Source organism: Culturomica massiliensis (genome assembly GCF_900091655.1).
Lineage (GTDB): Bacteria > Bacteroidota > Bacteroidia > Bacteroidales > Marinifilaceae > Culturomica > Culturomica massiliensis.
The window spans coordinates 1-57,671 of sequence record NZ_LT594620.1 but is presented as its reverse complement, the minus strand read 5'-3'; the positions used below and the strand labels follow the sequence as shown (position 1 = coordinate 57,671).

The window sequence follows — 57,671 nt, the reverse complement described above, 5'->3', positions numbered from 1 at the left end:
TCCGCCTGTACAGCATGAACGGCAGTATCGTCTATACGGAAAAAACGGCTGTAACGACCGGTTCCGTAAAAGAACTGGATATTACCAGCTTGCCCGCAGGCATGTATATTCTGGAAGTAGAACATAAAGGTGACAGAATTACCTCTAAAGTAGTTAAACAATAAGTTTTATCCGGGGAGAGGCACTCCTCTCCCCTTTTATACATTGTCATTATGATCAGAAAGATTTCAATTATAGCGCTTACGGCCTTCGCCTCACTCGGAGTCAGAGCGCAGGAAAACCAAACCGCTTCTTTATACAGCGGCGCTTATTTCCTCTCGATCGCACCGGATGCCCGGTCCGGAGCTATGGGCTCCATCGGAGCTTCAACCTCCGCCGATCCTTATTCGATTTTTTGGAATGCCGCCAAATCGGCATTTTCCGAAAATAATGCGGAATTATCATACACCTATAGCCCCTGGATGCGGGAACTCATCAAAGACATTAACCTGTCAAGCATCGGCTTTTCTTACCGGATCGACGATGTACAGACCATCAATGCCGGTTTCAGGTATTTTTCTTTCGGGGACGTAATGTTCATCGGAGAAGATGGAATGAATATGGGCGAACAAAATCCCTACGAGATGAGCATCGACATTGCTTATGCCCGGAAACTGGGACGCTACCTCTCTGCAGGTGCAACGCTGAAATACATCCGTTCCGAACTGGGGATGGGACAAATGGTAGGCGGAGTAAAAGCCGATCCGGCCAATGCCTTTGCTGCCGACATCTCATTGTTCTTCAACAAAGAGGTCCATTTTTTGCAAGAAAACTCTGTTTGGAGAGCCGGTCTGACATTGGCTAACATCGGTTCGAAATTAAAATACGGCAACGACAACGAAGCTTACCTCCCCGGTGGCCTTCGTCTGGGTACTTCCTACGAAATGAATTTCAATCAACAGCATTCGTTACTGATTGCCCTGGAAGGGAATGCTATTATCACGCCTCAATATAAAGACGGCGAAAAACCGGACAAATCGGGCGTAGGAGGATATTTCTCGTCTTTCGGCGATATCGAGTCAGACAATATTACATGGGCTCTGGCTGCGGAATATTGGTTCGCAAAGACCGTCGCCTTAAGAACCGGATACCATCACGGCAATAAAGACAAAGGACATCCCACCTGGTTCAGTACCGGTGTCGGATTGCGTTATTACAATCTTTTGGCCGATTTTTCTTATGTAGCCGCCGTATCGGACAACAATCCGATGAAAAACAGCCTGCAATTCTCTGTAGGTCTTAATTTCGACATCTTTAAGAAAAAAGCGCAATAACGCTGACGCCTGCGTTATACAACAACAGAGGTTGCCCGGTTACACCGGCGGCCTCTGTTTATCATTTCCGGGTAATCAACTTAGACTCAGAACCCAAACTGTATAACTCATTTTAATTAAAATATAACTCAAAACAGACCGTATTTTCATTCAAAAGAATAGTCATTATTATTGCATGTCAACAATAAACAATAGCTATTATTTCATTTTTTATTTTTTTATCTAAATTTGAGCAGCACTAATAATAAGTTTCATGAGAGCCATTCAATCTATCATCTTCAGCCCCCTGTTCGTTCTGTTTTTTCTGTTTCTCTTTTCAAAAGCTATATCCTCCCCCAGTTATTCCGACACACAAAAAATAACCGACAGTCTTCTGGTCGAATTTCAAAAAACAAAAATTCCCGACAAACAAATACAATTACTTAGCGAACTGGCATTTTTAACCCAACCCCACAACATCAATCTCTGCCTGAAATATACCGAACAGATGCTGGAAATCATCGATCAGAGCAAAACTTTAAAACATACCGGTGTATATTACACGAATGCCGCCATCATTTTCCTCCAATGTGACATCTACGACAAAGCGCTGGAATTTTTTCTAAAAGCGCTCAATATTATGGAAAAAGAAAAAAATGCAGTAAATATACTCTCCATTAAAAATAACATCGGAGGGGTTTATTTCCGCCTGAATAAACCGGAATCCGCACTTACTTACTTCATGGAAGCCCTACACAAAACAGAAGAACTGATACGCCAGGGCGACAGTTGCCAGTACCAAAATTTACATGCTTTTTACAACAACATCGGCCTATGCTACGACCGGCTGGAACAACCGGATAAAGCCATACAATATATCGAGCAGGCCATCGCTCTGTGCGACACGTTAAATTATGAATATCTGGGCCAATACTACAATAATATAGCTTTGTATTACCACGATAAAGGAGAAAAAAACAAAGCTCACGATTGTATCCGGAAAAGCATCGGATATAACCGGAAAATAGACAATGAAATGGGATTAGGAAAAAATTATTTGAAACTGGCCCAATTATTCTATAACGACAACGATACGAAAGAATCCCGTAAATACACGGAAAAAACCATTGCAATAGCCAAAGAGATACACTCCAAATCCCTGTTGCAGCATGCTTATCAGTTATACATCAATCTCTGTGAAATGGAACATGATTATCAGGAAGCCAATGTATATCTGAAAAAACTATTCGACCTGAAAGACGAATTGTTCAACGATACCATTGCCTCTAAGATTACGGCCCTGAAACTGCAATATGACTTTGACAAAAGAACAACCGAAACCCTGATAAAAAACCAGAACAAAGAACTACGTTACCAACTTATTTTAGTCATCATACTTTCTTTATTAGGCGGGATAACCCTGCTCTATTTTCTAGCCAACAGCCGTAACAAACGCATTCGTCTGGAAAAGCAGAGCCTCGAAAAAGACCTGGAATTCAAAAATAAAGAACTGACCAGCAATGTAATGTTTCTACTCCGCAACTCCGATCTCATACATTCCATCATCAGTCGCCTGCATCATCTTAAATCAGACCTGAAAGGACAGCAAGCTACCGAAATCAAGAATATTGTCATCGAATTACAATCCGTTATGAAAAACGATTTATGGGATGAATTCAAAGTACATTTCAACCAGGTCTATCTCGATTTTTACAAAAAATTACAGGAATATTGTCCCGACCTCTCTCCGGCAGATCTAAAGCTATGTGCTTTTCTACGACTGAATATGTCGTCCAAAGAAATTGCAGCCCTCTGCGGAGTAACGGTTAAAAGTATAGAGGTGATGCGTAGCCGATTACGCAAAAAACTCAATATTACAAATACCGACGTCAATCTGAACACATTTTTATCCGAATTCTAAAACACCGGATAAACAAAAGAGGCTGCTCCGGCAGCCTCTTTTATCATTTATTTCGCTTTTTCCAATTCCACGGTAAAATGCCGCATAATCGGAAACTCTTTGGTAATCACATAACCTCTGTTAATGGATTCACGGCGGTCGTACACATTTTTCAATGCAGCAGCAATCACATCCATGTGATTATTGGTATATGTACGTCGCGGAATAGCCAAACGCAACAACTCCAAACGCGGGTAACGGTTTTCACGGGTTACCGGATCGCGGTCGGCCAGGATAGAACCGATCTCAACCCCGCGGATACCGGCTTCCAGATACAATTCAACTCCCAGGGTCTGTGCGATAAACTCCTCTTTAGGAACATGGGTCAATACCTTTTTAGCATCCACAAAAATGGCATGTCCGCCGGCAGGACGCTGATACGGTATTCCGTATTCGTCCAGTTTAGCACCCAGATATTCTACCTGTCTGATCCGGGTTTCCAGATAATCAAACTCAGTTCCTTCATCCAAGCCTTGCGCCAAAGCATTCATATCCCGGCCTGACATCCCCCCATAAGTAATAAAACCTTCGTTCATAATACAGAACATCTGGCATTTCTTCCACAATTCCTCATTCTTAAAGGCAACAAAACCTCCCATATTTACAATGGCATCCTTTTTAGAAGACATTGTCATAATATCGGCATATGAAAACATTTCCCGGACAATTTCTTTGATCGTCTTATTTTCATATCCTTTTTCCCGGGTTTTGATAAAATAGGCGTTCTCAGCAAAACGAGCCGAATCGATCTGAAGATTTACACCGTATTTCTTACATAAAGCAGAAACTTCACGGATATTCTGCATAGATACAGGCTGTCCTCCGGCCGTATTATTGGTCACCGTCAATACAACTGCGGGGATTTTTTCCTTCGGATATTTTTTCAACACATCTTCCAGTTTAGCCGGATCCATATTGCCTTTAAACGGTATCTCCAACTGGGTATCGGCTGCTTCATCGATCGTACAATCTATCGCAAGCGCTTTACGAAACTCAATATGTCCTTTGGTTGTATCAAAATGGGAATTTCCGGGTAAAACATCCCCTTCCTTAATGATCGTGGAATACAATACATTTTCGGCTGCCCGTCCCTGATGCGTCGGCAAAAAATAATCAAAACCCAAAATCTCCTTGATAGCATTCTTCATTTTATAATAAGAACGTGCTCCGGCATAACTCTCATCCCCTAGCATCAATTCCGACCATTGCTTGTCACTCATCGCTCCGGTACCCGAATCGGTCAGTAAGTCTATAAATACCTGATCACTTTTCAGATTGAAAAGATTGTATTTAGCCTCTTTGATCCATTGCTCACGTTCTTCACGTGTACTTTTACGGATGGTCTCTACCATCTTGATTCGAAATGATTCTGCAAACGGTAATTCCATAATATTTAAATTTAAATTGTAAATTTTAGATTGTAAATTATAAATTCAGATCAATTATGCCGATTTAAATCAACCATTATTTTTGACTCACGATTTATGATTTTTCTTTTTTACAAGGACAGATTGTAGGTGCAATCCAAAATCATAAATCTAAAATTTACATTACGTAAGTATCGGCAAAATGAGATAAAATGAGTTTCAGAAATTAAACTCATCACGCTTTTTAATATTCAAAAAAAGCCGGTTAATCGGTGATTCTGTATATATCATACGCATACGATTGCAAAGATATAAAAAAGGATGAAGGATAAACGATTTTCAATTAAAAAATTATCTTTGTCCAATAAAAAAATATGCTATGACTATCGGAGATTATTTACTATTGCCATTAATATTACTCGCCTTGATGATGTACCCTTTGTTACGGAAAGGTATTTCTTTATTGGAAATTTTCGTCAATAAATATGTACATACCAACCCTAAAACTGAAACGGCTAAAGAGTCGACAACCCAAACACTCTTAAATTTAAAATTACTGGCCTATGAAAGAATCATTCTTTTCATCGAAAGGATGAAACCAGATTCTTTGATACCCAGAACCCTCCTATCCAATATATCCGGCAGAGAATACCACCGGCTTCTGGCAAACGAAATCCGGCAGGAATATGAATACAATCTTTCACAACAATTGTACCTGAGCGAAAATGCCTGGAACGTCGTGACAGACTTTAAAAACAATATCATAACTTTAATCAATACGGCTGCCGCAGACAGCGATCCGGAAAAGCCTGCCGGAGAATTGGCAAAAAAAATCCTGGAGCAATACATCGCCTCCGATATCAAAGCCGATCAAATCATCCGGATCATTAAAAATGATGTAATGCAATGAAGACAATTTGTAGATTTTAGATTGTTCTCGGAAAGACCGGGAGCAGATTAAAGGCATCCGCTTAATTTACAGAGTCTTTATTATTTACGATTTTTGATTTACGATTGTAGACTAGACACACAGACAACCCCTGATTACAGATTTAAACACTTAGATCGTTTAGAAAAGTCGAGATTGCATTGCCCCCTAATGACAAATATCTGCCACAGTCACAAATCTAAATCACAAATGAATCAGCGTGATCTGCGGACTTAGCAAAAATCATTTTTTCTTTCCTTTGTTGTTTTTAGCGGACTTCTGGTGAAATGCCCCGCCTCCTTTAGGACGTGGTTTCTTTTGGTATACAATATTGGCAGTCACGACCTTCTCTTCTTCCAATAAAATATCTGAAATCTCCAATTTCTGAGGCAAAGGAAGCATTTCGACAGACTGACCAATCAAACGCTCGATATCGGTAAATCTATCTTCCTCCCTGGGTGCAACCAGACTTATAGCCGTTCCTTCCTTACCGGCCCTGGCCGTACGACCGATACGATGCACATATTCTTCCGCCAAGGTCGGTATATCAAAATTGATAACATGTGACACATCCTGAATATCCAATCCGCGGGCCGCCACATCAGAAGCAACCATGATGCGGGCCCTTCCTTCCCGGAATGCTTTCAAAGCATTCAAACGGGTATTTTGGGCTTTATTGGAGTGAATGACACTCAATTCATCTTTCCAAAAATCCGCCAGTTTATCAGTAATACGATCGGCGTTTTTCTTACTTTCAGTAAAAATCATAACCCTTGTATATACCTCCTTATCCGCCAACAATAATTTCAACAAATTGATTTTAGTCATTATGTTCGGCACATCGTAACGGTATTGTACAACAGTATCCACAGTCGTCGCCTGAGGTGCAATCTCCACTTTTTCAGGTGCAACCATAAACTCTTCTGCCAACGCAATCACCGTATCCGAAAAAGTAGCGGAAAAAAGTAACGTCTGGTGTTTTTCCGGTATCACCTCCAGTATACTTCTCAACTGCGGTATAAAACCTAAATCCATTAACCGGTCGGCTTCGTCGATTACGACCGTTTTTACGGAAGTGGTCCGGATAATTCCATTCATATAAATATCCATAAAACGCCCCGGAGTCGCCACCAGCAAATCACAACCTTCATACACGGCATCCTGCTGTGTCCGTATATTGGTTCCCCCGTATATTCCCAGACAACGGATATCCATATAAGCGGTCAACAATTCTACACTCTCACATACCTGCACAACCAGCTCCCGGGTCGGCACGATAACAATGGCCCGGGGATACTTACCTTGTGCATAATGCAACTTCATCAGGATAGGTATCAGATAAGCCAACGTTTTTCCAGTACCGGTCTGAGCAATCCCAATCATATCTTTTCCCGAGCGAATTACCGGAAACGCTTCCACCTGTACCGGAGTCGGAATTTCAAATCCCGCTTCATCCAATGCATTCAATATCTGCTTGCTTATCTTTAAATCCTTAAATTCCATATAACCAAAGATTTATAATTTACGAACGTAAACCTTTTATTCCGATCTCCATTAAATACGTTCTAATAGCCGAGATATATTCAAACACCATATGTTTTCAGTAAAGAAATTACAAAAACCCCGAATAAATCTACAGACTTAACATCGGCAAAGATACGAAAAAAAACAGAGCATAAAAATCCGCTTTTATTCATACATTCACCTCCTGATTAAGCGGCTAAAAATGATTTATTTAACATCATTTGTACTGGTCGGGTAATATCTGAACAGAATTAATGCAAACGTTTTATTTGCTTTTTTCAAAAAGAAATCATACATTTATTCCAACGAATAACCATAAAACTTTTGAGATATGACGACAATGACATTCAACGAATTGAGGAGAATCAAAGACCAATTGCCCTCAGGAAGCATGCAAAAAATTGCAGATGACTTAGGCATTGATGTTGAAACCGTCCGGAATTACTTTGGGGGCGATCATTATGAAGAAGGGAAAGCAGTCGGTATTCATTTCGAAAAAGGTCCCGAAGGGGGGATCGTTCAAATTGACGATACAACAATCTTAGAAAAGGCAAAACAAATGCTGGAAAATTAATCTGATCCGGGAGTGCTGAAAAAGGCTCCCGGATTTTTTTCTCTGTTATTCCCGATTTTTATCTATTTTTGCAGCCGTCAGCCAAACAAATAAAAAACGGTTTATGAATTCGATTCTATTAAAAAGCGGGAAAGAAAAATCTGTATTCAGATACCATCCCTGGATATTCTCCGGAGCAATTGCCAAGACAGAAGGTACACTACAGGAAGGAGATATCGTTAAAGTATACAGTGCAGACCGTCAGTTCCTGGCTATCGGACATTATCAGATCGGTTCCATAGCCGTACGTATACTAAGTTTCGAAGACACTGTTATTGACCACAACTTCTGGAGGACAAGAATAACTGAAGCTTACCGGAAGCGTCGTTCCCTGGGGCTTACAGATTCACAAACCAACAACGTATACCGTCTTATTCACGGAGAAGGCGATAACCTGCCCGGCCTTGTGGTAGACATATATGCCAATGTAGCCGTCACCCAGTTCCATTCCGTCGGTATGTATCTGGAACGGGAAAACATTGCCAAAGCCATTGTTGAAGTGTTAGGCGATCAAATAACAGCCATATACGACAAATCCGAATCGACATTACCTTTCAAAGCGGCAATAGAACCGAAAAACGGTTATTTATACGGTCAGGCAAAATCGTTTATTGCTCTGGAAAATGGTTTGAAATTTAATGTAGACTGGCTGGAAGGACAAAAAACAGGCTTCTTTATCGATCAACGGGAAAACCGCAGCCTATTGGAAAAGTATGCACGCGATAAATCCGTACTGAATATGTTTTGTTACACGGGTGGATTTTCTTTCTATGCCATGCGGGGAGGCGCACATTCTGTACATTCTGTCGATGTCTCTGCCAGAGCTATTGAATTGGCAAGGCAAAACGTAGAATTGAACTTCCCGGGAGATCCCAGGCACGAAGCATTTGCCGAAGAAGCATTTCGTTTTCTTGAACACTCCTACGACAAATACGACCTGATTATTCTGGACCCGCCGGCATTTGCCAAACATCAGAATGTATTGAACAATGCCATCCAGGGATACAAAAAGCTGAACCGGAAAGGGATAGAAGTCATTAAACCGGGAGGCATTATCTTTACCTTCTCCTGCTCACAGGTCATGACAAAAGAATTATTCCGGCAAACCGTATTCACTGCCGCCGCCAATACCGGACGCAAAGTAAGCATCCTCCATCAACTGACCCAACCCGCCGATCACCCGATAAACATTTACCACCCGGAAGGAGAGTATTTAAAGGGATTGGTACTATATGTAGAGTAGACGAATATTTTTAATTTACAATACAGGATAGTAGATATCACAAACTTAATAAACAAAAAAGTTGTAAGCTACCTATCAAGAAATTTATCGTTTACACCCGAAACCAGAACGATACCTTCTGAACTTGTAGCTTACAACTTACTTATAATCGTAAATTAATACAGGCTTTTTGCCGTTTCAATCACTTCCTCTGCCAACGCATTGGCAGCAGCTTCGTCTTTGGCCTCCGAATAAATCCGGATAATCGGTTCGGTATTCGATTTACGAAGATGTACCCATCCCCTCTCGAAATCAATTTTCACGCCATCGATATCCGTTACCTTTTCATTGGCATACTTCTTTTTCAGGCCCTCCAGGATTTTATCTACATCAATCTCCGGAGAAAGCGTAATCTTATTTTTAGAGATAAAATACTGCGGATAATCTTTTTTCAATTCCGTCATTTTTTTACCCTTTGTCACATAGTGAGACAGGAATAATCCGACTCCTACCAAAGCATCCCGGCCATAATGACTTTCCGGATAAATAACCCCTCCGTTTCCTTCTCCCCCGATTACCGTATGGGTTTCCTTCATTTTAGCCACAACATTGACTTCACCGACAGCGGCAGCATTATATTCCTGCCCGTATGCTTCGGTTACATCTTGGAGCGCCCGTGAAGAAGAAAGATTGGAAACCGTATTACCGGGAGTATGTTTCAATACATAATCGGCCACAGCCACCAACGTATATTCCTCGCCGAACATCTCTCCGTTCTCACTGATTAATGCCAAACGGTCTACATCCGGATCCACGACAATACCGAGATCGGCCCCGCACTCTTTCATCTTAGCCGAAATTTCCGTCAGATTCTCCGGAATCGGCTCCGGATTGTGCTTAAACCGTCCGGTCGGCTCGCAATTCAACTCCACAATCTCCTTGACTCCCAATGCCCGTAACAAACGGGGTATAACAACTCCTCCCACAGAATTCACGGCATCTACCACCACTTTCAGGTTTGCTTTGGCAATTGCTTCTTTATTTACCAGCTTCAAACCTAAAACCTGCTCAATATGATAATCGGTATAATCTTTCTCTGTAATCTGTCCCAAATGATCTACATCTGCATATTCGAAATTTTCCTTTTCAGCCAATTCTAAAACCTGGGCTCCGTCGGCTGCCGTCAGAAATTCACCTCGTCCATTCAGTAATTTTAAAGCATTCCATTGCTTGGGATTATGACTGGCCGTCAATATAATACCCCCGTCTGCCTTTTCTCCTGTCACGGCAATCTCTGTTGTCGGAGTCGTAGCCAAACCGATATTTACAACATCATGCCCCAACCCGATTAAGGTGGCAGATACCAATTTAGCATACATTTCACCGGAAATACGGGCATCCCGCCCCATTACGATCCTGGCTTTTTCTTTACCGGCTCCCTTTTTCAACCAAGTGGCATAAGCAGAAACAAACTTTACGATATCCAACGGAGTCAGATTATCCCCCGGATAACCACCTACCGTTCCCCGAATACCTGAAATAGATTTGATTAGAGTCATTGGAATTCAGATTTTAATTAAATACAAGATTATTGATAGTACAATACAACACCCACAAATTTAAAAAATTATATTTTAAAACACAAAGTTATTAAAATATATAACAAAGATTGACTACTTTATCTAAAAAGAGCTGTAATTTCCGCTTGGATATTACAGCTCTCAATATTTTTATCAGATGATAGCCTTATAAGCATCAGCAGTCAACAACCCGTCGATTTCAGCTTCATCACCGAGCTTAATACGGATAATCCAGCCTTTTCCATACGGATCCTTATTTACCAATTCCGGCTCTCCTTCCAATTCTTCATTAAATTCCAACACTTCTCCCCCAACAGGCATATATAAATCGGAAACGGTTTTTACGGCCTCAACTGTACCGAAGGTATCTCCGGCTTCAAGGTTATCCCCGACAGTTTCACACTCTACGAAAACGATATCGCCCAATTGACTTTGAGCATAATCGGTTATGCCTATAACAGCTTCATCACCCTCAACACGAATCCATTCATGTTCTTTGGTGTACTTTAATTCTGCAGGTACATTCATTATCTTAAAGTTTTTTAATTTAAAAATTATTACGCGTTCAAAGTTAAACAAAAATTCTAATCTCCGCCTTCGTTCTCCATTTATTTTTCCATTATATTTTACAAGTAGAAGAAATATTTTTCATTTTTTCCTATCCATTTATTTGCTATTTCAAAAAATCATCCTACATTTGCACCGCTGTTAAGAGATAGCACAACCAAAATCTGGTGCGGTAGTTCAGCTGGTTAGAATACAGGCCTGTCACGCCTGGGGTCGCGGGTTCGAGTCCCGTCCGCACCGCTGAAAAAGTTCTTCTAAAATTTTATGGTTATTTTGGTGCGGTAGTTCAGCTGGTTAGAATACAGGCCTGTCACGCCTGGGGTCGCGGGTTCGAGTCCCGTCCGCACCGCCAACTAGGTTTAATCATTGAAAATCCTGTGATTCTAACGAATCACAGGATTTTTTTATACCATAGCCCCCTCCAAAATTCATTTTTCGGGGATACTACCGGCTCAATCTGCTGTCGTCAACCTGATGGTATTTTGATTGTTTATGATTCTTTAGTCTCCAGATCAATGTAAATTCAACACTACTTCTCTCATAAAAACGAGTCAGCTTGTACTGGTTACTGTATTCCAACTTAACCGGACGCGGCCTCTGATGGCACAATATGTTGTCATAATTTACCAAAAAAGAAAGCGATTTGGTTATCGTCCATTTGACTCTACCTGACAACTTCCATATTTCGCCGAGTTTATAGACCCCCTGCCGGGCAGCAGACTGAAAATGTCCGTTGACCTGCAACAATAAATACTCGGTAAGATTAAAAGAATTATTTAAATTGACCACACCGCTTAAGCTTGTATGATTAAATGAATAACCATAAAAATCGTCGATCTTCTCCCGCGAATTTATTCCCTGCAAAGTGATATTACTGCTAAAGAATTTTCCTTGCTTAACATTCAGTATCACTGCAATTCCCATTCTTAGCAGATAATCATAATTCTCAAAACGATATATTGTCTTTATTTCGTCTGCCGACATGTGGGGCAACTGACTGAAATAGTCCGGTGCATACTGAATGAATCCCATAAAAATATACTTGCGATTGCGTATATACATAAACTGCCCTCTGTACATCTTATACGGGCTTAACTCCGGATTACCCACAACCTCCGAATATGAGTTCAATTCTGTCGTTTGAGGATTAATGGCCCAAAATGAAGGATAATACTTATCACTCGTAATATTCAACTGAAAAGTATTTCTCGGATCCAGACTGTAAGTAACGGATAAATTTGGAAATAGCGACCAGTCGTTCCATAAAGTATGCCGGATACCATTATCTGTATAAATTGATTTGAAGTATTCGGTTTTCAAGGAAATGGAGGCCGACAGTTTTTTATTGAACCGGCAGGATGCTTCTATAAAAGGGGTTGCAGTGTATTCTTTCTGACTGCCATCTAAATTTAAATCTCCGGCTTCGATGTAATCATCATTTTGCCTGAATAAATACCGAACTTTCGTATCAGATAAATTATATCCCGCATTTATACCATAATTCAGTTTTAACTTTGAGGGGAATGTAACTCCATGATTAATAAATACGGACCATTTTGAAATCTTCTGATCAGAATTATTGATATAATTTTTATTGATTTGATGGTCTTTTTCATCGGTATAATGCTGGTCTGTCGGATTTTTGTAAAAAGTGTATTCGGCTCCTATATTGAATTTTCTGTTTGAATACTGTATATAGGCGTTGTGCAACTGCCGGTTATCTTTCGTGTGATTCAAGCTGTTTAAGCTATATTGGTTTATATCGGTATAATCGTTCGTTGCAAAACTTTTGCCGTTTTTTTTCTCTTTATTAAGGAAATATGAAAAAATAAGTTCACTGTTTTTGTTAAATGTATAAGCTGCTTCTGTTCTGAAATCTATATCCAGATAATTATTCCTGCTATTGATGAATTCATTTATTTTTACAATTTTGTCTTTCAGGGAATGCCGGGAATAGGATTTGTTTTTATCCCAACTTTTCCCGGTATTAACCGTGGCCGAAAAATCAACTTTGAATTTTGAATTATTATAAACAAGATTGATCCGGTCAACGTTTGATGCATAGACCGATTGTTTGTATGATGCTGACACTTCCCCTGTTACAGACGGCTGTTCATCCGTCCTTTTGTTCAGAACGATATTGATCAGAGCTCCCCTGACATTATATTTGGCAGGCGGATTATACATAACCTCAATATTTGCAATATTCGAAGAAGGAATGGTCTTTAGCATATTACTGACCTGCTCTATAGTCATTTTGGTCATTTGTCCGTTTATAACAATGTTTAGCTTTTCACTGCCTATCAATGACAATTGGTTATTGATTTCAAATATACCCGGAATCTCTTTTAACATTTCGTAAGCGGTTGTTATTGCCTTATTCTTTTCTATCGATTGAGCATTATAAGACAACATATTACCGCTTACTTTCATCATTGGTCCCTCTGCTGACACCTGAACTTCATTTAAAGTATATTGCCTGGGAATAAGAGTTATTACAGGCTGTATCTGCATGTTGGCCTGTATATACAATGTATCGGGCTCATAAAGTAAATGTTGAATAATCAACCGGTAATTACCGGCCGGAAGATGCTTGATTATAAAATACCCCGTGCTGTCAGTAATTGTACCGTCAATATATTTTACCTGTGAATCCTGTAAAATAACTGTTGCGTATTCGATGGGTTTTTGGTCGGGATTAACAATTCTACTCTCAATAACATTTAACTGCGAGCTCGCCGTATAATGTGAGATCACCAATAACAGAAAAAAGAATATAAACTTCATATAGCTATATATTTAGTTTGAAAACCACTAGTATTGGGATGGATTGAAGTACCCAAAATACCAGTGATTTTTTAATCCGAACAATATCTATTGTGTGTTTCCGAACAAGTGTTTTTCCAAGTCTTTTTGATTTATGACACGCGAATGAACATTAATATTCTTTTCTATTTGAAACACATCAAATAACCTGCATTTATCCGAGACTTTACAATCTTCACAGTTGAAACAATTGGGGAAGGAGTGGTATCTGAATATTTTTTCCGGATCGGATATATCCTCAACTACTTCATTTGCGGTATCTTTTCCATAACCAATTGATAAAATTGCGGCAATTTCATCGTCATTTCTATTTTCTGTATATCTCAGATTCATATAATCCGAAATAGCATAATAATAATCATAGTCATCGCGGCTTTTATCTGATAAGAATAAATTCAGATAATACATTGCTTTATCGTTATTGCGCGCATAATAAAAAAGCATGTATAAAAGTAGCTCTAAATCAAGATCATATAAGTCTTGATCCTTGACAGGAACATATATTTTCGTATATTTGAATCTGTCAAGCTTTATCAATTCATAATTACAATCCAGACTGTCAGCTAATAAGGCCGCCTTTTCAACAGTCAAATTGCTCATATTACAAAGATAATTTAATTTACTTCCTAGATTGAGTAATGTACAATTTGATTTGTTTATCACTAATTCACTCATGCCTGGGGCAACAACGTAATAAGCCGGAAAATTAAGTTTCGAATTATCACGAATATAGAGATTAAACCCTAAATTATGGATCAGTTTGATACTGTAGTCCAGATCATACTCATTCGTATTTCCCAACTTATCATTAAAGCCAGTAAACGGATAAGATACTTTGGCAGATAATATAGAAGCAGGCCAATAACCCGAACTATCTACGAATGTGTTTTTCAGATTTAAATACATATAATCAATATCCGATATATAATCAGGTTTCTGTGATTTGTCGAAGAATTTAAAAGGAATACTTTTGAAATATGTCGTACCCTGATAAACTTCATTAATGCATCTTTCCAGCGCAATAGCAGGATTGAAATCTGAACCTAATTTGAAATTGAAAAAATGCTTTTCTTTATCAGTAATGATAAGCCCTATAACAGGTAAACCAAGCCCCAGGGAACAATCTTTTATAATAATTTCATAATTCGGGTTTTCTTTTAATATGTAATGTAAGTTTTCATAGGCCACAGAACCTTTAAATGCGTCATAAGGTATTGTTGGCGGAGTTAATTCTTTCAGATATATTTCTTTTATGGCATAACGCTCAAAAAGCTCACAAACTCCTTGCAGAACAGCCTCCTGTGCAGTATTTCCTGCACACATTCCATTAGAGCCTGTAGCTGACCATAATAACTCAATTGGAAGATAGATGGATTCATGAGTCTGCACATCAAAAAAAGGGACCATTAAAACCTCTTCTGAAGGATTTATCTGTCTTATAAATTCTCCGATATCATCATGATTACTCAATTTGAAAATTTTTCTAAGTTCATCTCCCCAATGAGCATGCAATTTTTCTATAGACCAGTATTCCTCATCCTTATCGAATAAATAATCTAATTCCAGATTTTTTTCCCTTACTTTCTTTACAAATTGAGAGTTCGGATCAAGTTCGTCCAGAAAACGTTTATAACTATATTTTCTTTTCGGTAACAACAAATTATTTTGCAGCCTTTCCAAAAATTCTGCATAACCACTGGCAAGAGAATATTCATAAGTTGTACCTTTTCCGTTTGTTCCATAATTGAAAGAATCTAAATCAGGATACGCAATATTTGTCCGGAAAGAAAAAAATTTGTTGTTTTTTGTATGATTATCTTTTGTCAGAATTCCAATATTTGACAATATTCCTCTTATCTTGTTTACAGTTTCGAGAGGATGACAAGCTTTATATTCTTTCATATAATTAAAATTAATGACTGTTTATTTATTGAAGTTAGCCCTTATAAAAGGGCTAACAAGATTGAGATTAACCTCTATAGGTTATTGACAGGACCTGTAGACACTGTAACCGTGTCTAATGTACCTCCATCGTAAGTTTTGTCTTCTTCCTTAATTTTAGAAGACTGACTCCCTTTGGGGGAATAGTTTTTGATTTTCATTGATTTTGTTTTCATAGCGAAAAAAATGAAATTAGCCTACTAACAAAGCGCATCAGCATTCGCTTATAATAATGTTGCAACAACTATTATCTTTTATGTTCGCTAATAAAATATATAAGTTATTCAATATTGTTTTATATTTATAATACATACATATTTTGCGTTAAATATATACATAATATTTTATTATACAAATTTTTGTAAAATATATTTTACAAAATATATGATTTACACGAAATAGTCGGCTAAAATAATCAATTGATTTATGAAATTTATCTGCTTAAAGTAAAGGATAAAAGTATTGAGGCAAAAAATGTAAATGATTAATTATATGATATTTATCCGAGGTACTGATTTCCGGATAAATAAGAATTCAGATTCAGTCCGCAACGCCAAATAAATTGATAATCATAAACAAAGTCCTGTTATTCGATCGAATAACAGGACTTTATTAATTATAGACGACACCTTTTAGTGACCCGCTTGCTTTATTTCTGAAATCAGTTCGTTTATTTCCTCTTCGGCATATTTATAATCTTCTTTATCGTACTGGTCATGCTCAGCCTGAAGTGATTTCATCGCATCCTCACAAGCTTTAAGAGCTGATTCGGTATCATTCATATCATCATAAGCCTGAGCCTTCCCCAGATATAAAATATACCGGTGACTGTCTCCTTCATGAATCTTTATCGCCAAATCAGCAATTTGCAATATTTTCCGGGGTTGACCGTTCATTCCCGCCAACACAATCCAATGATTATACAGATTGTAAACACCCGGATAATAACGGTATCCCAGATATTCCTGCCTGTCGTTATAATACTTACTAAAGGCTTTGGCAAAATCATCTTCTGCAAGCATAGCCATTCTCACATCTTCTCCGGGTGTACCATAAGAATACCTGATATATTCTTTGACACTCCTGCCCAGAGAAACAGGCAGCGATTCCATATGTCCAACTTCTGTCAGATAATCTATATGCGCTTCAAATCCCTTGATCCCGGGAGAATTTAAAAGCAAAGAATCAAACCGGCGAATTCCTTTCAAATATCCGGTCTCCGGCTCGCCCGTGTCCCCAATGGACAGATAAACAAACTTATCAAGTTTTACCGGAGCTTTCGCTTTAAAATCTTCCAGCAATCTGTTTTTGCTATAAACCAGATTCGGACTGAACATCATATAAGCGTTAAAGAGAGAATCTCTGTCACACAACGCATGCATAAGCAACGATCCTCCCAATGAATGCCCCACACCTAACCTATGCCGGGTCACATTATAGCGAGACTCGATATAAGGGAAAAGTTCATCTGACATAAAACTTAAAAATTTCTGTGCACGTCCTGTTTCCCGATCCGGATCACCCACCATAAAATCATCCATACGGGTATTTTCAGAAACAACCCCCACGACCAAAAAAGCAGGAATCTCATTATCCATATCGCGGACAAAAGCCAGATGAGCCGCAACCAGATTAACAAAAGCATCATCACCATCCAAAACATATACCACATTCATTTTACAATCCGATTGCCGGCTGGGGAATGCAGGCACCACCACATTAATATGTCGGGTTTGTCTCAGAATCTCCGATTTAACCGTATCTCTGACAATGATTTGCTGCCCGAAACCTATCGAATTTAATGCAAAAATCAAGATCAATAATAAAAATAATTTCATACCATCTCATTTTAATGTTCAATCAAAAAATTACGCTTTATGTGTTAAATATATATATAATATAGAAGGCAGACAACTATTTAGAAGGATAAAAGCAGGACAACCCGACCGTTGATAACTCTTATCTTTAGAAAAGTTATGAAATAAAGCAAAAGCTATTTCTATATTTGAGATAACTGATTTCGTTCAAAAGACACAGAAAAATAAGGTAACAAAGCGGTTATACATAAGTTTTAGTGACTCCCTTTTTATTCGTATTTCCGTCGAAGACTTAAAATTATTATTCTACCAAGGAATCTGTCAAACAGCTTAATTTTAATAGTTAAATCAGGCTGTTCGCAAAATCAACGCTAGCAGATATTCGGCAATAATTGTAGAAGAAGCACCGACAAACACCTTTTCACTCAATTTTACCCAATTTTTTTCAATATAATTGAGAAATTTTACCTTGTTGCCTTCCTGCGCCAATTCGAGGAGTTTTGTCATTTCACAAATTTGCTGATCGTTGAACATACCGTTTTTTAAAGCTTCGGGTATTTTCTCTCCGATGAATTTGAAATCGACTTTCGTGAATAATTTTTTAAAATCAGATTTCGTATAACGGTCGACAAGCTTCTCCACCATACCCTTCAAATCTTCCCAGTTAAATCCGTTAAAATCATTATCGGCATCGAAAGCCATATTCACAATCGGGTTTTGTCCGATACCGAATCGGTTCGGCTGCAACAATTTATATTGAACGGCTTTTATATAGGCGATTGCCCGTTTGCTATTGACGATCTCATTTTTCTTCTGAATACCTGCGTTAAGAAATTTAATGGTCTGGACGACGGTTTGTTTTTCCGCATGAATACGGACCAAAGCCGTCCTCAACCTGTGAAGTATCTTATAATCAATATGGTATTCGTCTGTACGCACCACAATCCATACAGGAACTCCTGCATGTTTATAAAAATACAATTTAAATCCCGATTTTTCAAAATCAGCTACTTCAACACTTTCTTCAGGAATAATATTCGGATCTTTCGCCTCTGCACTACTGATTTCAATATAACTCATCAAATCCCCGGTCATATTCCACGATGAAGACATATTTCCGACATTTTTCAAACAACAGGAGGATTTGAGATACAATCCCGATATATATTTTCCACCTTCTTTCAAAGTCGTTTCGTCATACCCGCCAACTGCATTCCTTACAAAAATCTTACTGCCGAAAATTCTGGTCAATACATCGGTTAAAAAAACACCGGGGCGCTGATACACCGTAAAAGATACCTCATAACGTCCCAATAAATCACCGTCGGAGAAAAAACGTCGTCCTTTACAAATACTCCGAAAACCTTCGTTATATAAACGAACCTCATCAGCACTCAAACGGGAAAAACGAATTGCCCGCCGGCCGTTACAAAAACGACGTTCGCCCGGCCAGCAACTAACACTTAAAGTCTTTCGTTCCTCTACTTTTCCAAAATGCCGGATCGTACTTTTAAAATCAGGACAAGGAAAATCAGGAACCGGTAAACGCTCAACGTCATCCTTGGCAAAATAACGGGCATCTACGATAGGGTAATGCAAGATCAGATACATAATTTCAAATTTAAAAAAAGGATGGACTAGCCCATCCTTTAAAATACGACAATTTTACGCCGTATGTACAAACAGCCCATGCTTTCACAGACCGGGGCTTCAGACCACTTAAACTTTCGGAAGACGGTATGATATAATTTCCAAAAGAGTTAAGGTAACGATCTTTATAAGCCACTTTTTACGTACTTACATGATACAAATATATAAATTTATAAACAAAAACAAAATATTATAATAATATTTTTAAATGAAATTATACATTTTATCTTTTATATAGTATATACATTAGGACATTTATGTAATTAAACAAAAAAGTCCAACCGGACTTGAATTGTCACTCCGATACTTTTAGAATTTATATTGACTTTATGAACCGGTTTACTAAAACAACATCCCATTGCTTACAAGGTCATTTTACACCTATAGTACCACAAACAGGTAAGAATCAGCATAAACTTATGATATACAAACAATTGAAATACACCTATATATTACTGCAAATCATTTGCACAAGCGATATTTTATAGGTATTTTATAATTGGCAAAATTCTAAATCTGTCACGATAATGTCACAATAAATAAAACAGGTCATCACGGAAAAAACTCGAGGAGGCGTGTCGAGTTTGCGAACAACGACAAAATCTCTGTAAAACACATTAATATCATACTTTTTATGTAATTTTACATTCAAATGGGGTAAACTCCATTCAAAACATATTAGAAATAAGAAGAAGCGTTATGCTGATCTTGTGAATTGGAAACGTAGGAAATTTCACAATTACACACAGGGATGGCATAGTGGTTTTCATGCATATAGCGATCCGGACTATTGAATATAATTCACTATATTTACACAATAAAATTGCATCTAAGAATGAAACTAAATAGGATAAAGGCTGTCTTGTCGGACAAAGGTATCTCTCAGACGTGGTTGGCTAAAAAGCTTGATAAAAGTTTCAGCATGGTCAATGCCTATGCTTGTAACAGAATCCAGCCTAATTTGGAAACATTGCAGCAGATTGCAGAAATTCTTCAAGTGGATTTGAAGGATTTGATAACAGACAAGAACGAACGTCAATAGCGTTTATGAACGTCCATTATTTTTTAGTGTGCAACTTCCGATAATATAGAAATATAGGAATATATATGACACCAGAAGAAAAAGCGAGGCAAAAAATAGATCAGTGGTTTACCGATGCAGGTTGGAAGGTAGTTGATAGAGAAGAGTACGAACCTACTTGTACGGCTGTCGCTATAAGAGAAGGGCTGCTAAAGGGTAATCTTGAAGCCGATTATTTCCTTTTCATTAATGGAAAGGCCGTTGGTGTGCTTGAAGCTAAAAGAGAAGATATAGATGCCTTTTCCAATAAAGTATGTGAACAGGTTGCTTTATATGCCAGAAGTGTTCCCAATATCTATCAGGCATATCAGAAACCATTACCTTTCATTTTTACTTCAAATGGAAAAGAATTATATTTCTGCGATTTTCGCAAACAAGATGCTTGTTTCAAACAGATAATGACTATCCCCACACCTTATGAGTTGGTTAAACAGTTAGGGATAAGTGATTATTTTGCCGGACTTCCGACTTTGCGTAAAAAAGGATTGCGTGATTGTCAGTACGAAGCTGTAACCGAGTTGGAAAAGAGTTTCCGGAGTGGACAAAATCGTGCTTTGATGGTGTTGGCAACGGGTGCTGGCAAAACATATACCGCCTGTCTTGCTGCATATCGTATGCTATCATATACTCCCATGCGAAGAATTCTGTTCCTTGTAGATAGGAACAATCTTGGCAAACAAGCTGAAGGAGAGTTCGGTACCTTCCGATTGACAGAAAACGGAGATGCGTTCAATACCATATTTACAGTGAACCGACTTCGTTCCTCATCCATACCATCCGATAGCAATGTGATTATTTCGACCATACAGCGTCTTTTCTCATTTCTAAAAGGAGAAGCCATCGAAGATAATGACGACGATGACGACAACGAGCCGACAGAAGAAGTAACATTGCCGCCTAATCCTAACTTGCCGCACGACTATTTTGATATGATTATCATAGACGAGTGTCACCGTTCCATTTATGGGAATTGGCGCAAAGTATTGGAATACTTCGATACGGTAAGACTTGTGGGATTGACCGCTACGCCTATTCCTGAAACAATGGCGTTCTTCAACAACAACCGCATTGTCAACTATACATTGGGAAAAAGTATTGTTGACGGTGTAAATGTAAATTGTCGTGTATATAGAATCAAGACACAGGCCACCGAAAACGGAGGAGCCATCTTAGAGGGAGAAAAGGTAAAGGAGGAGACACGCTATACCGGAGAAGTGAAAACCGTCTGCAACAAGGAGACGAAAAACTACACCAATAAAGAACTAAACCGAAGTATCATCAATCCGGCACAAATCAAACTCATTCTGTCCACTTATCGCGATGTTGTATATACTGAATTGTTCAATGACCCGCAACGGGAAGCTAACTTTGACTATCTGCCCAAAACATTGATATTTGCTCTCAACGAAGCTCATGCCACCAATATCGTACAGATAGCCAAAGAGGTGTTCGGGCGTCCTGATGACCGCTTCGTTCAAAAAATTACCTATTCGGCAGGTGACAGCAACGAACTGATACGCCAATTCCGCAATGACAAGGATTTCCGCATTGCCGTGACCTGTACATTGGTTGCCACCGGTACGGATGTGAAGCCGCTTGAGGTGGTGATGTTTATGCGTGACGTAGAATCTTTGCCCCTCTACATACAGATGAAGGGGCGTGGCGTGCGTACCATCGGAGACGAGCAACTACGCAATGTTACTCCAAACGCATTCAGTAAAGATTGTTTCTACTTGGTAGATGCGGTGGGAGTAACAGAACATGAAAAGACTATTCCGACTACGACTGACGAACCAACGACAAAGACGATCACTCTTAAAGAACTATTGGAACGTATCAGTCATGGCTACCTTCCCGATGAGTATCTGAAGCGTCTTGCGGCAACGCTTGCCCGAATATACAATAAGGCGGACAACTCGCAGCGAAATGAGTTTGTACGTTTGGCTCATGACGACATGAAGGAACTTGCTTCCAGAATTTATGATGTGCTTGAAAACAACGCTCTTCCACCGTTTGTCAGTACGAATGAACCGAACAACGAGCGTAAAGGCTTGGTTTCCCCGCTTGCCCACCATGCAGATGCACGGCGGTACTTACTCATTCTTGCCGCCGGGTTTATCAATACCTTGATGCCGGGCGAAGATACACTTATCTCTAAAGGATTTTCCATAGAGGAAGCCAAAAGCACGACAGAGGCTTTCGAGGAATTTTGCAAGGAACACAGTGATGAGATAGAGGCGCTGCGCATTATTTACAACAACGAAGGCGAACCGATAACCTATTCGATGCTAAAGGATTTGGAAAACAAACTCAAAATGGCAAACAGTCATTTCACATCCAAGCAACTTTGGAACTCGTATGCCATTGTAAATCCAAACAGTGTGCGACGCTCTACCACCAAAGAAGAAAGTGAAGCTCTGACCAATATTATACAACTCGTGCGCTTCGCTTTCCGTCAAATCGAACGGTTGGATAGTGTAGTCGCTACATCCAAACAATATTTCAACCTGTGGCTGGGACAAAACCAACGCGAAATAACCGATAAACAGCGTGAGGTTATCGGTCGCATAGTAGATTATATCGCATCCAATGGAGCTTGTACCGTCAGGGATATTCGTGAAGATGACGCTACCCATGCGGCACAAATGATTCGTGCATTCGGTAATATGCAAAAAGCCGACGAAGCACTACAATCTCTTTATACATTTGTAGTTTTAAGAAAAGCAGCATAAATCTATGGCAACAAATAACATAACAGAGCAATCGCTCACTAAAAAAGTTTGGAATCTGGCAACCACTCTTGCCGGACAAGGTATCGGGTTCACCGATTATATCACTCAGCTTACCTATCTTCTGTTTTTGAAGATGGATGCTGAGAATGTAGAAATGTTTGGAGAAGAATCGGCGATTCCAGTTGGTTATCAGTGGGCAGATTTGATTTCTCTTGATGGTCTGGATCTGGTCAGGCAGTATGAAGAAACGCTGAAATTACTTAGCGAACAAGAAAATTTGATTGGCACTATTTATACCAAGGCGCAAAACAAAATTGACAAGCCTGTTTATCTAAAAAAGGTCATTACCATGATTGATGAAGAGCAATGGCTCATCATGGATGGTGATGTGAAAGGTGCTATCTACGAAAGCATTCTCGAAAAGAACGGACAAGACAAGAAAAGTGGTGCAGGACAATACTTCACTCCCCGTCCGCTCATCAAAGCAATGGTCGATTGCATAGCCCCGCAAATAGGTGAAACGGTTTGCGACCCAGCTTGTGGTACAGGCGGTTTCCTGCTGACGGCTTACGATTATATGAAAGAACAGTCGGCAAGTAAGGAGAAACGTGATTTTTTGCGTAACAGTGCTTTGCATGGCGTGGATAATACTCCATTGGTCGTAACACTTGCCTCTATGAATCTCTATTTGCATGGTGTAGGTACAGACCGAAGTCCGATTGTTTGTGAAGATTCGTTGGAGAAAGAGCCATCAACGCTTGTGGATGTGATACTTGCAAATCCTCCTTTTGGAACACGTCCGGCAGGTTCTGTTGATATCAACCGACAGGATTTCTATGTGGAAACAAAGAACAATCAGCTGAATTTTCTTCAACACATGATGCTGATGCTTAAAACAAGTGGCCGTGCCGCTGTAGTATTGCCGGACAATGTACTTTTTGAAGGCGGTGCCGGAGAAACGATACGTAAGAAGCTACTCACAGATTTCAACCTACACACTATCCTTCGTTTGCCTACAGGTATATTCTATGCACAGGGAGTAAAGGCCAATGTGCTGTTCTTTACAAAAGGACAACCTACAAAAGAGATATGGTTCTACGACTATCGTACAGACATCAAACATACTCTTGCCACCAACAAACTCGAACGCCATCATTTGGATGATTTTGTTTCTTGCTATAATAAAAGGGTAGAAACCTTCAATGCAGAGAACAATCCACAAGGACGGTGGCGGAAATATCCGGTAGAAGACATCCTTACCCGCGATAAGACAAGTCTTGACATTACATGGATAAAGCAAGGTGGGGAAGCTGATGACCGCTCATTAGCGGAGCTGATGACAGACATAAAGGATAAAAGCCAGAAAATAAGTGCTGCTGTGGCTGAACTTGAAAAGTTGCTTGCAAACATAAATGAAGATTGAGTTATGGAAAACAATAAGATAGCCACATCAATGGAGCAACAATTTGGAGAAGTCATAGATATTATTCTCCAACATAAAAGCCGTGCTTCAAGGGTCGTTAACGAGGAGCTATTACTCACGGCCTGGCTTGTAGGAGGATATGTATCAGCCAAGCTGAAAAGCGAGGAATGGGGAAGTAAGATTGTATCGCAGTTATCCGAATATATCCGTTCCCAACGACCGGACATCAAGGGGTATAGCCGGAGGAACATTTACAATATGGTGATGTTTTATGATGAATATTCATCGGAAACATTCATCGGAACTGTAGAAAAATATCTGAATGCCGAATTTGTGCAGGCGGTGCCTGCACAAATAGAAATGCCCCCAATATTTCCATCACAAGAAACAACTGCAATAGTGCAGTCAATGCCTGCACAAATCGTCCAGTCAAAAACTGGACAAATGCCTAAGATATTGGAGTTGATAACATTGACTAATCATATAGAGATTCTTTGCCGATGCAAAAGCAATGAAGAACGGCTTTTCTATATTCTCTATGCCAATAAGGAACATTTAGCGAGCCGTGAACTTCAAAGATGCATCTCCAACCAAACATATACAGCTTTATTAAGTAGCAGGGACAATATGTCAAAAGGATTACTTGAAGCATATCCCAATGCTCCGGTCATGTTCAAAGACACGTTATTTGTGGATTTCCTGAATTTGCCAAAGAAGCATAGTGAATCAAGGCTGAGAAACGGTTTGGTGGAACACATGAAGCAGTTTATTCTTGAACTCGGCAAGGACTTTATCTTTATGGATCAAGAGTATCGTCTCAATATTGGCGCATCTACATTTAAGGCAGACTTGCTGTTCTTCCATCGTGGTTTGCAGGCATTGGTGGCTGTGGAATTGAAAAAGACAAAATTCCACCCTCACGATCTTGGGCAATTGGAGTTTTATCTGGAAGCACTCGATAGAGATGTGAAACGTTCCAACGAGAATCCCTCTATCGGTATTATTCTCTGCCCAGATGCCGACCGGGTAGTGGTGGAATATGCCATGAGCCGAAGCATGAGCCCCACGATGATTGCCGAATATAAACGCATTCTCATTCCGCAAGAACGTATGCAACAACAACTGAATGAGTTTTGCAATCTATTCTTAGACAAAGACTAATCGTCATGGATACAAAGAAATTACGTCAAAAGATACTCGACCTTGCCATTCGTGGTAAACTCGTTCCACAAGACCCGAACGATGAGCCTGCATCTGTGCTGCTTGAACGTATCAAGGCAGAAAAGGAACGGTTGATAAAAGAGGGAAAAATCAAAAAAAGTAAGAAGTCGGCAAAAACTTCCGATACGCCCCATTATGAGAACGTGCCATTTGAGGTACCGAATAATTGGGTGTGGACGACCTTAGGAGAAATATTTAACTTACAGGCTGGTAAAAACATTACAGCTAAAGATATCTTTACCAGACAAGATACGGACCATCGTTTCCCTTGTTATGGCGGCAATGGACTCAGAGGATATGTTAGTAGTTATAATAGAGAGGGACACTTTCCTCTAATTGGAAGGCAGGGAGCATTATGTGGTAATATAAATGAAGCTAATGGACAATTTTATGCCACTGAACACGCAATCGTTGTTGATACACATTGTGAAACTAATATTGATTGGGCTATTAATGTATTATTATATTTGAATCTAAATCAATACGCAACTTCTACAGCACAGCCAGGATTATCTGTTGGTACAATCAATGAAGTTATGATCCCTGTACCTCCGTTAGAAGAACAGCAAAGAATATCTCAAAGAATAAATGACTGGTTTGCCTTGATAGATAAAATTGAGCAAGGTAAAGCCGATTTACAAGTAACCATTAAGCAAGCCAAGAACAAGATTCTCGATCTCTCCATTCACGGCAAACTCGTACCGCAAGAACCGAATGATGAACCTGCAAGTGAACTGCTCAAACGTATCAATCCTAAAGCGGAAAACACTTGTGATAACGGGCATAAGTGGAAGTTACCTCAAAGTTGGTGCTTGATAAAGCTTAAGGAGGCATTTACTATTAATCCCAGGAACAAGGCAAATGATGACACAGATGCTGGTTTTGTACCAATGACAAATATCTCGGATGGATTCTCTAATCTCTTTGATTATGAATTGAGATTGTGGGGAAAAATTAAGTCAGGATTCACACATTTTGCAGATGACGATATTGCTGTTGCTAAGATTTCACCATGTTTAGAGAATAGAAAATCCGTGATATTACAAAATCTTCCCAACAACATTGGAGCAGGGACAACAGAGCTTCATATATTTAGGTCGAATTATACAATTCCTTTATATGGTTTGTATTTTTTCAAATCAAACTATTTTATTGGAGAATGTGTGGGAACATTTAATGGAGTTGTTGGGCAGCAAAGAGTTGGTAAAAATGTAGTCGAAGATATTTTGTTCCCTTTGCCACCATTTGCCGAACAGCGACGCATTGTTCAAAAGATAGAGGAACTTTTCTCAGCCCTTGATAATATTCAAAAAGCCTTAGAAGTGTAATCATTTACACTTCTAAGGACTGTCGGAAGATTACCAATTTACCACCTTATCTACAATTTTCTGTTGTTCACTGGCTGTTCTTCGGAGATAGATGCGAGTTGTTTCAATACTTTCATGCCCCATAAGATCAGCAAGCAGGGCAAGATCGTTGAAACGGTCAAGAAAATTCTTTGCAAAACGATGACGGAATGAATGAGGATAAACCACTTCTTTATTCATTCCGTATTTTACTGCAAAATGTTTCAGTTGTTGGGCTATACCACGTGTCGTGATACGGTCTCCAAATCGGTTTAGAAATATATAGCCTGAAGTAAGCCCTTTTTCTTTGAGCCATTTCGTAGCTTCAATACGCAAGTTCTTCGGAATATACAAACGACGTATTTTTCCGCCTTTACTGTAAAGGTCAAGATGCCCAACTTGTACATGCTCAGCTTTGATGTGGAGTAGTTCGCTGACACGTGCTCCAGTGGCAGCCATAAACCATACGACAAAATACCACTCGTCATAACTGTCGGCTTTCAAGCGTGTTTTGAGAAACTTGTAGTCTGCATCGCTGATTACGTTCTCTAAGAAGTTCTTTTGTTGTACTTTGACGAATTTCACTTTCAGTTTCTCCTGTTTCGCGAATTCCAGATACTTATTGATGCCCTGTAATCGTAGATTTACCGTTTGCGGCTTGAAGTTCTCCACTAAATACCCCTTATATGCTAAGAGGTTCTTTTTATTTACTTCTCCATAATGACTGAGGAAATACTGCACCGTCCACACATACGATGTAACAGTGTTTTTTGCCAAATTTGTCTTGGCGAGATAGTTTTTGAATTTTGTTACCATATTATATTGATTTATAATAAATACGGTAACAATATAAGAGAATGTATCGGGCATTATAAGAACTTGCCTGACTCATGGGCTATATGCAAGCTCGAAGATATTGTAGATTATGAGCAACCTACGGCATACATTGTTAATTCTACAAGTTACAAGGATAATTACCCAATACCAGTTTTAACAGCTGGCAAATCATTCATCATCGGGTATACCAATGAAGTTGAGGGTATATATTCCAAATTGCCTTGCATCATCTTTGATGACTTTACTACAGATTCAAAACTTGTAAATTTCCCCTTCAAAGTAAAATCATCTGCCATAAAGATTTTGCAAGTTAAAAAGGGCATTGAAATAGAATTTGTTGCGATGTTTATGAGCATCACCCGCTTAATTGGTGATACTCATAAACGATATTGGATTTCAGAATATTCAAAATTGATAATACCTGTACCGCCACATGCAGAGCAAAAGCGAATTATAGATGCTGCTTATAAAGCATTCGCTAAGCTGGATACAATCATGGAGAGTTTATAGATTCTTCATGATTGCATCAAGATGCTTATATGCAACGTTTATCGCATTAACAATCCTCTGTTGTTCATTATAAGGTGGTATTGGCACTTCTATAGCTCTGAATAATTTTTTGTTCAAGTGCGGAATGGCTGAACCGACCTTGTTTTCCCGTAATGTTTTACGATGCGAATTGATAACTTGTAGAATATAATCAGTATTCATATTGCTGTTTATGGTCAACTGCTTGAATGTACTACCTTGATAACCTTCAATCGGCGTTCGGAATACTTCACCGGAGTTCTCTCCATCTACCAGTACCAAAAGAGAATTTGCGGCAGCATATTTCCCGGCAGTTAACATCTTAGTATCATGCTCTCCACGCAAATATTTGACATCAAGATATATTCTTTCTATACCACTCTGCTTTTCTCCATCGGTCAAAGAACATAGCATCTGCATAGGCACGACGCACCATGAATCAGGCAAGTTCTTATAATGCCCGTTATCACAAGTGATTTCAGCTTTCGGATTGATACGTTTGAGCAGTTCGCTTGCAGGTTCATCATTCGGGTCTTGTGGTATGAGTTTACCATGAATAGCAAGGTCAAGAATTTTATTCTTGGCTTGATTAACAACAGTTTGCAAATCAGATTTCCCTTGTTCGATTTGGCCAATTAAAGCAAACCAACGTTCAATCTCCACCATGATACCTTTCTGCTCTTCTAATGGAGGTAATGGGAGAAACATTTTTTCTAAATTATATTTAGGTAATCCTTCTCTTCCGCTACCTGTAATCTTCATTGTCTTCGCAAAGAAAGAGGATAAAATAAATATATGTAGGTATTCAGCTTTAACCAATATGGGACGTAAAATACAAACATGCTGGCTAACATTTCCTCTATCAATCATATTGGGAACAATAGTACAACGTCCTAATGAACCACCAGTTATATTCAACAGTAAATCATTAGGGAGGACTTCGGTGCCAATCATTGATTTATGTACTTCTTTAGAAATATACTTTATATCATCAAGTACAATACCATCATTATGTACATTTTGAGAGCGAAAGAAAATAATACCATTTGATGAATAGTTACTTCCTTTGGGAGTACTACCTGACCCTATCTTTGAACAAATATTTTCAATAGTTGTCCACACCCAATTATTCGGTACCTCAAATGGCACGTTCTCATAATGGGGCGTATGTATAGTAAGCGATGAAGCAAATTGGAAAATAATGTGCTTAATCTCTTGCCACAGCTTGCTGAATGAGTGGCATTTCCAAACGGCATTTCAGCCGTTTGGAACATGATGCTTCTGATATACAAACAATTGAAATACACCTATATATTACTGTAAATCATTTGCACAAGCGATATTTTATAGGTATTTTATAATTGGCAAAATTCTAAATCTGTCACGATAATGTCACAATAAATAAAACAGGTCATCACGGAAAAATAAATTCGAGGAGGCGTGTCGAGTTTGCGAACAACGACAAAATCTCTGTAAAACATATTAATATCATACTTTTTATATAATTTTACATTCAAATGGGGTAAACTCCATTCAAAACATATTAGAAATAAGAAGAAGCGTTATGCTGATCTTGTGAATTGGAAACGTAGGAAATTTCACAATTACACACAGGGATGGCATAGTGGTTTTCATGCATATAGCGTGGACTGCTATTACTACATTCGTGTGTAAAGGTTTTCCTACGACCTCCAATTCGGAACGTGGCATTGCAGTTCCACGCTTCTGTGTTTAATAAAAAGGTTCTTGTGGTAGCTGGAGAACGCTCTTTTTATATATGAAAAAACATTTGTTTTTATTAATGCTTTCGGCGGCGACTATCCTCGCCGGTTGTAGCAAAGACGAAGGCGGAAACGGAGATCCGTTCACTCCGCCGATACAGGAACAACTCACACAAAGCGCCTATGCCGATAACGAGAATACGGGCGGAGGCTTTTCGTTCACGGCCGATGCCCCCTGGACGGCAACCGTGAACGAAGTGCAAGCACAGGCTCCGGCATTGGCATTCGTACAGGTAAAATCAGACACACGCGCTGCCGATAACAACAGCAATAACGTAGTCTGGCTAAAACTCTACAACGGCAACAGCGAGGCATACAGCGGCAGTGCCGGGACAATTACGCTCCGTATCGAGATCGACCAGAACTATACGGGCGAACGACGTGAGGCCCAGATCACCATCCGTTCGGGCAACAACACCTTTACCGTAACGGTTGTACAAGAAGGAATCAAACAGGACGGCAGCCAGAACGAACCTCCGGTCAAAGTGACGAAAATTACCCTCGACAAGACCGAACTCTCACTTGAATCAGGTGCTAAAGCGACGCTGACCGCCACGGTAGAGCCTGCCGACGCCACGATCAAATCAGTGATATGGTCGAGCAGCAATCCGGAAGTCGTAAACGTAAATCCCGTAACCGGAGAAATAACCGCGATAGCCAACGGACTGGCGACCGTTACAGCGACTTCTTCCTCTAACAAAGAAGTGTCGGCATCCTGCGCGGTAACGGTGGGCGGCAGCGATCCCGAACCCCAGCAAAAACTGCTGAAAAAAATTACCGTGAAGACTGTGGACGAAGACGGAGAATCCATTACCACGACCAAATTAACATACGACGACCAGAACAGGGTCTCCGGTTCTACCACCGAGAATTTCGACGGCCCGGGAACATCCACCACATCGACCTACACCTATGAAACCGGCACGATAAAGGCGGTATATGATTATACCAATACCGAAGGGCACGGTACGGGCGGCGCCACGTACAAGATGGATCAGAGCGGTTACGCGCTGTCGTCCCATATCGAATACATCATGGACAATACCCCCGAAGACAAGGAGAGCTCGGACGTCGAATATAAATACAATGCGGACTGGCAACTAACTCAGGTGATCGAAGAACACCCATACCTGTCATTGACCAGTCAAGAGGTCGAAAGAACGGTCACTTCCCAGACCTGGGAAAATGGAAACGTCATCACTTCCGACACCTACCGATACAGCAAACGGGCGGATACAGAACCCAGCTATCGGTATAAAAGCACGGCGACATACGGAACAGACAAGGTAACGATGAATATAGATATTGTCATGGGTATAGGGACTATGTATGTCCCCGGTGCTTACGAGGATATGCTCCCCGTTTTCGGTAAGATGAGCGAATACCTGCCTGTAGAGATCAAATCGTATTACTGGTCTACCTCCGAAACGAAACCTTCGGAACCGGATGAGATCACAAAGTATCAATACAAAATCGTTGACGGTTATCTGATGCAAGCCATCGTAACGACAACCTTCTCCGATTCCAGCGTCACGACCGACACGTACGAGTTCGAGTACGAATAGCGGATGCATCCGGATGAATAAAAGCCACTTCCTTATCAAGGAAGTGGTTTTTTATTGGAACAAAAATTCCACAGATATCATGTGCCGCGTTCCATACCGAGGGCTTCGGACAGTATGGTCTGCATCGCCCGTCCGGTCTTCGCCTTAACCCTCTCGCCGATGTACTTAAGTTTCCTAAAATAAAGTATTGCCATTTCCGCTTTCTTTTCCAAACGGCAATAGCGATCCCTCAGCTAACAAACGAAGATCAACACGTACAAATTCTAAATTGTTTGACAAAGGGATTCGTCGTCAGCTCTATTTAATCTATAATTTAAAATCGTAAATCTAAAATCTACAATTTATATGTAGGTTTACGATTTCAAATTATACCCACAACCCTTGTAAAAAGAGAAATGACAAATCAAAAATAAAAGTACAATTAAATATATTTTTACAATTTTCGGGCTCCGAAACATCATACCATCTAAAATCCCATAGCATTAAGCTTTCAAAAAGATTTTATGCCGATACAACACATAAAGCAGAGAGTATACGAAACCGATATTGATCGTCAGAATTAACAAATGATAAAAATCACTTCCGATGTATTGCCTCATTCCCCAAAAAACAGAATGCCCGATACATGAGAAAGAAATAACACCGACTTCAGCACTCAGTACATAAGCCAATATAGAGTTCATGCCAATCACTTTCAACCAGGTCCATCCCTTACGATAGCCTTTATAATCGATCAGATAATAGAATAACCCCATCAACCAGAAACAATAACCGCTGCTCACCAGCACCATAGAGCTGGTCCATATCCGTTTGATAACAGGCATTTGCAATCCCCATAGCCAACCGATAGCAACCATGGCTGTACCGATACCGAAAAGCCATTTCCACTTGGCGGACGAATCCAGACGACTTCTCAATATTTCTCCGGCAAACACGCCCGTCATCACGGTTGCCCCAAAATTCAAGCTGCTAAGTATCCAGGTATAATCATACCATTGAAGAAAAATAACTTTCCCGGATTCATCAAGACAGGCTCCATCCCGCCAACGTCCCAGCACAACCCGATCCACCCATTCTGCCAGATTTCCCTGTGCCGTATAATCACCACCGCCATATCCATCCACGGAGACAAAGGTCAGTAATGCCCAATATATCCCTAATAATCCTACAGTGACAAAGATCTGCCCTTTTGGCCTACAATGCAGATAGATAACTGCTGAAATCAAATAACCTACGGCAATTGCCTGCAAAGTATTACTGAATAACTTTAGTACGTTTATATCCAGAGCAAACAGATTTCCCTGACACACCATTCCCAATATCCACAAAACGATTACACGCCGGAAAATCCGTTTGTATATTTTTCCGTATCCCTCCCCTGCTTTCAGATATTTTCCAAAAGCAAAAGGCACAGAAACACCCGCCATAAACATAAATAAAGGCATAACCAAATCCCATAAGGCAAACCCGGCCCATTGTACATGAGAAAACTGTTGCATAACCGGCTGCAACCAGGAATAATGTCCCGTATCGTAAAAAGCCCACAGCAGAGGACACAAAATTGTCAGACAAAAAAGATCGAATCCCCTCAGCACATCAAGAGATTCTAAGCGACCGGAACCTGGATTCATATACTACAATTAAAAAAATATTCTATCAACGAATGAACGGAAAATTGTTTTAAGGAACGTTTTAATTGTAGATTTTAGATTTACGATTTTAGATTATACCCACAACCTTCCCCTGTAAAAAGAGGAATTATAAAAAATAAATCTACAATTATCGTGTAATTTTCATCCCAAAAACAATATAAAACTATCTTTTCTCTAAAAGAGAAAAGAGGTTGATAAATACAATCAACCTCTTTCCCGGTAATATTGCCCTGACGTTCAGGAGAGCCACTTGCGAGACTTGAACTCGCGACCTACGCATTACGAATGCGTCGCTCTACCAGCTGAGCTAAAGTGGCATTAGCGGGTACAAAAGTAATAATAATTTCAAAAGAAAAAACGATATATCCAATTTTTTTTATCTTTGACGTTCCTTATCATACAGCGATGACAAACAAATATCTATTAGTATTGTATTTTCTGGTAAGTATATCCATTACTTTCACAAGTCAGGCCCAATCCCGTAAGTTTATCGACCGGTCAACCGATGTAGCCATGTTTATCAATCCCGTTGCCGGGTTCATCGGTTCTCTGGCAACAGGCGATTACCGGGGCACCAGGCAATTGGTAATCGGAGGGACCAGTAGCATCGCCCTGACTTACATTTTGAAATACAGTATAAAGAAAGAACGTCCTGACGGCAGCGACCACCATGCTTTTCCTTCCAACCATACTGCTGTTGCCATGCAAGGAGCTACTTTTTTACAAAGGAGATACGGCTGGAAATTCGGAATACCAGCTTATGCCATCACTGCATACGTCGGCTGGGGACGCGTCTACGCCAAACAACACGATATCTGGGATGTTTTGGGAGGAGCTGCCATCGGAGCTGCCGGTGGCTATTTATTTACCCGGCCATTCGCTGAAAAACACAATCTGACCTTAACACCGACCGTTACTCCTGAAGGAACTCCGGGAATCTATTTTTCTATGACCTTCTGAACAGTAGATGACTATTTTCCAACTACCCGGAATTTCTGTTGCAATGTATTTCCGTCATCATCCATTAACGTGAGTGTATGTAATCCCTCTGAAGTATCGAATTTCATCTGGTGAATATGGCGGGTTGAACCGATATACCGGTCATCAATATGCCAATATACTTCTGCTAACGGATTCCGGTGTGCCAGTTCAAACACAACAGTCCCTTTCGTCCCGCCAAAATCCCGGGGTATAAAAACACGTGTACCTTTTTGCGGATAGATCATTTCCATTACATCTCCGGACGGGTTTTTACAATCGGGACGCCAGGGCGGTAATTTCCGGTAATCACCATGCGTACGAATGTAATACCATTCCTGTACCGGCGTCAGTACAAACCAAGGCACCGTCTGCATATTATATACCTTCTCGCATTCCGAATGCACCTGCCATTTTCCGCTTTTGTCCAGGTGTATCCAACGGTGATAAGGACAAATCCCCGTACGAACACCGGTTTCACATACCCGAAGCGTATCTTTCCCCTCACATATATCCGAAGCCCGGTATCCGCTTTTCCGGCATACGACGACCTCTTTCATCTCATCGACAGGCATAAACAGATGCGTAGAAACAGGCAACAATCCGGCAACTTCAAACAAAACAGGCGCTGCAGCTCTTACGCCAACCAATCCGGGACGCCCTTCTCCATCGGCATTCCCCACCCAAACACCGATTACCCAATCGGCATTCACCCCTACAGCCCAGGCATCCCGAAATCCGAAACTGGTACCTGTTTTCCAAGCCAAATCCATACGGGAGGCAAAATTCTTCCATCCGGACTCCAGTTCTGGCCGCTCTACCTCTCCCAATGCTTCCAAGGTTAGCCACACAGCAGAAGCTTTTAATGGGACATCAAAACTGCTGCACTCTGTCAGCGCCGGTTTTTTAATATCCCGCCACAATTTCAGCCGATCGTATTCTCCCTGGAAATAACTACCGTCCTGTTCGTTATAATGCCGTAATGTAGATACCATCCCACCGTACATATTACAAACATCCCACAACGACACTTCTGCACCACCTAAAATAAGACTCAAACCGTAATCATCTGCTTCCCGGTTCAAAGTCGTTATACCCAATCGTTTCAGATCGTCATAAAAACGTGTATAACTATAGTCCTTCAACATCCGGACAAAAGGGATATTCAACGAACTGGCCAAAGCTTTGTCTGCCGGGGCCACGCCCTGAAAACTCCGGTTAAAATTTGAAGGAGCATACCCTCCGAAACGGGAAGGAACATCAGGTACCAATGTTCCCGGTAAAATATACCCGTTTTGCTGCATCAGTCCATATAAGGCCGGTTTAAGAATACTTCCGGAACTGCGCACTGCTGTAATAATATCGACATCATTACCGCGGCTTCCCGGCTGCGACGGACTATTCCCCACATACGCAAGAACTTCTCCATCCGAAACACGAGTCACCAATACAGCCATATTGTAAATATGATTCGCTCCCAACAGGCGACTGTGACGTTCCACTATTTCATTCACCCTTTTTTGCAGACGATTATCGATAGTGGAATGACAAACTTCACCTTTTCTCGACCGGATTGCTTCGGTCAACAGATGCGGAGCGGTATTCCCGGAGAAATAAATTTGTTCGGGCAATGCTTCTTCCAAAGCCAGTTTATAATCCTCTTTTTCTATTTTCCCATTTTTATACAACTGTTCCAGTAAACGATCCCGTTTCTCTTTCACTAAACGCGGATCACTCAACGAAGGAGCATTCGGAAGCACCGCCAACAAAGCCGCTTCTCCCCAACTCAATTGTTCCGGATTGCGTCCGAAATATTTAAGTGAAGCCGCACTTAATCCGACTACATTTCCGCCAAAAGGGGCATGTCCGGCATACAAACGGAGTATCGCATACTTGGAATAACTCTGTTCCAATCTCAATGCCAACAACAACTCCCGGAATTTTTCCCAATAAGTACGAGGTGGATTTTTCCGTGACAACCGGATTACTTGCATCGTTAACGTACTCCCCCCGCTAACGACCTTCCCCGCAGACATATTCAAATAGAAAGCCCTTCCCAATGCCAACCAATCCACGCCATTATGCCCGATAAACCGTTTATCTTCAAATGTAAGTAGCGCTTCAAGGTATTTGGCAGGTAAGTTTCCGTTCTCCCGAAACCGGAATTGTTCGTCATCGGCTACCTTTACACCGATAATCTCCTCATTCCGGTCCAGCAATACCGTAGAATAAGGGACGTCAAACAAAGGCGAAGGCAGCATAAACCACCACAGCAGAAAAAACAAAAAAAACGACACCGCTCCCGACACATATACCCCCGGTCCCGGCTTTATCTTCCAACTATATCTTTTGCGTAACATTTTCTTTCCGGGAAAGTTCTATTTCTTTATACGGAAAGCCATCATCAATTCGTGAGCTCCGGTAACATCCGATCTCGACTGCCCGATCGTAAAATCATAAGAATAATTGAGACTGACATAATCGGAAACAATCACCCCAAGCAAACCGATAATTGCATCTGCCACAAAGCGCTCACTAACCCGGTAAGCTAATCCGAGATTGATCTTATTCCGGTATTCTGTCGTCGCCCCTACCTCATAAATACGTGTTTTTTTATTGATAGCAGCAAACAAGGAGGGGGTCAACCGCCAATCTTCCGTCAGGTTCATTGCATAATTTCCGTAGACATAATAGTGTGGGGTAATTTTCGGATTATTCTTTCCCTTTGTGATATGAGCGGCAGCCAAACCGACATTCAGACTCTTCCAGTGATATTCTAGTCCCACGTCGAAATCGGCAATCGTTTCTTTTTCCAGCATATAGGTTATCTCCGGATCTTCCGGATCCTCCGGATTAAAATTCCGCTCGTCCGAACTGTTATATATCACTCCGACTGCTAATCCCAAAGCAACATACGAGTTATCATTCAATTTCAAATGATAAGCATAGGAACCTTTAAAATTTATCGATTTGGAAAAACCGATCTCATCCTTAACAAAAATAACACCTACTCCTGAATTATATTTTCCGAAATAATTATCTGCTGCCACAGCCTGGGTACTGGGTGCACGATCGAAACCGATCCATTGTTCCCGGAAAAAAGCCCGTAAATTCACTGTCGTCGGATCTTCTCCCGCTGCGGCCGGATTATAGCAAAGCCGCCCCAGATAGCGATGACTCAGATTTACGTCCGTCTGTCCCCGGCTTTGCATCAAAGTACCGAAGATAAACAACACTATACTCAATATCTTTATACTGTTTCTCTTCACGTTTTATCTTTTTACCGTCACACTTCTTTTATATTCTGCCGAACGACCGTTCTCAAAACGAACCCTTACGACATAAAAATAAGTTCCCGCTGTCACCAACTGATTTTTATAACGTCCATCCCAGCCCTCCTTACCGGAATACAGTAAATTTCCCCAGCGATTATAAACTTTCAATTCATAGCCTTCCAGCAAGCGGTCGTTCCAACCGTCATTGTTGGGAGTCAGCACATTCGGCAAATCGACATCCGGAGCATACACATTCAATGAATCGACCTGTACACAACCGTCTTTCTGAACCCGTATGCTTACCCCGTACATTTTATTCGGTTGCCAGCCGTATACAATACACTGCTGTCCGTCACTCTCCCACAAGCGGCCATTTATCCGGAACTCGTAATTATCGTAAAAATCTTCATCCACAGATATTGTTATCGGGTCTTTTACGCTCATCTGTCCGAACTTCACATCAGAACGCAATGTCAGCTTCAAACGGTCCTTTACCGTCATAAACACCGGTTCACTTCTCAGATTACTACCGCAATGTGTCTTTACAATCCGGCAATACCAACGGGAAACCTCCGGATCATTCAACGTCAGATCCTGCATATTCGCCGTATCGATCCGCTCCCAGGTACCTCCGGCTCCCGTCTGGCTCGTTTCCCAATAATAAGAATCTACATAATCACTCAAATCCCTGTCTCCCGCATAAGCGTCCGAGCCCCGAATGACAACCGGTATCCCTGCACACACCTCACCCGGATTTTCCAATACATTCCGAACCATAGCAGCATTCCACAAACGGGCCTCCACGACATTACCGGCATAAACGACGCCGTCTACTGTCGCATCCCGGCGGAAAAGCGTATTCATTCCGACACCTTCATATACCGTCAAATCTTTCCCATAAGCCTGCTCTACCGGTTCCCAATTTTTTCCAGTATTCTTATACCAACGATAGGTAGCATCCAGTTCCTGCATATCAGAACCCTCCAAAGTAAAAGGAGACCACTGGCAGTAATAATCGCCGGCCAAAACCACTCTATTACTTTTTTCAGGATCGACAACTTTTACTTTCAATACATTGCTGTAGTCCTCACACCCACCGCCATCCGGGAATAACAATTTCCGGCGCAGCCAGCATATACTCTCCGTATGTATTCCTTCCAACTGTAAAAATGCCGATGCTGCATTCGCCAAAACCATCCAATCCGTTTTTCCATCCTTACTGATTTCCCACCGGTAAGTAGCATTTTCCACCGATGTTCCTTCTATGATCCCCGCTTCCCCGGCAATAATAGTCCCGACCTGACTGATCCTGTTATCCGTTCCGTTATATATCACATTCAGATGCACGACATTACTGTAACAATTTTCATCCGCCGCCGCATAAAGTATCCGCCGCCGGAGTGCGACATTCTCCGTAGCCGGCCACAATACATTACAACCTGTACTGTCCGTAACCATCCAACTATTTTCCTCATCATAACTGCACTCCCAACGATAAGCGACACCACCGTCACCGATAGGCGTTCCTTTTACCGGAACAATCACATCCCGGCATACATTCGATAATTCACTTGCAATCCGGTTATCTTTATCGTTATCGAAAACATACACTGTCACTTCATTACTACCTATCGAATCTCCGGCCTGTGAAGGCAAATATACATAACGCATATAAGTAGTCCGCTCATCCAACATCGTCTCCAGATTCCATCCCTCCTTACCTGCCATCAATATCCATTCTTCTTTCTGACGACTGTACCAACGGTATTTAACACCGGGAATATCGACAAAATTACCGGTCAAGCGTATCGGAGTATTTCTCGGTACTAAACTACCGGCATACATGATCCGATTCTGTCCCTTATCATACACATTTACAACAACCGTATTGCTATACAACACCCGGTTATCCACCAAAGCTCCCCGGCGATACATCGTTATTGTCCCGGGAGTCACCTGTAATTCCCGCTTTTCCTCTCCTGTCATTACAATCCACTCTCCTCCTTCATTCTTTTCCCAACAGTAACCGACTCCTTTCCGCTCCGGACTATCGGTATGCACCGTAATTTCCGTACCCGAATAAATCAACGTATCTGCTGCCTCCAAATAAATCCGGTTTTCTGCCGCATTATTATAGACTTCAACTTTCACTATAGTCTCCATATTCGGACAAGCCCACCCTGCCCCGCTCAAAATACGGCGATAATAAGTAGATGTATCCGGCGCATACAACGTCATATTACTCTCTGTTTCTCCCGGTAAATCGATCCAATGGCTTCCATCCTCACTCATTTCCCACTGATAGTTCATTCCTTGCAAAAGCAAAGTCGTTCCTTCGAGTACAACCTTATCTCCCGTTATCACCAATCCTTCCGGTGCAACAATCCGATTCGAATCGGGTACATATACTGCCAAACGGATATCCTGCACGGTCACCTCTCCACAAACAGTAGTCGCCAACAATTGTAAACGCTTTCCGCCCATCGCGGCAGTAACAACGGTGTCGATGACTTCCGGGGTTTGCATCGTCTTCAAAGATGTTTCTGTCAATGTAGCTCCATCCCACAACCGCCAACGCCAGTTATCGGATTCATTACCATTTAAATCCACTTCGGGCACTTGCCGTAATCTTTCTCCCATACACAATTTCAATTCGGAAGGATAACGGGATACCGGATTCATCCGTACTTTAAAACGATATTCAAATTCATCCTCGCAACGATAACTGACCTCATTGTATTCGACCATTTTAAATATCTGTACCCGAAAGGTAAATACATTACCCGCCATAAAATCGGTAGCCGTCAACACCTGTTGTCCGGATTTGATTTCCAGCACACCGTTTTCTTTCACGTCTCCGGTTCCCGGGTAAAACACAAATCCCGGCATCGTTGTTTCTTTTAACGTCACCCGATATTGTTCAGCATCTATACTTCGATAAGGAATTGTAAAGGTTTCTCCGACACAAATTTCCACCGGCTCTACCGGACAATCACAGTCGATAACCGGGTGTTCTCCGGTAATCAAGGATACCGTAGAATCTTCCGGACATACCCCGTTTCCTTTAACCACTAATTTCAAGGGAACTGCCCCTGTTCCGGTCATCCGGATATGCAAACTGTCTTTATCCGCCCAATCCGTCCGTATTTCACCGTCTTTACTCCATTCATAAACCGAAACGGCACCACCGCTTATTTCCGGGGCGACGACAACCACACTGTTACGACAGCCGAAAAGATCTGTCAAGCGTGCTATCTGTAATTTAGGAATATAGCTCAGATTCACTGTATCATTGCGCACCATCCGCTCACAAACTCCATTCAATACATAATCCAGTAAATAAAACGCCGAATCCCTTTCGATTGTAAATGTCAACTCATTTTCAGCACCTACAGTCATCTCCTGTACGGCACCCTCCCCGATACGATAGCGTAAGGAAGGTATTGTTCCATCTGCTGCCACTTGCAAGGTTACACGGTTTACATCCTGTTTGGCAACGCAATTTATCGCCGTAACCGTCACTTCCGGTTTAGGAATCCGAACCCCTTTTACGTTTTTTACATCAAAATAAGGTCTTGCCTCCTCCATATCGGCAGCAGCCTTTGCAACGACAGCTTCTGCCAATCCGATATAAAAACGGTAATCGTTCTGTCCGAACTCATCCGTACCCACCTTCAGATCGTAACCTGCAATCATACTCTCCGACGCCCATACCCGGACGCCTGTAAGCTTATCAATCCGCATCCAACGGCCATATACGGTATGACCACCGATATTCTCCAACACAGGCTGCAATATCAATTCATCCCGTTTCTCCGATACGATCCGTATCGTATCGATGCCAATACATAAAGCAGAATCCACATATTCCGAACGCAGCACATAATAGTCTTTCATTACGGGTAAACTTGCCGCGTTCCAACCGGCCAGGCTGTCGTGATCCCACGCCAAAACAAAAGCATAGTCATGCGCTACCTCATCCGCCAATGTCACTTGCAAATTCTCGATCCGGGAAGGGAAAGGATTTTTCACCCAATTCCAGTTATCCGTCCCTTTTTCACGCTGCATCCAACGCCCGATAGCAGGCATATCCTCCGGAATACCTTCACTAGTAAACCCAACCTGATATACGACCTCCCCCGGAACTTCGCAATACTCCCGGCTGATGTCCTCCAATGTGAACGTTTCATTGCCTATCGTCTCCGACAACCAATACGTTATTTCTCCCGGCTGTACATTTACCGGTTGTAACGTATCCATCACCGCCTGTGACATTGAAGCCACAAAACAGTATTCGTATTCCACATAATTGACCATTCCGATCTGTTGCCGAAACCCATTCTGTGCCGGCAATACTTCCCACAATTCACTTCCCCGCTTACGTGTCAGCCACTCTCCCCGGATAATCGATGTTACAGCCGAATTCATAGTCGGTTCAACATCGAGAATCACAGCACCTCCGGCAAAACGTTTGGTAATATTTACCGTCAACGGGATTCCCGGAATTTGATTTTCTTCCGTAGCCACATAATAATAATCAACAGTTCCGATGTTCTGATCCGGCATCGCATTCAACACGTCCGGATTCATCGCATACACAGCCCGGAAATCTCCGGTAGTAAAAGTCACCCAGTCTATCTCATTTTGATTTACCGGACGGGATTCCCCCCACCAATGCCATTCCTCTGAGCCGAAGGGCCGGTAAAGCCAACGCAGGTATACCGGAGTATTTTCAACCGACACCACCAAAGAGGGCTCCACCGACACACTGTCCTGTACCGTCACATAATCCGGAGTAACCCCATAAAGTTGTAGACAGAAATCATTCCGGAAAGTATTTTTTATAATGAAACAACCGTAATTCGGACGCTCCATCAATTGCCGGGGAGTAGCACTGCCGGTCAGTATATCCGGCGAAGCTACCTCTACGGCCACCTGAAAATCATAATTCAGATAATCGGTAGCCAAAGCAGCAACCCGATGATCAGCCGATACCTCACCGGCCCATTCCCACTCACCACCGGTCTTTAATTTCCGCATCAAACGGAAATATACTTCCGAAGTTACAGGAAAAGCATCCGCTGCCGTATTAAACACAACCGAATCCGGTTGGGAACAAAAGTCCACTCCGATTTCAAAATTACTCCAAGCCTCACAATTGTGTCCCGGAACAAAGTTTTCAGTAACAGAAAATGTCCCGTATTCATTCAACCTGACAGATTCATCCGGAACACGCTCCAATCCCGATGCAGTCAAACTCACTACCAAACGATAATCGTAATGGGTATAATTGTCTTCCGTGGTATATGTCCTTAACGAATCAGTAATACCGGTCTGATCATCCCACTCCCATGTTCCGCCCGACTTCGCTTTCCGCATCAGTCGGGTGTACACATCCAACCCTTCCGGAATATCATCGACAACAGCATCAAACCATACTTTTCCCGGTTCGGAACAAAGATCCACATTTACAACATCAGCCCTGACATCCACCGGACATAAAGAAATATCATCGATAATAAATACATTCCCTAAAGCATCGCTCTTCACACTATAAAAACTATACGTTAAATCCGAAGTTCCTTTTTCTGTATAAAGAGTATGCTCTACCCAAGCAACAGTAGCTCCTTTCTCTATGTCCTTCGTCTTCCCGGATGTTTTTATAGTCCCACTTTCCAACACAACTTCAACATTAGGATTTGCTCCTGCCTGTCCTGATTTTACGGCATTTCCTATAAATACTTTAAACTGATATACCCTACCCGACTTCAGATCCTCATTTGTCAAGGTATTTCGATTATTTATAGAATTCTGAAACACAAAAGAATTTTCAGACGTAGCAGCATTCGCAATAAAAGCCAATCCATTACTTTGATCCGGATTCGTATGATCGATTTTTACATGCCAGGTCTTGATTGCGGCACCGTCACTACCCAAAATTTCCCCATTACTTCCCAAACAATATCTACCATTCCCCCCATATAAATCATACATCGAACTATTTCTATAAGCTGTAATACCTATTATTTTATACGACCTTTTAGCAAATTCATAATCAATCCGGGTACATTTATCGTTTTTTAATTCTCCGCGATAACTATACATATTTTTTCCGTCCTGATAATCTTTTCCAAAACTTTTCCAATCATCAGGTACTGTCCCGAAATCCTCCGTAAATACCGGATCACCGATCCTTACCTGTCCGTATCCGGCAACAGATAAAATCAATCCCAGTACTATCAAAATATATTTTTTAAAGCTATAATTCATATAACGGTATCTTTATTTTCCTTCCTGAGTTTTTTTCTTCCGTCTGAATGACGGGATATATTTCTTTAAATGATATTTCTTATTAAAATCGATCAATTCATACGTTACCCCCACAGCCAAACGCATCTGGTACATTTTATACTCCAATTTATCGAAACCGTCCGTAAAAATCGACTTCAACCCGATATGTACTTTACCGTTCACGGATAAATTTTCCATAATACGCCGTTCATACCCGAACAATACCCCTGCATCCCATGAATCGAGGTCATCTGTAAAACTCATCGTAAAATTCGTATTCAAGGCCAGCACATCCTCGTCTCCTTTCGTGATCTGCATATATCCCTTTTTAGCAACGACATCAAACGACTGTTTTTTATTTATCGTATAATATCCTCCCAACATCACCCGGTTACGCCCACCGGAAAACTGATACTCCGCATACACCGGTATTTCGATCATGGAGAAACTCATATTCATATCCGCCATACCCGTAAAGAACACCGGTTCGTTATTATTTAATCCCTCTGCCTGAAAAAATTGTTCCTCCACAAAAGCTTCCGCATCAATAGCCACCGTCTTGTAATTCACTTCAGCCGTTATCGTAAACCGCTTACTCACCGGAACAATCACTTCCCCGCCAAATGTCAGGCGGGGTTTTATCTTCGGAGCGAACTCACTGGGAATATTGCTAAACGGGAAAGGCAATGCCCCTCCTATATCCGTTCCGATTCGTAAACCGAGTACCGGCCACTTTCCATACCATACTTCCGGCTTCTCCTTTTTTTCTTTTTTCTCCTGCTTTTCTTCACTGTCCTTTGCCACTGCTCCCACACTCACTCCCAGCAAGAATATCAGGCACAAAATCCATGTATATTTCATTTTATCCGTTTTTCAATCAATAAACCAGTTCCACATTATCCACTCTCATCTCACTACCGTTCACGGCATTGAAATGATTACCGTCGTAACTGGAGGAAGCCACAAACAAGAAATGTGTCGGCGTAACCGAAGCGTCTGTCACATTCAGGGTAATCGTATATGTCGTCCACGAACCTACATTCTGAGTCAGCATAACTTCTCCGTACGCATAACGTTTGTTGGCGGGATTCTTGGCATTCGTCGGATCGGGCCAATACTCCAATGCCGCCCATACCTGACCTTTATCCTTAGAACCGTCATTCAGAACACCGTTTCCCTGCTTATACTGCACATCCACTTTCACCTGCTTCGGCCGTACAGGGAAAGCAATACCGAAATGCGTCATCTTCTCCGGATCGTTCAATGCGTCCGTCAAACTGGTAAATTTAAAACTTCCCAGGAAAATCGTACCGGCAGCCTTCATTCCCACGGCTTCCGAAGTTGTCAGCAAAGCTGCCGAACCCGATTTACCGGTGGTTTTGGTCGTTCCGGAAACAAACGTATTATTTGCCGTAGACCATATATTTCCCGATGGCGTTTTATTGTCATTCCAGCTATCTAAACTTCCGTTATCCAATTGCGGCTTATAAGCCATTTCCAGGGTATACACCTGTTGATGTATACCGTCATCTGCTACAACTGTCAAGGTTTTACTTCCCGGATTACTGACATTCATACTCACTTGTGTACCTTCCTTTACCTTCGCCCGGGCTGATAATTGCATATCCAGGGCAATATTCAAAGTCGGCCAGTTCCGGTCGTATTTATTCAGTGTCATCACATCCGTTATCGTCATACTTGCCGTCGTCCCCGATAATTTCAGATCCGTAAACTTAAAGTCTCCGGTATTACTCGTCGTAGCGCTTACAATCGAAGCACCTTTCAAAGCCAATAATGAAGCATCCTGAGAAGCTTTATTCACAAACCGCACCGTCCATTCTTTTGCTGCCCCGCTTTCTGCCGTCACGGTATACTTTCGCTGATCCGTAGGTTTACTGAATATCATTGTCGCCGGGAAATTAGAAGTCGATTTCGCCGACAATTCTACTTCCACATTTATCTGAAAACCGGATTCAAAAGCATCCCGAACCCCACTGTTCAGATCGATATCAATCGTACCATCTCCGAGTATACCCGTCGTCGCCATTGAAATTATACCCGGTTTATTATTTCCTGTAATTCGGAAGCGCGTCACTTCGGCAGCATTACTTTCGTGATAGAGCAATTTAAACGTCCACTTCTTTTGAGTGCCGTCCTGGGCCGTCACGACATATTCCAAACTTTCCTGAATCTGTTTCCGGAATGTCATATCCGCCGGAATCATAGCCGTCGCTTTAGGAGAAAGCGTACATGCTATTCCCTTCAGAGTAAATTCTGTATGTCCGTTCCAGGTCTGCAACTCCAAAGTAATCACACCCGCCTTTGCATCGATCGAAGCCCCCAGAAAATTAATATCCGCAGGTACATATCCCGTATACTTCACAGCAGTAATATCCGCTCCGCTATTCTCTTCATATTTCAATTTTACGGTCCAAACGACAACTTTACCGCTTTCCGCCGTCACCTGGATCGTTTTCGACTCACTTGTCTTTTTCACAAAAAGCAAATCCCCGGAAAGATTACAGGAAGCCTTATCTGAAATTTTTATAGACGGCGTAATCTGTAAATTGGTCTGTCCTCCCCAATCCGCTACATTCACCCACACCGTATGTGCCGACTCATCGATTGTCGTTGCCGGACTTGCAAATACAACAGCCGCCGGGACAGAAGCTTCAATATGAAATGCTGTTATATCAGCCTCTTCACTGAAATGATAACGCAACTTCACCTTCCAGTCTTTACGGGTCACTTCATCCTCTGCCGTCACCCGGATTACCGTCGAATCCTGATATTTATCAAAACGAATCCGGTTGTCCGCCATTCCGCCGGCATCTATTTCCGTTTTAGCGGAATAAGCAATATCCGTCGTCACGGTAAACGGGAATGTCAGATTTTCAATGACATCGATATACACCGTATTCGTCTTTGCATCGATCACAGCTTCCGGATGATAGGTAACAACAGCAGGATCGCCCGCTAATACCCGGAAAGAAGTAATATCCGCCTGGTCCGAAAACGTATAATCAAGTACGACTTTCCATTCCGCCACGTCCCCGTTTTGCGCCGTCACATGAAAAGTATATTCATCTTTCGCGGACTGAAAAAACAAACTGGAACGGAAATCCGACGATGCTTTCGGAGAAAGCTCCATCTTTCCGACGTCCACAGTCAAGCGGCTCCCCTTTTTCCAATCTTTTACCGGGATGACAATTTTCCGTTGCTCTGTCCGTATCTCCGGCTTACCTAATCCGGCGGTTTCCGGTGTGTAAGAAGCGATGTCAAATGCCGTTACATTATTTTCTTTACTCTTTTCAGCCACTTTCACTTGCAAACGCCATTTTTTCACTTGTCCGGATTCAGAAATCACCTCAAAATCCTGCCCGGTAAATCCCCGCTCAAACGTCATCTGCGAAGGATTCAGCCCTTTTAATTCTGCTCCGTAAGACAAACGCAGCTTCGTATATACGGTAAACGGGAAAGCACTTTCATCCGGCGCATTGATCGTAATCAATGCCTGCTCCGGGTCAGGCCCGAATACCAAAGGAGCCTCTTCCATATTCATGGGTATGTACGACTCAATTTTATACTCCACAACATTGGCTTCCGTATTCTTAACTTTATCGCCTCCCAACTTGAAATTATAAATATTACTTACGGAAGCATCTTCGGAAATAACCTCCACTCCGATCCTATCCGCCGAACTGTTAAATGTCAGGTCCAATTCCCGGACTACCTGTACACCGGTCTGTGTCTTCAACGTACGTGTACGCATCGGAACCGTATTACCGACCACCTTTACCGTTGCATTCGGACTCACACTCAACGTCGCCGTTACGGTAAACGGGTATGTGGGCTGTGCATTCCCGATATACATAGTTACCTCATTATTTTCTTTTACGACAGGCTGTACAACAATATTCTCTTTATTTGTCGCCTCCACCTGCTCCACAACGGCCTCTGTATTTTTCGGCAATGCCAATTCACGGATACCGATTTGCCAGGTCTTCACCGTCTTATTCTCTGCAACAACTTTTACCACATTCACATCGGCAGCATTTCTGAATTCCAACCCGTTAGCCGGCAATTCTGTCTGCAAGACCGCAGCATCCGACACTTTTATGTCCGGCCAAACGATCAACGGCAATGCCCCCATCCCCCCATACACCTCTATCCATACCTTACCGTTTGTACGATCGATTTCCACATTTCCACTCAATTTATAATCCAAGGGTTGATAGCGTTCCAGCCTGAACGATACGATATCGGCCGAATCACCCGGCGGGACCAAATCTTTCAATCCGACCGTATAGGTATTGGTCACCTTCCCATTGCGGGACGTTACCTTCACCATTTCTTTCCGGCTGATATTGGCAAAAGTAAGTATTACTTTATCCGGCGTCGCACCTTCCGAAAATTCACTTCCGTTAATATCCAATGACAAAGGAAACCGGTTTTTCCCTGCAAGAATTTCCACATACCCGGTATTCTCTGCCAGCCCTACATTTCCCAATTGTACCTCAGGATCAACCGGCACCGCAACCAGCGTCTCCAATATAGCCTTATCACTTTTTACAACCTGATTTTTAAGACCGATCACCCACTCACGTACAATGCCGGATTCAGCAACTACATTTATCCGATGCACTTGCTCTTCGCTGGTAAACACCAAACTTTTCAACTCCGTTTGTAAATGTGCATTTGCAGATACAACGACAGCTACATCCATCCGTAACGGGAAAGCACTTCCCGCATCCGTTACCCCTAACGTTACACGTCCGACCTCTGCATCTATCGTCCCCTCCCGCTCAAAAGTAACATCAGCCGGGAATACCTGTGAAATCTTAAATGCAGTGATATCCGCCCCCACATTTTGTTTATAATCCAACCGTACAGTCCATATTTTTTCAGTCCCGTTTGCCGCTTCAACTCGAATCGTCTTACGGTCACTGATATTCTCGAATACCAGATCTTTCAATCCATCCGGCAGTTTTGCCTTTTCCGAAATTTTCACCGCATAGGCCTCTGCCGTAAGCAAAAACGGAAACTTTGCCTTATCAAGCTTTAACACCACTTCCCGGCTGTCTCCGGCCGGCATAAATATATCATTCGTAAATGCGACCCCTGCCGGTAATTTTTCAGCATGCAACATAATATTCTCCAATTCTGCATTGGCATCCTTACCTTGTTGCTTATTTACCAATTCTATCGTCCACTTATATTCCTCTCCCGATTCCGAAAACACAGAGAAGTAAGACTGACTACCTATCCCGGCAAAAGAAACTGCAGGCAAACGATATACATTGTTTTGTCCCGCTTCCACCCCTTTAACACTGGCTTTATCCGAGAGTTTCACAACCGGATATACAATCAACGGCGTCTTATCGGTTATCTCCTTCACCCCGTCATTCACCTCTATATACACTTTCTGCAAAGCAGTATCTACAGCCTGTGTTGAATTTACGGATACATTTACCTTCTCCGAGGGTTGCCAGGAATCGATACTGAAATTAGTGACCCAAGCTTTCCGGTCGTAACGATAATCCAGCTTAATTTTCCAAATTTTTTCCTTTCCGCTCTGTGATACGATCTTAAACCGACGGATATCCTCAATTCCGTTAAAAATGACACGACTCGTACTAAAATCTTCCGTTTCCCCATCCAGGAACTCCCAATGCGCTCCAACCGGTAAACGCAAATTATATTGGAGCATTACGTTAAAATTCTTCCAATCGCTCACTTGAGCTACTTTTACAGTAGCATTTGCTTGTACGGTATCTACAACAAAAACGGTATCGGCTACCTCCAGACAGTCCGTAAATGCAATAAACCCTCCTCCTTTCAGATTTACATCGTCACTCTCCGGCGTACGTATAGCAATTTTCCAATCCTGTACACTCTTATTTTCAGCCCTCACTTTCAATTTACAAATACTATGCGCACTCTCAAACCTCAAAGGAGTTCCCGCTTCGTAATCAATCAATGTACCATTTTCCGAAATCTGAATATCCGGTACAATCTCCAACGGGAAAACCGCATCACTGCTTGCGTTTACAAACACTTCGACCAAATTCGGCTGATAAATCCGACCATTTTTCTCCACTAAATCCGGAACATCCGTTTCCGCTTTGTAAGAGTCTACCCGGAAACGGACAATATTACCGGCATGACTACGAACATCTATCAATTTTATCGTCCAACGCTTAGGCAACCCACTTTGAGCAACCACCTGAAAACGAAAAGAATCCTGTAAATCCCGGAATACAAATTCACGGTATTTTTCTGAGTACAAAATTTTGGCTTGTGCCGACAGCTCAAAATCCGTCCGGATCGTTAAAGGCAGACAATCTTCGATCTTTCCCTTTACATTCAGCAATATACGTCCCTCTTCACCGGAAACGATCTCTTCTTTATCGATAATTACATCGTCAGTCGTCACAATATCTGCTTTCACCGCCTTGACCTCATTCGCATCGGAATAAATAGAAAAGTCTACACAACGGACAAAAAAATATAAAAAGAGAACGACAAATAAGCTGCCGTAAACAAATCTCTTTAATGAATTTTTAAAAACAGGCAAAAAGGTCGAAAAAAAATTTCCAATCATTTGTAACGACTTTAAATAAATTTTTTCTTTTATATTAACCTGTAAATATAACAAAAACTCTGCCAAAATGCTAATTTTTAATAACAAGCGCGTTTTTTAACATTTGACATGACAACACCCCATACTTTTCTTTTACTGTTTTTTTGCGTTTTCAGGTAAAAAAATCAGAATCGTTTTACATACCGATGACAATAAGGCGCTTTTCCCGTTTTCCCGTAATAATCCTGATGATAATCTTCCGCCTTCCAAAATGTAGTAGCAGGAGTTACCTTCGTTACAACCTTATAGCCTTTTGTTTTCAATTCTCCTATTAACTTTTCCGTTATCAGTTTTTGTTCCGGTGTCGTGTAAAACACTTCAGACCGATACTGATCTCCGATATCCGGTCCCTGTCTGTTCACCTGTGTCGGATCGTGAATTTCGAAAAATAACCTGGCCAATTTCTCATAACTTATCTTAGCCGGATCAAAAACAATTTTAACGGCTTCGGCATGCCCCGTCGTATCTGAACACACTTCCTTATATGTCGGATTTTGAGTATGTCCTCCGATATATCCGACTTCTATCGAAATAACTCCCGGTTGACTATGCATCAGATGTTCTACCCCCCAAAAACATCCTCCGGCAAAAATAGCGGTTTCCGTTTTTTCTTTTTTCGCCTCCTGCCCGGCCGGAATAAAATCCATAGATATCGAATTGACACAATGCCGGGTATTTTTCGATGTAAATCCTTCTCCTAAAAATACATGCCCCAAATGTCCGCCGCAATTCGCACAAACAATTTCCGTCCGTCGGCCGTCAGCATCCGGAATCCGTTTTACAGCGCCGGGAATTTCGTCATCAAAACTCGGCCAGCCACATCCTGAGTCGAATTTATCTTCGGAACGATACAACGGAGCTCCGCATTGCCGGCATACATAAGTACCTTTCTCTTTAAAATTATAATATTTTCCGGAAAACGGCCGTTCCGTACCTTTACGAAGTATAACTCGTTTTTCTTCTTCCGTTAATTCTTTTTTCATCGTTTGTCCCATTAAAAAATGCCCCGATATGAACCAAAGCAAAATCAATACACTTATTTTCATAATCTTCAATCTAATCTTTCTTTTTTACGACAGAACTACCTTTTGGGTTTTCTTCATCCCAACATTCACCTCTCTATACACTTCTACCGGCTGTTATGTTTCCGATCGTAAAATTTATTTCCAGCCTTCCGGTCCGTTTACAATAACAGCTCAGATAAAATACATTTATCTATGAATTACAACTGAATTTAAAATTCAAAATCTGTAATTTTTATCCTACCTTTGCTCTACTTATTGATTTCGATATTCCTTATTCAATAACGCATATAGCAATTTATCTCCATGGATTCACTCATCGATCTCGGCTATTGGGGCTTATTCATCGGTTCCTTCCTGGCATCGACCGTTATTCCTTTTAGCGCCGATTTGCTTTTAATCGGCCTCCTGGCCTTGGGCGGAAATATATGGCTCTGCGTAGCCATCGCCACAGTGGGCAACTGGCTGGGAGGACTTACCTCCTACTGGATCGGCTGGATCGGCAAATGGGAATGGATCGAACGCTGGCTGAAAGTCACTCCTGTACAATTAGAAAAACAAAAAAAACGAATCGATAAATTCGGCAGCCTACTTGCTTTTTTTGCCTGGCTTCCCATTGTCGGCGATCTTTTCGCCATTGCTCTCGGCTTCTACAAAATCAACCCAAAACTCTCCGCTTTATATATGTTTATCGGACGTTCGCTACGTTTTATGTTCTGGGCGTTTCTTTACATACACTATGCCGATCGGTTTATTGATTTTATCTCCTAAAACAGAGATTCATATAAATTGTAAATTTTAGATTGTAAATTTCAAATTACCCGGTAAACTGATTCGTCATCAGATTCATTTTAATCTAAAATCATAAATCTGCAATTAAAAGGTTCTTTATTTTCAAAGCAAACCTTCATCCCATATATTCCGTAAATTCCCAATAAATTTAAATATATGGGACCTGAAATTATTACCTTAACCGTTTCCGAATTTCTTTCTGCATACGGCTATTACGGTCTGTTCATCGGTTCCTTCCTATCTGCCCTCTTTATACCGATGGGGGCTGATATCCTATTCGTCGGTATGCTCGCAGCCGGTATCAATCCTTGGGTATGCTTATTGACAGCTACGACCGGCAACTGGTTAGGGGGCCTTGTTATCTATTACATCGGACGTTCCGGCAATAAAGAAAAAATAAAACGCTGGTTTCACATAAAAGAAGAAAGATTAGAACGACAAAAGGTGAAAATCGACAAATATGGCAGTTTACTTGCCCTTATTGTCTGGATTCCCGTCATCGGAGATGTTGCCAACGTAGCCCTGGGATTTTATCACACAAAGCCTCCGGTGACCCTATTTCTGATGTTCTTCGGACGTATGTTCCGTTTTTTACTCTGGATTATCCTCTACTTTATTTATGCCAATCGTTTCGTAAACTTTATCAATAAATTCTGACTAGTTAAATGTATTCAACAAAGCATTCAAATTAGCGGTAAAAAGACGGACAGCAATCGCCAACAAAATAATGCCGAAAAATTTACGCATCACATATACGCCTCCCTTACCGACAACCCGTTGAACATAATCCACCTTCTTCAGCACAAAATACACAAACAAAATATTCAACGCCAAACCAATAATAATATTCAGAATGTTGTATTCAGCCCGTAAAGACAACAGCGTTGTAAAAGAAGCAGCTCCGGCAATCAATGGGAATACCAAAGGTACAATCGTAGCAGAATCCGTCGGACCGTCGTTTTTAAAAATCTCGACCCCGAATATCATTTCACAAGCCAGGACCAAAATAACAAGAGCTCCGGCTACGGCAAAAGAAGATATATCCACATTAAAAAGAGCCAACAAAGACTTTCCGACAAATAAAAAAGCAAACAATATAACAAACGAGATAAGGGCAGCCTGACCGGCATGTACTGTCTTATTGCGTTCTTTTAAGCCCAGTATAATCGGAATAGATCCCAAAATATCAATCACCGCAAACAATACGATAAAAGCACTGAAAACTTCTTTAAAACTAAAATAGATATTCATAGCGTGTTATTTAATAATAAAAACGATTATAATGTTTAGAATAAAACATTATACAAGAATGTAGTTAAATTTATAATGCAAAAATACAAAAATAAAAACAGAAATTGCAGATTTTAAAATTTAAATTAAATCAATCCTCCTAAATACACAGAAAACCAATTTGCCAAATCAGATAATATACGCCCCCTCAGATCGTACAGCGATTTACTACCGATAAATAACTGTAACCTCTGCGGGGTATTTTAGAAAAATTACACAGTGGGACGGACTCACTGTGTAATTTTCGGTCTACGGTTTTAAATCAAATCACGTAAATTACGCGGATTTCGCTGAGAAATCCCAGACAGAAATAAACGATTACTCCTCCGGATTAAGGCAGGCCGTAAAGAAAATGCCAGACGGAAAAAATCAAAAAAACAAAATCATACAACTATCAAATTTACCGCAATATCCACGTAATCAGCAGGAATATAAAAGGCGGGGCATTCATGACACACCCGGGGTGCCGATTGTCTGCACGACATCACACAACTATATACAAAAAAAGAGTCTCATTTCTGTGACTCCGGGAGTAAATTGCCTGCACTACGTTACGGCTATTTACAAAAAAAAGAGTCTCATCTCTGTGACCCCGGGAGTAAATTGCCTGCACTGCGTTACGGCTATTTACAAAAAAAAGAGTCTCATCTCTGTGACCCCGGGAGTAAATTGCCTGCACTGCGTTACGGCTATTTACAAAAAAAAGAGTCTCATCTCTGAGACTCTTTCTTTCAAAATTCGGCACCTACCTACTCTCCCACCCTAAGGGCAGTACCATCGGCGTGAAAGGGCTTAACTTCTCTGTTCGGTATGGGAAGAGGTGGATCCCCTTTGCTATAGGCACCTTTTAATGTCTTTATCAGTTCAATATGTTAATCCCTGAAAAGGAATTTGACAAACATCGGGAAATCTACAAAAATATCATCCACATTATAAAGCTTTCAGGTTATTAGTATTGCTCAGCTCTGCCGTCACCGGCCATACACCTGCAACCTATCTACGTTATCGTCTATAACGACCTTTAAAGGATATTTCATCTTGAAGACGGCTTCGCGCTTAGATGCTTTCAGCGCTTATCACGGCCATACTTAGATACTCAGCAGTGCAACTGGCGTCACAACTGATACACCAGAGGTATGTCCAACACGGTCCTCTCGTACTAGTGTCAGGATCTCCTCAAATATCCTACGCCCACAACAGATAGGGACCGAACTGTCTCACGACGTTCTGAACCCAGCTCGCGTGCCACTTTAATCGGCGAACAGCCGAACCCTTGGGACCTTCTCCAGCCCCAGGATGTGACGAGCCGACATCGAGGTGCCAAACCGCTCCGTCGATATGAGCTCTTGGGAGCGATCAGCCTGTTATCCCCGGAGTACCTTTTATCCTTTGAGCGATGGCCCTTCCATACGGAACCACCGGATCACTATGCTCTTGTTTCCAACCTGATCGACTTGTGGGTCTCACAGTCAAGCACCCTTATGCCATTGCACTCTACTGGCGGTTACCAATCGCCATGAGGGGACCTTGAGAAGCCTCCGTTACGCTTTTGGAGGCGACCACCCCAGTCAAACTACCCACCATGCAATGTCTCCCTATAAAGGGATTAGACCTCAGATAAGCAAAGGGTCGTATTTCAACGGCGGCTCCACGAACCCTGACGAGCCCGTCTCATAGCCTCCGACCTATCCTACACATCACTTACCCAAAATCAATGCAAAGCTGCAGTAAAGGTTCACGGGGTCTTTCCGTCCCGTTGCGGGTATCCGGCATCTTCACCGGAACTACAATTTCACCGAGATCATGGCTGAGACAGTACCCAGATCGTTACACCATTCGTGCAGGTCGGAACTTACCCGACAAGGAATTTCGCTACCTTAGGACCGTTATAGTTACGGCCGCCGTTTACTGGGGCTTCAATTCAAACCTTCGGATTGCTCCTGAGCTCTCCTCTTAACCTTCCAGCACCGGGCAGGTGTCAGGCCATATACATCATCTTACGATTTAGCATAGCCATGTGTTTTTGGTAAACAGTCGCCTGGGCCATTTATCTGCGGCTGGTATCACTACCAGCGTCCTTTATCCCGAAGTTACAGGACTATTTTGCCTAGTTCCTTAGCCATGAATATCTCGAGCGCCTGAGTATTCTCTACCCGGTCACGTGTGTCCGTTTACAGTACGGGTCATTTATACCTGAAGCTTAGCAGATTTTCTTGGTAGTTAAATTACCTGCATTATCCGCGCTACCGAAGTATTGCGGTACTATCGCCTTTCACCTCTGCCTGCGTACTTGACTACAGGCATCTATGGGTACGGGCTTCAACCTCCTATTCCGTCAGGAGGCAGCAGTGTCATCGCTACGTCTCTGCATCGCAGTATAAATGAGTACAGGAATATTAACCTGTTGGCCATCGTCTATACCTGTCGGCTACGACTTAGGACCCGACTTACCCCCGGATGATTGACATTGCCGGGGAATCCTTGACCTTACGGCGTGCGGGGGTCTCACCCGCATTATCGTTACTTATGCCTACATTTGCTTTTCCGTACGCTCCACAATACCTCACGATACTGCTTCGACGCTGAACGGAATGCTCTCCTACCACTCTACTGTTACGTAGAATCCATAGCTTCGGCTGTATGCTTATGCCCGAGTATTATCCATGCAGGACCGCTCGACTAGTGAGCTGTTACGCACTCTTTAAATGAATGGCTGCTTCCAAGCCAACATCCTAGCTGTCTAAGCAGTCCCACCGCGTTTTAATGTCAACTCAGCATACAATTGGGGGCCTTAGCTGATGGGCTGAGTTCTTCCTCTTTCGTCCACGGACCTTAGCACCCGTGGGCTCACTCCCTGTCTTTAAAGTCTTAGCATTCGGAGTTTGGCCGGATTTGATAGGCGGTGAAGCCCTCGCATCCAATCAGTAGCTCTACCTCTAAGACTAAACAACAGAGGCTGCACCTAAATGCATTTCGGAGAGTACGAGCTATTTCCCAGTTTGATTGGCCTTTCACCCCTACCCACAAGTCATCCGGAAGCTTTTCAACGCTTATCGGTTCGGTCCTCCAGTTTGTGTTACCAAACCTTCAACCTGCTCATGGGTAGATCACTAAGGTTTCGCGTCTACCACCACCAACTTGACGCCCTGTTCAGACTCGCTTTCGCTTCGGCTCACGTACCTAGAAGTACTTAACCTCGCTGGTGATGAGTAACTCGTAGGCTCATTATGCAAAAGGCACGCCGTCACCCCAAAAAGGGCTCCGACCGCTTGTAGGCGCATGGTTTCAGGGACTATTTCACTCCCCTGTTCGGGGTGCTTTTCACCTTTCCTTCACAGTACTGGTTCACTATCGGTCTCTCACTAGTATTTAGCCTTGCCGGATGGGCCCGGCCGATTCAGACAGGATTTCACGTGTCCCGCCTTACTCAGGATATCACTATGCATTATAAACTTACATGTACGGGATTATCACCCTCTCTGATCACATTTTCCAATGTGTTCCATTTCATTTATTTCTGCAATATTGTGATCCTACTACCCCGCCACTGCCGAAACAATGACGGTTTGGGCTGTTCCCCGGTCGCTCGCCGCTACTGGGGGAATCACTATTGTTTTATTTTCCTACAGGTACTTAGATGTTTCAGTTCCCTGCGTTCGCTTACCTGACGGTATAGTACATCTTCAATGTACTGGGTTGCCCCATTCGGAAACCTCCGGATTTACGGTTATTTGCACCTACCCGGAGCTTATCGCAGCTTATCACGTCCTTCATCGCCTGTGAGAGCCTAGGCATCCACCATACGCCCTTAATTGCTTTTATAATTTATACTTGCTACTCTCGTATATTCAATATCTCTATTGTATACTATTTGTTATAGCTGTTATGGATCATATTTCCATAAATTTCCCAATATGTCAAAGAACT

34 protein-coding genes, 3 tRNA genes and 2 rRNA genes (1 of these 39 running past the window's edge) are annotated in these 57,671 nt (G+C 41.7%); 18 read left to right on the top strand and 21 right to left on the bottom strand.

The genetic code is table 11. The annotated features are described in order from the left end of the window. The 3 genes from BN8908_RS00675 to BN8908_RS00665 form a co-directional block, all read left to right on the top strand. Nucleotides 1–164: the 3' portion of a S8 family serine peptidase gene (locus tag BN8908_RS00675; RefSeq protein ID WP_068688380.1), read on the top strand. It extends 7,486 nt beyond the left edge of the window; 164 of the gene's 7,650 nt are visible here — the last part of the coding sequence; its start codon lies off the left edge, out of view; it ends in the stop codon at nucleotides 162–164. A gap of 48 nt (nucleotides 165–212) precedes the next feature. Then, nucleotides 213–1,313: a type IX secretion system outer membrane channel protein PorV gene (gene porV, locus BN8908_RS00670; protein ID WP_068688378.1), complete on the top strand. Its 1,101-nt coding sequence runs from the start codon at nucleotides 213–215 to the stop codon at nucleotides 1,311–1,313. Between the two features lie 253 nt (nucleotides 1,314–1,566). Next, the gene (locus BN8908_RS00665) at nucleotides 1,567–3,213 is read left to right on the top strand and encodes a tetratricopeptide repeat protein (RefSeq protein WP_068688376.1); all 1,647 of its coding nucleotides are present in this window, start codon (nucleotides 1,567–1,569) and stop codon (nucleotides 3,211–3,213) included. A gap of 47 nt (nucleotides 3,214–3,260) precedes the next feature. Here BN8908_RS00665 and BN8908_RS00660 read toward each other — a convergent pair whose 3' ends face one another. Next, entirely contained in the window at nucleotides 3,261–4,640 is a 1,380-nt protein-coding gene (locus BN8908_RS00660; RefSeq protein WP_021986464.1) for a tryptophanase TnaA, read from the bottom strand. Nucleotides 4,641–4,998: 358 nt separating this feature from the next. Here BN8908_RS00660 and BN8908_RS00655 point away from each other — a divergent pair, with 358 nt between their 5' ends. Then, complete coding sequence (locus tag BN8908_RS00655; protein WP_021986465.1) at nucleotides 4,999–5,529, top strand: DUF7935 family protein; 531 nt, start codon at nucleotides 4,999–5,001, stop codon at nucleotides 5,527–5,529. Nucleotides 5,530–5,790: 261 nt separating this feature from the next. On the opposite strand, the gene BN8908_RS00650 is transcribed toward BN8908_RS00655, so the two are convergent. Beyond that, nucleotides 5,791–7,050, bottom strand: a complete 1,260-nt coding sequence (locus BN8908_RS00650; RefSeq protein WP_068688374.1) for a DEAD/DEAH box helicase — start codon at nucleotides 7,048–7,050, stop codon at nucleotides 5,791–5,793. Between the two features lie 352 nt (nucleotides 7,051–7,402). Here BN8908_RS00650 and BN8908_RS00645 point away from each other — a divergent pair, with 352 nt between their 5' ends. Both BN8908_RS00645 and BN8908_RS00640 read left to right on the top strand, forming a co-directional pair. Then, nucleotides 7,403–7,645 carry a hypothetical protein gene (locus BN8908_RS00645; protein WP_021986468.1) on the top strand — a complete coding sequence of 81 codons (243 nt, stop codon included), beginning with the start codon at nucleotides 7,403–7,405 and terminating at the stop codon, nucleotides 7,643–7,645. A 103-nt stretch (nucleotides 7,646–7,748) separates the two neighbouring features. After that, nucleotides 7,749–8,927 (top strand): class I SAM-dependent rRNA methyltransferase, encoded by a 1,179-nt coding sequence (locus tag BN8908_RS00640; protein ID WP_068688372.1) that lies wholly within the window; start codon nucleotides 7,749–7,751, stop codon nucleotides 8,925–8,927. A 155-nt stretch (nucleotides 8,928–9,082) separates the two neighbouring features. Here BN8908_RS00640 and glmM read toward each other — a convergent pair whose 3' ends face one another. Together glmM and gcvH are read right to left on the bottom strand one after the other, a co-directional pair. After that, on the bottom strand, nucleotides 9,083–10,465 hold the full coding sequence (glmM, locus tag BN8908_RS00635) for a phosphoglucosamine mutase (RefSeq protein WP_068688370.1): 1,383 nt from the start codon (nucleotides 10,463–10,465) through the stop codon (nucleotides 9,083–9,085). A 174-nt stretch (nucleotides 10,466–10,639) separates the two neighbouring features. Further along, nucleotides 10,640–11,014 carry a glycine cleavage system protein GcvH gene (gene gcvH / locus BN8908_RS00630; RefSeq protein ID WP_021986471.1) on the bottom strand — a complete coding sequence of 125 codons (375 nt, stop codon included), beginning with the start codon at nucleotides 11,012–11,014 and terminating at the stop codon, nucleotides 10,640–10,642. Between the two features lie 205 nt (nucleotides 11,015–11,219). Here gcvH and BN8908_RS00625 point away from each other — a divergent pair. After that, nucleotides 11,220–11,293, top strand: a tRNA-Asp gene (locus BN8908_RS00625). A gap of 35 nt (nucleotides 11,294–11,328) precedes the next feature. Continuing rightward, nucleotides 11,329–11,405, top strand: a tRNA-Asp gene (locus BN8908_RS00620). Nucleotides 11,406–11,497: 92 nt separating this feature from the next. Here BN8908_RS00620 and BN8908_RS00615 read toward each other — a convergent pair. The 4 genes from BN8908_RS00615 to BN8908_RS00600 form a co-directional block, all read right to left on the bottom strand. Next, a complete protein-coding gene (locus tag BN8908_RS00615; RefSeq protein WP_068688368.1) occupies nucleotides 11,498–13,840 on the bottom strand; it encodes a TonB-dependent receptor in 2,343 nt (780 codons plus the stop codon). A gap of 87 nt (nucleotides 13,841–13,927) precedes the next feature. Then, the gene (locus tag BN8908_RS00610; RefSeq protein ID WP_068688366.1) at nucleotides 13,928–15,781 is read right to left on the bottom strand and encodes a YcaO-like family protein; all 1,854 of its coding nucleotides are present in this window, start codon (nucleotides 15,779–15,781) and stop codon (nucleotides 13,928–13,930) included. Between the two features lie 671 nt (nucleotides 15,782–16,452). Continuing rightward, nucleotides 16,453–17,658 (bottom strand): alpha/beta hydrolase, encoded by a 1,206-nt coding sequence (locus BN8908_RS00605; protein ID WP_068688364.1) that lies wholly within the window; start codon nucleotides 17,656–17,658, stop codon nucleotides 16,453–16,455. Between the two features lie 327 nt (nucleotides 17,659–17,985). Then, nucleotides 17,986–19,248 (bottom strand): hypothetical protein, encoded by a 1,263-nt coding sequence (locus BN8908_RS00600; protein WP_068688362.1) that lies wholly within the window; start codon nucleotides 19,246–19,248, stop codon nucleotides 17,986–17,988. 874 nt (nucleotides 19,249–20,122) lie between these two features. Between BN8908_RS00600 and BN8908_RS00595 the strand changes: the two genes are divergently transcribed. The 5 genes from BN8908_RS00595 (at nucleotide 20,123) to BN8908_RS00575 (ending at nucleotide 27,072) form a co-directional block, all read left to right on the top strand. Further along, nucleotides 20,123–20,329, top strand: a complete 207-nt coding sequence (locus tag BN8908_RS00595) for a helix-turn-helix domain-containing protein (RefSeq protein WP_068688360.1) — start codon at nucleotides 20,123–20,125, stop codon at nucleotides 20,327–20,329. A 65-nt stretch (nucleotides 20,330–20,394) separates the two neighbouring features. Further along, nucleotides 20,395–23,100, top strand: coding sequence for a type I restriction endonuclease subunit R (locus BN8908_RS00590; protein ID WP_068688358.1), 2,706 nt, complete (start codon nucleotides 20,395–20,397; stop codon nucleotides 23,098–23,100). Nucleotides 23,101–23,104: 4 nt separating this feature from the next. Beyond that, the gene (locus BN8908_RS00585; RefSeq protein ID WP_068688356.1) at nucleotides 23,105–24,523 is read left to right on the top strand and encodes a type I restriction-modification system subunit M; all 1,419 of its coding nucleotides are present in this window, start codon (nucleotides 23,105–23,107) and stop codon (nucleotides 24,521–24,523) included. Between the two features lie 3 nt (nucleotides 24,524–24,526). After that, nucleotides 24,527–25,684, top strand: coding sequence for a PDDEXK nuclease domain-containing protein (locus BN8908_RS00580; protein WP_068688354.1), 1,158 nt, complete (start codon nucleotides 24,527–24,529; stop codon nucleotides 25,682–25,684). 5 nt (nucleotides 25,685–25,689) lie between these two features. Next, entirely contained in the window at nucleotides 25,690–27,072 is a 1,383-nt protein-coding gene (locus BN8908_RS00575; RefSeq protein ID WP_068688351.1) for a restriction endonuclease subunit S, read from the top strand. Between the two features lie 30 nt (nucleotides 27,073–27,102). Here the strand turns inward: BN8908_RS00575 and BN8908_RS00570 are convergent, their stop codons facing one another. Beyond that, nucleotides 27,103–27,906: a tyrosine-type recombinase/integrase gene (locus tag BN8908_RS00570; protein WP_068688349.1), complete on the bottom strand. Its 804-nt coding sequence runs from the start codon at nucleotides 27,904–27,906 to the stop codon at nucleotides 27,103–27,105. A gap of 6 nt (nucleotides 27,907–27,912) precedes the next feature. Between BN8908_RS00570 and BN8908_RS00565 the strand changes: the two genes are divergently transcribed. Further along, complete coding sequence (locus BN8908_RS00565; protein WP_235837397.1) at nucleotides 27,913–28,437, top strand: restriction endonuclease subunit S; 525 nt, start codon at nucleotides 27,913–27,915, stop codon at nucleotides 28,435–28,437. Here the strand turns inward: BN8908_RS00565 and BN8908_RS00560 are convergent. After that, complete coding sequence (locus BN8908_RS00560) at nucleotides 28,432–29,667, bottom strand: restriction endonuclease subunit S (protein WP_068688347.1); 1,236 nt, start codon at nucleotides 29,665–29,667, stop codon at nucleotides 28,432–28,434. The two genes, BN8908_RS00565 and BN8908_RS00560, sit on opposite strands and share 6 nt — an antisense overlap. Nucleotides 29,668–30,232: 565 nt before the next feature. Between BN8908_RS00560 and BN8908_RS00555 the strand changes: the two genes are divergently transcribed. Then, the gene (locus BN8908_RS00555; protein WP_082989188.1) at nucleotides 30,233–31,801 is read left to right on the top strand and encodes an Ig-like domain-containing protein; all 1,569 of its coding nucleotides are present in this window, start codon (nucleotides 30,233–30,235) and stop codon (nucleotides 31,799–31,801) included. A 482-nt stretch (nucleotides 31,802–32,283) separates the two neighbouring features. Here the strand turns inward: BN8908_RS00555 and BN8908_RS00550 are convergent, their stop codons facing one another. After that, nucleotides 32,284–33,432 (bottom strand): acyltransferase family protein, encoded by a 1,149-nt coding sequence (locus BN8908_RS00550; protein ID WP_068688343.1) that lies wholly within the window; start codon nucleotides 33,430–33,432, stop codon nucleotides 32,284–32,286. Between the two features lie 265 nt (nucleotides 33,433–33,697). Then, nucleotides 33,698–33,770 (bottom strand) — tRNA-Thr (locus tag BN8908_RS00545). An 88-nt stretch (nucleotides 33,771–33,858) separates the two neighbouring features. Here BN8908_RS00545 and BN8908_RS00540 point away from each other — a divergent pair. Continuing rightward, nucleotides 33,859–34,413, top strand: a complete 555-nt coding sequence (locus BN8908_RS00540) for a phosphatase PAP2 family protein (protein ID WP_021986966.1) — start codon at nucleotides 33,859–33,861, stop codon at nucleotides 34,411–34,413. Between the two features lie 11 nt (nucleotides 34,414–34,424). Here BN8908_RS00540 and pbpC read toward each other — a convergent pair whose 3' ends face one another. From pbpC to BN8908_RS00510, 6 genes are all read right to left on the bottom strand, one after another. Continuing rightward, complete coding sequence (gene pbpC, locus BN8908_RS00535; protein WP_068688341.1) at nucleotides 34,425–36,791, bottom strand: penicillin-binding protein 1C; 2,367 nt, start codon at nucleotides 36,789–36,791, stop codon at nucleotides 34,425–34,427. Nucleotides 36,792–36,809: 18 nt separating this feature from the next. Further along, entirely contained in the window at nucleotides 36,810–37,700 is an 891-nt protein-coding gene (locus tag BN8908_RS00530; RefSeq protein ID WP_074042446.1) for a PorP/SprF family type IX secretion system membrane protein, read from the bottom strand. A gap of 3 nt (nucleotides 37,701–37,703) precedes the next feature. Continuing rightward, nucleotides 37,704–43,976, bottom strand: coding sequence for a T9SS type B sorting domain-containing protein (locus BN8908_RS00525; RefSeq protein ID WP_068688337.1), 6,273 nt, complete (start codon nucleotides 43,974–43,976; stop codon nucleotides 37,704–37,706). 12 nt (nucleotides 43,977–43,988) lie between these two features. Then, entirely contained in the window at nucleotides 43,989–44,858 is an 870-nt protein-coding gene (locus BN8908_RS00520) for an outer membrane beta-barrel protein (RefSeq protein ID WP_021986752.1), read from the bottom strand. A gap of 16 nt (nucleotides 44,859–44,874) precedes the next feature. Further along, entirely contained in the window at nucleotides 44,875–50,601 is a 5,727-nt protein-coding gene (locus BN8908_RS00515; RefSeq protein WP_148453108.1) for a PCMD domain-containing protein, read from the bottom strand. 164 nt (nucleotides 50,602–50,765) lie between these two features. Continuing rightward, a complete protein-coding gene (locus BN8908_RS00510; RefSeq protein WP_235837396.1) occupies nucleotides 50,766–51,623 on the bottom strand; it encodes a bifunctional methionine sulfoxide reductase B/A protein in 858 nt (285 codons plus the stop codon). A gap of 345 nt (nucleotides 51,624–51,968) precedes the next feature. On the opposite strand from BN8908_RS00510, the gene BN8908_RS00505 reads away from it, so the two are divergent. Beyond that, nucleotides 51,969–52,433: a YqaA family protein gene (locus BN8908_RS00505; protein ID WP_021986749.1), complete on the top strand. Its 465-nt coding sequence runs from the start codon at nucleotides 51,969–51,971 to the stop codon at nucleotides 52,431–52,433. A 177-nt stretch (nucleotides 52,434–52,610) separates the two neighbouring features. Beyond that, a complete protein-coding gene (locus BN8908_RS00500) occupies nucleotides 52,611–53,111 on the top strand; it encodes a YqaA family protein (RefSeq protein ID WP_021986748.1) in 501 nt (166 codons plus the stop codon). Here BN8908_RS00500 and BN8908_RS00495 read toward each other — a convergent pair whose 3' ends face one another. The 3 genes from BN8908_RS00495 to BN8908_RS00485 all read right to left on the bottom strand — a co-directional run bounded on the left by BN8908_RS00495 (nucleotide 53,112) and on the right by BN8908_RS00485 (nucleotide 57,567). Continuing rightward, nucleotides 53,112–53,705, bottom strand: a complete 594-nt coding sequence (locus BN8908_RS00495; RefSeq protein ID WP_068688332.1) for a MarC family protein — start codon at nucleotides 53,703–53,705, stop codon at nucleotides 53,112–53,114. Nucleotides 53,706–54,480: 775 nt separating this feature from the next. Next, nucleotides 54,481–54,592: ribosomal RNA gene (gene rrf / locus BN8908_RS00490) — 5S ribosomal RNA — on the bottom strand. Nucleotides 54,593–54,673: 81 nt separating this feature from the next. Continuing rightward, nucleotides 54,674–57,567 (bottom strand): 23S ribosomal RNA (locus BN8908_RS00485). Nucleotides 57,568–57,671 lie beyond the last annotated feature (104 nt).

Excerpts from the sequence above, each read along its gene's own strand:
- BN8908_RS00650 (WP_068688374.1), bottom strand. The coding sequence starts at position 7,050 with ATGGAATTTAAGGATTTAAAGATAAGCAAGCAGATATTGAATGCATTG.
- BN8908_RS00655 (WP_021986465.1), top strand. The coding sequence starts at position 4,999 with ATGACTATCGGAGATTATTTACTATTGCCATTAATATTACTCGCCTTG.
- BN8908_RS00510 (WP_235837396.1), bottom strand. The coding sequence starts at position 51,623 with ATGAAAAAAGAATTAACGGAAGAAGAAAAACGAGTTATACTTCGTAAA.
- porV (WP_068688378.1), top strand. The coding sequence starts at position 213 with ATGATCAGAAAGATTTCAATTATAGCGCTTACGGCCTTCGCCTCACTC.
- BN8908_RS00550 (WP_068688343.1), bottom strand. The coding sequence starts at position 33,432 with ATGAATCCAGGTTCCGGTCGCTTAGAATCTCTTGATGTGCTGAGGGGA.
- BN8908_RS00660 (WP_021986464.1), bottom strand. The coding sequence starts at position 4,640 with ATGGAATTACCGTTTGCAGAATCATTTCGAATCAAGATGGTAGAGACC.
- BN8908_RS00585 (WP_068688356.1), top strand. The coding sequence starts at position 23,105 with ATGGCAACAAATAACATAACAGAGCAATCGCTCACTAAAAAAGTTTGG.
- glmM (WP_068688370.1), bottom strand. The coding sequence starts at position 10,465 with ATGACTCTAATCAAATCTATTTCAGGTATTCGGGGAACGGTAGGTGGT.
- BN8908_RS00615 (WP_068688368.1), bottom strand. The coding sequence starts at position 13,840 with ATGAAGTTTATATTCTTTTTTCTGTTATTGGTGATCTCACATTATACG.
- pbpC (WP_068688341.1), bottom strand. The coding sequence starts at position 36,791 with ATGTTACGCAAAAGATATAGTTGGAAGATAAAGCCGGGACCGGGGGTA.
- gcvH (WP_021986471.1), bottom strand. The coding sequence starts at position 11,014 with ATGAATGTACCTGCAGAATTAAAGTACACCAAAGAACATGAATGGATT.
- BN8908_RS00515 (WP_148453108.1), bottom strand. The coding sequence starts at position 50,601 with ATGATTGGAAATTTTTTTTCGACCTTTTTGCCTGTTTTTAAAAATTCA.
- BN8908_RS00665 (WP_068688376.1), top strand. The coding sequence starts at position 1,567 with ATGAGAGCCATTCAATCTATCATCTTCAGCCCCCTGTTCGTTCTGTTT.
- BN8908_RS00500 (WP_021986748.1), top strand. The coding sequence starts at position 52,611 with ATGGGACCTGAAATTATTACCTTAACCGTTTCCGAATTTCTTTCTGCA.
- BN8908_RS00495 (WP_068688332.1), bottom strand. The coding sequence starts at position 53,705 with ATGAATATCTATTTTAGTTTTAAAGAAGTTTTCAGTGCTTTTATCGTA.
- BN8908_RS00645 (WP_021986468.1), top strand. The coding sequence starts at position 7,403 with ATGACGACAATGACATTCAACGAATTGAGGAGAATCAAAGACCAATTG.
- BN8908_RS00505 (WP_021986749.1), top strand. The coding sequence starts at position 51,969 with ATGGATTCACTCATCGATCTCGGCTATTGGGGCTTATTCATCGGTTCC.
- BN8908_RS00595 (WP_068688360.1), top strand. The coding sequence starts at position 20,123 with ATGAAACTAAATAGGATAAAGGCTGTCTTGTCGGACAAAGGTATCTCT.
- BN8908_RS00590 (WP_068688358.1), top strand. The coding sequence starts at position 20,395 with ATGACACCAGAAGAAAAAGCGAGGCAAAAAATAGATCAGTGGTTTACC.
- BN8908_RS00600 (WP_068688362.1), bottom strand. The coding sequence starts at position 19,248 with ATGTATCTGATCTTGCATTACCCTATCGTAGATGCCCGTTATTTTGCC.
- BN8908_RS00520 (WP_021986752.1), bottom strand. The coding sequence starts at position 44,858 with ATGAAATATACATGGATTTTGTGCCTGATATTCTTGCTGGGAGTGAGT.
- BN8908_RS00575 (WP_068688351.1), top strand. The coding sequence starts at position 25,690 with ATGGATACAAAGAAATTACGTCAAAAGATACTCGACCTTGCCATTCGT.
- BN8908_RS00555 (WP_082989188.1), top strand. The coding sequence starts at position 30,233 with ATGAAAAAACATTTGTTTTTATTAATGCTTTCGGCGGCGACTATCCTC.
- BN8908_RS00610 (WP_068688366.1), bottom strand. The coding sequence starts at position 15,781 with ATGAAAGAATATAAAGCTTGTCATCCTCTCGAAACTGTAAACAAGATA.
- BN8908_RS00525 (WP_068688337.1), bottom strand. The coding sequence starts at position 43,976 with ATGAATTATAGCTTTAAAAAATATATTTTGATAGTACTGGGATTGATT.
- BN8908_RS00580 (WP_068688354.1), top strand. The coding sequence starts at position 24,527 with ATGGAAAACAATAAGATAGCCACATCAATGGAGCAACAATTTGGAGAA.
- BN8908_RS00540 (WP_021986966.1), top strand. The coding sequence starts at position 33,859 with ATGACAAACAAATATCTATTAGTATTGTATTTTCTGGTAAGTATATCC.
- BN8908_RS00640 (WP_068688372.1), top strand. The coding sequence starts at position 7,749 with ATGAATTCGATTCTATTAAAAAGCGGGAAAGAAAAATCTGTATTCAGA.
- BN8908_RS00605 (WP_068688364.1), bottom strand. The coding sequence starts at position 17,658 with ATGAAATTATTTTTATTATTGATCTTGATTTTTGCATTAAATTCGATA.
- BN8908_RS00570 (WP_068688349.1), bottom strand. The coding sequence starts at position 27,906 with ATGGTAACAAAATTCAAAAACTATCTCGCCAAGACAAATTTGGCAAAA.